General features: G+C 64.8%; 53 protein-coding genes and 7 pseudogenes. 34 read left to right on the top strand and 26 right to left on the bottom strand.

The features are described 5' to 3' along the window. The 8 genes and pseudogenes from NI18_RS13435 to NI18_RS13395 all read left to right on the top strand — a co-directional run. Nucleotides 1-324 (top strand): annotated as a pseudogene (locus NI18_RS13435) (Ti-type conjugative transfer relaxase TraA); the annotation flags it as partial. Nucleotides 325-333: 9 nt separating this feature from the next. After that, the gene (locus tag NI18_RS13430) at nucleotides 334-1071 is read left to right on the top strand and encodes a DUF6118 family protein (protein ID WP_037530440.1); all 738 of its coding nucleotides are present in this window, start codon (nucleotides 334-336) and stop codon (nucleotides 1069-1071) included. After that, nucleotides 1071-1340, top strand: a complete 270-nt coding sequence (locus NI18_RS13425; protein ID WP_037530438.1) for a DUF1971 domain-containing protein — start codon at nucleotides 1071-1073, stop codon at nucleotides 1338-1340. The genes NI18_RS13430 and NI18_RS13425 overlap by 1 nt, the downstream gene beginning before the upstream one ends. 166 nt (nucleotides 1341-1506) lie before the next feature. After that, complete coding sequence (locus NI18_RS13420) at nucleotides 1507-2643, top strand: serpin family protein (RefSeq protein WP_037530435.1); 1137 nt, start codon at nucleotides 1507-1509, stop codon at nucleotides 2641-2643. A gap of 678 nt (nucleotides 2644-3321) precedes the next feature. Continuing rightward, the gene (locus tag NI18_RS13410; RefSeq protein WP_037530430.1) at nucleotides 3322-3606 is read left to right on the top strand and encodes a WGR domain-containing protein; all 285 of its coding nucleotides are present in this window, start codon (nucleotides 3322-3324) and stop codon (nucleotides 3604-3606) included. Between the two features lie 546 nt (nucleotides 3607-4152). Continuing rightward, nucleotides 4153-4755 carry a sigma-70 family RNA polymerase sigma factor gene (locus NI18_RS13405; RefSeq protein WP_292682177.1) on the top strand — a complete coding sequence of 201 codons (603 nt, stop codon included), beginning with the start codon at nucleotides 4153-4155 and terminating at the stop codon, nucleotides 4753-4755. A gap of 307 nt (nucleotides 4756-5062) precedes the next feature. Then, nucleotides 5063-5980: a GGDEF domain-containing protein gene (locus NI18_RS13400; protein WP_306286410.1), complete on the top strand. Its 918-nt coding sequence runs from the start codon at nucleotides 5063-5065 to the stop codon at nucleotides 5978-5980. Between the two features lie 88 nt (nucleotides 5981-6068). Beyond that, entirely contained in the window at nucleotides 6069-6269 is a 201-nt protein-coding gene (locus NI18_RS13395; protein ID WP_037530425.1) for a hypothetical protein, read from the top strand. A gap of 78 nt (nucleotides 6270-6347) precedes the next feature. Here NI18_RS13395 and NI18_RS25720 read toward each other — a convergent pair whose 3' ends face one another. Further along, nucleotides 6348-6899: a hypothetical protein gene (locus tag NI18_RS25720; RefSeq protein ID WP_198527015.1), complete on the bottom strand. Its 552-nt coding sequence runs from the start codon at nucleotides 6897-6899 to the stop codon at nucleotides 6348-6350. 48 nt (nucleotides 6900-6947) lie between these two features. Here NI18_RS25720 and NI18_RS13385 point away from each other — a divergent pair, with 48 nt between their 5' ends. Continuing rightward, nucleotides 6948-7463: a sensor histidine kinase gene (locus tag NI18_RS13385; RefSeq protein ID WP_052149200.1), complete on the top strand. Its 516-nt coding sequence runs from the start codon at nucleotides 6948-6950 to the stop codon at nucleotides 7461-7463. A 146-nt stretch (nucleotides 7464-7609) separates the two neighbouring features. Next, on the top strand, nucleotides 7610-8056 hold the full coding sequence (locus tag NI18_RS13380) for a globin domain-containing protein (RefSeq protein WP_037530419.1): 447 nt from the start codon (nucleotides 7610-7612) through the stop codon (nucleotides 8054-8056). 78 nt (nucleotides 8057-8134) lie between these two features. Here the strand turns inward: NI18_RS13380 and NI18_RS27095 are convergent, their stop codons facing one another. The 4 genes from NI18_RS27095 to NI18_RS13365 form a co-directional block, all read right to left on the bottom strand. Continuing rightward, nucleotides 8135-8257, bottom strand: coding sequence for a hypothetical protein (locus NI18_RS27095; protein ID WP_306286409.1), 123 nt, complete (start codon nucleotides 8255-8257; stop codon nucleotides 8135-8137). Nucleotides 8258-8536: 279 nt separating this feature from the next. Continuing rightward, nucleotides 8537-8908 carry a PRC-barrel domain-containing protein gene (locus tag NI18_RS13375; RefSeq protein WP_037530416.1) on the bottom strand — a complete coding sequence of 124 codons (372 nt, stop codon included), beginning with the start codon at nucleotides 8906-8908 and terminating at the stop codon, nucleotides 8537-8539. Nucleotides 8909-9292: 384 nt separating this feature from the next. After that, nucleotides 9293-10078 (bottom strand): SDR family NAD(P)-dependent oxidoreductase, encoded by a 786-nt coding sequence (locus NI18_RS13370; protein WP_004213209.1) that lies wholly within the window; start codon nucleotides 10076-10078, stop codon nucleotides 9293-9295. Further along, complete coding sequence (locus tag NI18_RS13365; RefSeq protein ID WP_004213210.1) at nucleotides 10075-10626, bottom strand: recombinase family protein; 552 nt, start codon at nucleotides 10624-10626, stop codon at nucleotides 10075-10077. Before NI18_RS13365 ends, NI18_RS13370 begins: the two co-directional genes overlap by 4 nt. 139 nt (nucleotides 10627-10765) lie before the next feature. On the opposite strand from NI18_RS13365, the pseudogene NI18_RS13360 reads away from it, so the two are divergent. The 15 genes and pseudogenes from NI18_RS13360 (at nucleotide 10766) to NI18_RS27080 (ending at nucleotide 26623) form a co-directional block, all read left to right on the top strand. Then, nucleotides 10766-13723 (top strand): annotated as a pseudogene (locus tag NI18_RS13360) (Tn3 family transposase). Between the two features lie 105 nt (nucleotides 13724-13828). Continuing rightward, nucleotides 13829-14489 (top strand): annotated as a pseudogene (locus NI18_RS13355) (cation transporter). Nucleotides 14490-14509: 20 nt separating this feature from the next. Next, nucleotides 14510-14851 carry a hypothetical protein gene (locus tag NI18_RS24400; RefSeq protein ID WP_128082221.1) on the top strand — a complete coding sequence of 114 codons (342 nt, stop codon included), beginning with the start codon at nucleotides 14510-14512 and terminating at the stop codon, nucleotides 14849-14851. A gap of 391 nt (nucleotides 14852-15242) precedes the next feature. Next, nucleotides 15243-15593 (top strand): annotated as a pseudogene (locus tag NI18_RS27090) (TolC family protein); the annotation flags it as partial. A gap of 66 nt (nucleotides 15594-15659) precedes the next feature. Then, entirely contained in the window at nucleotides 15660-16241 is a 582-nt protein-coding gene (locus NI18_RS25715) for a TolC family protein (protein ID WP_306286412.1), read from the top strand. 11 nt (nucleotides 16242-16252) lie between these two features. After that, complete coding sequence (locus NI18_RS13340) at nucleotides 16253-17449, top strand: efflux RND transporter periplasmic adaptor subunit (RefSeq protein WP_037530461.1); 1197 nt, start codon at nucleotides 16253-16255, stop codon at nucleotides 17447-17449. A gap of 137 nt (nucleotides 17450-17586) precedes the next feature. After that, nucleotides 17587-20831, top strand: a pseudogene (locus NI18_RS13335) (CusA/CzcA family heavy metal efflux RND transporter). A gap of 45 nt (nucleotides 20832-20876) precedes the next feature. Continuing rightward, nucleotides 20877-21230: a DUF190 domain-containing protein gene (locus NI18_RS13330; protein ID WP_052149198.1), complete on the top strand. Its 354-nt coding sequence runs from the start codon at nucleotides 20877-20879 to the stop codon at nucleotides 21228-21230. Nucleotides 21231-21281: 51 nt separating this feature from the next. Beyond that, a complete protein-coding gene (locus NI18_RS13325) occupies nucleotides 21282-21797 on the top strand; it encodes an SRPBCC family protein (RefSeq protein WP_084215201.1) in 516 nt (171 codons plus the stop codon). A 34-nt stretch (nucleotides 21798-21831) separates the two neighbouring features. After that, entirely contained in the window at nucleotides 21832-22293 is a 462-nt protein-coding gene (locus NI18_RS24395; RefSeq protein ID WP_128082220.1) for a hypothetical protein, read from the top strand. Next, nucleotides 22280-22693, top strand: coding sequence for a hypothetical protein (locus tag NI18_RS27085; RefSeq protein WP_306286408.1), 414 nt, complete (start codon nucleotides 22280-22282; stop codon nucleotides 22691-22693). Before NI18_RS24395 ends, NI18_RS27085 begins: the two co-directional genes overlap by 14 nt. Nucleotides 22694-22817: 124 nt before the next feature. Further along, nucleotides 22818-23447 carry a cation transporter gene (locus NI18_RS13315; RefSeq protein ID WP_052149197.1) on the top strand — a complete coding sequence of 210 codons (630 nt, stop codon included), beginning with the start codon at nucleotides 22818-22820 and terminating at the stop codon, nucleotides 23445-23447. Beyond that, entirely contained in the window at nucleotides 23444-25945 is a 2502-nt protein-coding gene (locus NI18_RS13310) for a heavy metal translocating P-type ATPase (protein WP_037530408.1), read from the top strand. The genes NI18_RS13315 and NI18_RS13310 overlap by 4 nt, the downstream gene beginning before the upstream one ends. Then, entirely contained in the window at nucleotides 25942-26373 is a 432-nt protein-coding gene (locus tag NI18_RS25710) for a hypothetical protein (protein WP_037530406.1), read from the top strand. Before NI18_RS13310 ends, NI18_RS25710 begins: the two co-directional genes overlap by 4 nt. 94 nt (nucleotides 26374-26467) lie before the next feature. After that, complete coding sequence (locus tag NI18_RS27080; RefSeq protein WP_347574857.1) at nucleotides 26468-26623, top strand: DUF6118 family protein; 156 nt, start codon at nucleotides 26468-26470, stop codon at nucleotides 26621-26623. 96 nt (nucleotides 26624-26719) lie between these two features. On the opposite strand, the gene lgt is transcribed toward NI18_RS27080, so the two are convergent. The 9 genes and pseudogenes from lgt to NI18_RS13265 form a co-directional block, all read right to left on the bottom strand. After that, nucleotides 26720-27559, bottom strand: a complete 840-nt coding sequence (gene lgt / locus NI18_RS13300) for a prolipoprotein diacylglyceryl transferase (protein ID WP_084215200.1) — start codon at nucleotides 27557-27559, stop codon at nucleotides 26720-26722. A 47-nt stretch (nucleotides 27560-27606) separates the two neighbouring features. Beyond that, on the bottom strand, nucleotides 27607-27993 hold the full coding sequence (locus NI18_RS13295; protein ID WP_037530404.1) for a rhodanese-like domain-containing protein: 387 nt from the start codon (nucleotides 27991-27993) through the stop codon (nucleotides 27607-27609). Between the two features lie 36 nt (nucleotides 27994-28029). After that, nucleotides 28030-28779, bottom strand: a complete 750-nt coding sequence (locus tag NI18_RS13290) for an MBL fold metallo-hydrolase (RefSeq protein ID WP_037530401.1) — start codon at nucleotides 28777-28779, stop codon at nucleotides 28030-28032. A gap of 19 nt (nucleotides 28780-28798) precedes the next feature. Next, nucleotides 28799-29578 (bottom strand): sulfite exporter TauE/SafE family protein, encoded by a 780-nt coding sequence (locus NI18_RS13285; RefSeq protein ID WP_037530400.1) that lies wholly within the window; start codon nucleotides 29576-29578, stop codon nucleotides 28799-28801. Further along, nucleotides 29575-30018 (bottom strand): DUF6691 family protein, encoded by a 444-nt coding sequence (locus NI18_RS13280; RefSeq protein ID WP_037530397.1) that lies wholly within the window; start codon nucleotides 30016-30018, stop codon nucleotides 29575-29577. Before NI18_RS13280 ends, NI18_RS13285 begins: the two co-directional genes overlap by 4 nt. A 4-nt stretch (nucleotides 30019-30022) precedes the next feature. Next, on the bottom strand, nucleotides 30023-30448 hold the full coding sequence (locus NI18_RS13275) for a YeeE/YedE family protein (protein WP_037530395.1): 426 nt from the start codon (nucleotides 30446-30448) through the stop codon (nucleotides 30023-30025). Nucleotides 30449-30450: 2 nt separating this feature from the next. After that, on the bottom strand, nucleotides 30451-30771 hold the full coding sequence (locus tag NI18_RS13270; protein WP_037530392.1) for a metalloregulator ArsR/SmtB family transcription factor: 321 nt from the start codon (nucleotides 30769-30771) through the stop codon (nucleotides 30451-30453). 323 nt (nucleotides 30772-31094) lie between these two features. Beyond that, nucleotides 31095-31358, bottom strand: a complete 264-nt coding sequence (locus tag NI18_RS27075) for a transposase (protein ID WP_306286407.1) — start codon at nucleotides 31356-31358, stop codon at nucleotides 31095-31097. Next, nucleotides 31328-32434 (bottom strand): annotated as a pseudogene (locus tag NI18_RS13265) (IS1182 family transposase); the annotation flags it as partial. The pseudogene NI18_RS13265 and the gene NI18_RS27075, both read right to left, overlap by 31 nt. A gap of 270 nt (nucleotides 32435-32704) precedes the next feature. On the opposite strand from NI18_RS13265, the gene NI18_RS28065 reads away from it, so the two are divergent. From NI18_RS28065 to NI18_RS25705, 5 genes are all read left to right on the top strand, one after another. Beyond that, nucleotides 32705-33406, top strand: coding sequence for a hypothetical protein (locus NI18_RS28065; RefSeq protein WP_037530389.1), 702 nt, complete (start codon nucleotides 32705-32707; stop codon nucleotides 33404-33406). A gap of 167 nt (nucleotides 33407-33573) precedes the next feature. Beyond that, nucleotides 33574-33948, top strand: a complete 375-nt coding sequence (locus NI18_RS13255) for a hypothetical protein (RefSeq protein ID WP_037530451.1) — start codon at nucleotides 33574-33576, stop codon at nucleotides 33946-33948. Next, the gene (locus tag NI18_RS13250; protein ID WP_037530387.1) at nucleotides 33945-34919 is read left to right on the top strand and encodes a tyrosine-type recombinase/integrase; all 975 of its coding nucleotides are present in this window, start codon (nucleotides 33945-33947) and stop codon (nucleotides 34917-34919) included. Before NI18_RS13255 ends, NI18_RS13250 begins: the two co-directional genes overlap by 4 nt. Nucleotides 34920-35174: 255 nt before the next feature. Continuing rightward, on the top strand, nucleotides 35175-35558 hold the full coding sequence (locus NI18_RS13245; protein WP_037530385.1) for a hypothetical protein: 384 nt from the start codon (nucleotides 35175-35177) through the stop codon (nucleotides 35556-35558). A 162-nt stretch (nucleotides 35559-35720) separates the two neighbouring features. Beyond that, nucleotides 35721-35960, top strand: a complete 240-nt coding sequence (locus NI18_RS25705) for a hypothetical protein (protein WP_198527014.1) — start codon at nucleotides 35721-35723, stop codon at nucleotides 35958-35960. 61 nt (nucleotides 35961-36021) lie between these two features. Here the strand turns inward: NI18_RS25705 and NI18_RS22425 are convergent, their stop codons facing one another. The 4 genes from NI18_RS22425 to NI18_RS13225 all read right to left on the bottom strand — a co-directional run bounded on the left by NI18_RS22425 (nucleotide 36022) and on the right by NI18_RS13225 (nucleotide 39737). Further along, entirely contained in the window at nucleotides 36022-38406 is a 2385-nt protein-coding gene (locus tag NI18_RS22425) for a hypothetical protein (protein WP_128082218.1), read from the bottom strand. 95 nt (nucleotides 38407-38501) lie between these two features. Then, nucleotides 38502-39149 (bottom strand): histidine phosphatase family protein, encoded by a 648-nt coding sequence (locus NI18_RS13235; protein WP_007406334.1) that lies wholly within the window; start codon nucleotides 39147-39149, stop codon nucleotides 38502-38504. Nucleotides 39150-39165: 16 nt separating this feature from the next. Next, nucleotides 39166-39462 carry a type II toxin-antitoxin system RelE/ParE family toxin gene (locus tag NI18_RS13230; RefSeq protein ID WP_007406359.1) on the bottom strand — a complete coding sequence of 99 codons (297 nt, stop codon included), beginning with the start codon at nucleotides 39460-39462 and terminating at the stop codon, nucleotides 39166-39168. After that, nucleotides 39459-39737, bottom strand: coding sequence for a type II toxin-antitoxin system ParD family antitoxin (locus tag NI18_RS13225; protein WP_037530383.1), 279 nt, complete (start codon nucleotides 39735-39737; stop codon nucleotides 39459-39461). Before NI18_RS13225 ends, NI18_RS13230 begins: the two co-directional genes overlap by 4 nt. 511 nt (nucleotides 39738-40248) lie before the next feature. Between NI18_RS13225 and NI18_RS13220 the strand changes: the two are divergent. From NI18_RS13220 to NI18_RS13210, 3 genes and pseudogenes are all read left to right on the top strand, one after another. After that, nucleotides 40249-40881, top strand: a pseudogene (locus tag NI18_RS13220) (transcription elongation protein SprT). A gap of 74 nt (nucleotides 40882-40955) precedes the next feature. Next, complete coding sequence (locus tag NI18_RS13215; protein WP_007406350.1) at nucleotides 40956-41597, top strand: AAA family ATPase; 642 nt, start codon at nucleotides 40956-40958, stop codon at nucleotides 41595-41597. A 17-nt stretch (nucleotides 41598-41614) separates the two neighbouring features. Then, nucleotides 41615-41893, top strand: a complete 279-nt coding sequence (locus NI18_RS13210) for a hypothetical protein (protein WP_007406335.1) — start codon at nucleotides 41615-41617, stop codon at nucleotides 41891-41893. 28 nt (nucleotides 41894-41921) lie between these two features. On the opposite strand, the gene NI18_RS13205 is transcribed toward NI18_RS13210, so the two are convergent. The 8 genes from NI18_RS13205 to NI18_RS13170 all read right to left on the bottom strand — a co-directional run bounded on the left by NI18_RS13205 (nucleotide 41922) and on the right by NI18_RS13170 (nucleotide 47800). After that, nucleotides 41922-42293: a hypothetical protein gene (locus NI18_RS13205; protein WP_128082217.1), complete on the bottom strand. Its 372-nt coding sequence runs from the start codon at nucleotides 42291-42293 to the stop codon at nucleotides 41922-41924. A gap of 37 nt (nucleotides 42294-42330) precedes the next feature. After that, on the bottom strand, nucleotides 42331-43206 hold the full coding sequence (locus NI18_RS13200) for a replication initiation protein (protein ID WP_037530378.1): 876 nt from the start codon (nucleotides 43204-43206) through the stop codon (nucleotides 42331-42333). A 972-nt stretch (nucleotides 43207-44178) separates the two neighbouring features. After that, complete coding sequence (locus tag NI18_RS13195; RefSeq protein WP_037530373.1) at nucleotides 44179-45846, bottom strand: type IV secretory system conjugative DNA transfer family protein; 1668 nt, start codon at nucleotides 45844-45846, stop codon at nucleotides 44179-44181. 7 nt (nucleotides 45847-45853) lie between these two features. Next, on the bottom strand, nucleotides 45854-46588 hold the full coding sequence (locus NI18_RS13190; RefSeq protein ID WP_037530371.1) for an SIMPL domain-containing protein: 735 nt from the start codon (nucleotides 46586-46588) through the stop codon (nucleotides 45854-45856). Then, nucleotides 46585-46869: a hypothetical protein gene (locus NI18_RS13185; RefSeq protein ID WP_037530369.1), complete on the bottom strand. Its 285-nt coding sequence runs from the start codon at nucleotides 46867-46869 to the stop codon at nucleotides 46585-46587. The genes NI18_RS13190 and NI18_RS13185 overlap by 4 nt, the downstream gene beginning before the upstream one ends. Then, the gene (locus tag NI18_RS13180) at nucleotides 46866-47084 is read right to left on the bottom strand and encodes a conjugal transfer protein TraD (RefSeq protein ID WP_037530367.1); all 219 of its coding nucleotides are present in this window, start codon (nucleotides 47082-47084) and stop codon (nucleotides 46866-46868) included. Before NI18_RS13180 ends, NI18_RS13185 begins: the two co-directional genes overlap by 4 nt. Before the next feature lie 16 nt (nucleotides 47085-47100). After that, complete coding sequence (locus NI18_RS13175) at nucleotides 47101-47427, bottom strand: conjugal transfer protein TraD (protein ID WP_037530365.1); 327 nt, start codon at nucleotides 47425-47427, stop codon at nucleotides 47101-47103. Then, a complete protein-coding gene (locus NI18_RS13170; protein WP_198527013.1) occupies nucleotides 47420-47800 on the bottom strand; it encodes a GFA family protein in 381 nt (126 codons plus the stop codon). The genes NI18_RS13175 and NI18_RS13170 overlap by 8 nt, the downstream gene beginning before the upstream one ends. A gap of 223 nt (nucleotides 47801-48023) precedes the next feature. Here NI18_RS13170 and traA point away from each other — a divergent pair. Next, nucleotides 48024-50637: Ti-type conjugative transfer relaxase TraA (gene traA, locus NI18_RS13165; protein ID WP_037530444.1), on the top strand; the 2614-nt coding region annotated here is incomplete at its 3' end.

Below are 50637 nucleotides of genomic sequence, written 5' to 3'. Positions count from 1 at the left end.
CCGGCGGGGGCGGCGCGGGCGATGGCCGAGGAAGGCCAGGTGCGCACCAGCCCCGAGCGTCGCGCCGACCGATTTGTGGAGCGCTGGCAGAACATGGCGCGCCAGCGAGCCGAGCTTGCGCGCAGCGGCGATCGTGCCGGCGCGGAGCGCACGGGCAAGAAGATGGAGAGCCTGGCCGGAACGCTGCACCGCGACCCGCAGCTTGAATCGGTGCTGCGCCGCCGTGCGCCCGAGCTGGGGCTGGAAATGCGCCGGGACCGTGCAATCGAGCAGGAGCTGACCCGCTCGCTTGCCATCGGCCGCGACCGAGGGATGAGCCGGTAAGGAGAGAGAATGGCCGACGAGCAATGGGAGGAGGGCGGCGACGCGGCGGCCGAGGCGTTCGCGCAGCTAGAGGCCACGGTCGAGCAGATGCGCGGCGAGGTGGCGTTGATGCGCCGCGCCGTGGAGAGCGTTGCGGCCGAGCGCGCCAGCATCGACGTGCCGGATTATTCCGAGACGTTGGGGCATATCGCGCAAGGGCTGGAGAGCACCAACGGGCGGCTCGATCAGATCGCGACGGCCATCGTGAAGTCGCCGGCGCTGGCGATGACGCCTGCCCAGATGGCGGCGCAGATCAACCGCGCGGCGGTCGAGCTGCGCAGCGCCGACCATGCAGCGCTCGCAGCCGCCACCGACGAGATGAAGCAGCATGCGCGCGAACTGCGCGGCGTGGTTCATTCCGCGCACACGGCACGAGACCAGAAGGACCGACAGCTATGGTTCGGGCTGGGCGGGCTGCTGATAGGCATCCTGCTATGGTCCTTCCTGCCCGGTCTGGTGGCGCGCGAGATCGTGCCGGCGAGCTGGCAATGGCCCGAACGCATGGCGACGCGGGTTCTTGCCGAAGCGACACCGTGGGATGCCGGGCAGCATCTGATGGCGAGTGCGTCGCAGCCGAGCTGGGAGGCGATCGTCGCGGCCGACAGGTTGCTGCGCGACAATCGTGAAAAGATCGAAGGATGCCGGCAAGCTGCAAGGAAGGCGGATCAGCCGGTGCGATGCACGGTCCAGGTAGGAGTGAAGAGGTAATGGCGATTCCCTACCGCTCGACACCCATATTCGATGAGGCCACATTGCCCGCTGCCTTGCGCTCCGAGCATCGCACCAAGGCCGGTGTGTGGGGCGTGATCCGGGTCATCGAGGGGAGATTGAAGCTCACCTGTCTCGACCCTGCCTCCGAGGTGATCCTTACACCCGATCGGCCAGGGCTGGTTCTACCGGAACAGCCGCATTTCGTGGAACCGCTCGGAGCCATGCGGATGCAGGTCGATTTCTACGATCAGCGGCCAAGCCTCTAGGGAGAGAGCCATGCGTAAAGCAGCCTTGTCATTCCCGTTTCTCGTGAGCCTGGCGCTTGGTGGCTGCGTGACAAGCGCTCCGGCACCCAAGTTCGGCAGGTCTCCTCCCGGGCCATCGGCGCGAAGCGAGGTCACGCCTTGGGCGCTAACTTATGGTGCGGCGGTGATGACCGCCAAGGTCTACCCGCACTTGGCAGCGACGGCCGATGCAAACGCCAATCTGTTCATCTCCCCGGTCAGTCTGTCACAGGGCCTGGGGCTTGCTTACCTCGGTGCGCGAGGTGTCACACGCGACGAGATCGGGCGCGTTCTGGACTGGCCTTCGGTCCCGAATGCGGCCGTGCCTATCAGAGCCTATAATGCCCAGCTCAGCGATACCGGCAATGCCGATACCACGCTCGGCATCGCGAACGCGCTATGGCTGGCAAAGGGATTGCCGATCCGGGGCGAGTATGTCGCCGAGGCGCGCTCCGGCTTCGGGGCGGCTCCGGAAACGGTCGATTATGCCGGTGATCCCACCGGAGCGGCCGCACGGATCAATGGCTGGGTCTCGCGCGAGACGAAGGGTAGGATTTCGGAGATCGTCTCTCCGAGCGGCTTCGGAGATGACACCGCCGCTGTGCTGACCAACGCGCTTTACTTCAAGGCAAAGTGGCAGGTGCCGTTCGAGGAGACGGAAACGCGGACCTTCACGCGTGGCGACGGCACGCGCATTCCGATCACGATGATGAAGCGGATAGGCCGGTTCGACTATCGCGAGACCCATGAGGGAGAGGCGATTGCCCTGCCTTATGGCGGCGATGGCAGCTTCGTGATGGAAATCTTCCTGCCGCGCGACACGGCGACCCTGCGCCGTTGGGAGCGCGAGATGAAGGGGGTCGATTTCTTCGCCGGCGAGCAGGGCGGCAATGATCGTTTCGACCTGGCAGCGGAGCAGGCGCGCGAGATGCGGATCATTCTGCCCCGCTTCGAAGCCAGGTTCGATGAGAGCGTGAAGGCAGCGCTGATCGCAGCGGGAATGCCAAGCGCCTTTGACCAGCAGCGTGCGGACCTGTCGGGAATCGCCAGCGGTGCGCGCCTGGCGATCGATGACGTGGCGCACGCGACCTTCCTGCGTGTCGATGAGGAGGGCACCGAGGCAGCGGCGGCGACCGCAGTGAAGATCGTCGTGACCAGTGCGCGGATGGAGCCCAAGGTGCCGGAGATGGTGGTCGATCGCCCCTTCCTCGTTACCTTGCGCGACCGGAAGAGCGGCGCGGTGCTGTTTTTCGGGCGCATCGCCGATCCGACCGCGATTCCCTAGGCGCACAAGGGCATGCTCCGTTCAGCCGTGCTAGCATAGCCTCCCGGCATGATGATGGTATCGCTTTTCCGAGCGATCGGCACGGCCCTGGCCGGTGCGGCGTTGAGCGCGCCCGCGTCCGCCCTGGCGTGTTCGTGCATCCTGCCCGACAACATTGAGGCAGCGGGACGCGCGGCGTTCGCCAAAGCCGATCTTGTTGGTGAGTTGGAGATAGGGCGGGCGCCGGTGACGGCACCGCGCAGCTTCTGGTGCGGGTCGGACGGACGAGCGCGACCGTGGTTCAGGCCCGGGCAGCAGATCGAGCAGAGCCGCCCCGCGCGCGTTATCCGGATCATGAAGGGCCGCGCCTCGGGGCCAATCCGCATCCGCACCAGTCCGGTGATGAACATAGGAGGCCGCTGCGGGATGACGGGGAATAGCTGCCAGGTTTCTCTCGGCCGAAGCGCCGTTCGGACCGGCCCCATGCTGTTTCGGCGCGTTGCGCCTGGCACCTACGAACCCTTGGACGTTTGCACTCAGTCGGCATTCACCACCTGGTTCGAACAGCGTCAGAAGCGACGTGAACTCCCGCACACGAGGTAACAATGCGAGGAACCATCGATTTCCTGAATCACCGGCGCGTCATTGATTCAGGAAAGTCGCCGGACTTTGGAGCCGTTGTTTTGTAGGCTCCGCGCCATGAATGGCGCGAACCTTTCCCTGCCCGAACCGATCGAGCTGGTGGCGCTCGATCCGGCGCGCAACATCCGCCGGCGCTACAGCATTTCCGTGAGCCTCGATCTTTTCGGCATGATCGTTGTCGAAGCCCGCTGGGGCCGGATCGGGGCACACGGCCAAGCCCAGCGGCACGCCTTCGCCGATCGCGCGGCGGCCGACCGCCATATCGCTACGATCCTGCGGCGGCGCGGAACCGCCGAGACGCGGATCGGGGTGCCTTATGAGCTGATGATCGCCAAGATTTGAGCCGCCACCGTCAGCGGCCCGCTGGCCGCTTGAAGAAACAGCCGGTGCTACGGCCAGCATGTTTGCCGGCTCAAGCGGCGCATCCTCTCGACAGTCCCGACGACCATCGGCTTACCGTAGCGCTCCGCATTCTCGCTGAAAATGGTTCCGCAGGACAGGATACCGGCGGTGCGTCGCGCGTCGGGCATTCGCCTGTGAGCGCTACGGCGGCGATGTTCATGGCGCGCTCGCGTCGAAATGGGCGCTCCGGGAAAGCCTCGCGCCAGATCTTTTCGGCCATCGATGCAAGCTCCTGCGGTGTCGGCGCGCGAGCCTCACGAATGCACGCTATCAAGGCGCGCGGAAACAGCCGCTCCATCGTCTCTCTCCGATTGCGATATGGGAGCCTTATAGCACGGATGGAGGCCTGATCGACCGAGACGGGACGAAGCGGGCCTTGAAGCGGTCTGGCCGGCAACATCGTCGGGGCGGGCATCCTATATCGCTTTGAGCAGGAGAAGCCTGCCGGAGAATGAGATGCCGCCCACTGCGCCTGCCCGCGTTCCCGTGCTGATCGCCATGCCCGACGATGAATTCGGCGCCGCGTTGCTTGAGCAGGCAGCCGCGCTTAGCGCCTATGCCCGGCGACTGACCGGAGGCGGCGCCGACGCCGACGACCTCTTGCAGGACACCATGCTTCGGTGCTGGACTGCGCGCGCCAGCTTCACGGCGGGAACAAGCCTCGCCGCCTGGGCGCGGACCGTGATGAAGAACAGCTTTCTCACGGGACGTCGCCGCGCCCGCTTTCACGCCGACCTGCCCGAGGATGCACGCGACCGGATGCTGAAGGTGGACGAGACCCAGAGCCTTGCCATCTGGCTGCGTGACACGGATTGGGCGCTCAGCGAACTTCCGCCTCACCAGCGCGAGGCGGTGCTGCTGGCGAGCCAAGGCGTGTCCATCGAGGACGGAGCGGCGCAACTCGGCATTGCAGCAGGCACGTTCAAGAGCCGCATCGCACGCGGGCGGACCCGGCTGCGCGCCCTCATCGAGGAGCGATCGACGCCGTTGCTGGCCGACAGGACCGGCCGTGATACGCCCGCGTCAGTGACCAAGCGGCCCATCCACCTGCGGAAAAAGCGGGACTGGCGGGGCGTCAAGATCGGCTGATCTGCGATGTTGCCTGTCGGCTTGTTGCTTTTCTTAACGGTTTGCCGGTAGCGTGCGCGCACCTGCGGAGACGCGGGTGGAGGCGTGGAAACCTCCTGAAACACGAGCCGGTCGAGCTTCATCGACCGGGTGGCGGGCGCGCATGTCCAAGCCACCCGGCCAAAGGCGTCCGCGCCTGACGTGTTTCAGGTTTCCAACACCCGGTTCAGTGGCCGGCACGTCTCCGAAATGGGGCGTGCCGCCGGCTGCACAGGAACACTTGGGGCGGGAATGAGCTTGGAGAACCTTTTGACCGAGTAGGACATGCGTGAATAGTCATCTGCCTGTCGGCCGCCTCGCCGATCGTCTTCATTCCCTGCCACGCGAACGCGCATGGTTCGCGATCCTCCTCAGCGTCACGGCGCTGGCGCTGGCGGACGCACATTTTCCCCGGATAGGTCTCGCGCCACTCTATATCCCGATTGTCTGCGCCGCCTGCTGGGCGCTGGGCAGCCGTGCTGGCTATCTGGTGGCGATCGTTGCGGCGGTCCTCACTGTCGTGCCGCATCTTGCCGAGCTGCCAAGGCTCTCCCCCGCCCTGTTAGGGGCGCGGATGGCCGTGCGCGCGGTCACGTATGTTTTCGTCGCCGCCATTGTTCTCAGCTTTCGCCGCTCGTTCGATCGGGAGCACCACCTGGCGGCGCGCGACCGCATGACCGATGCCCTCAACAAGGAGACGTTCCGCGAGCGCGTGATCGATCGTCTCGATCTAGCGGTGCCTGCCCGGCAATTCTTCCTGCTCGCGATCCTTGATCTCGACGATTTCAAGGGCATCAACAACCGCCACGGCCATGTTGCCGGCGATGAGGTGCTGCGCGCCTTCGCGCAGGGCGCGCGGGAGACCATCCGGCGCGAGGATGATTTCGGCCGGATCGGCGGCGACGAGTTCGCCTTCTTGCTTCCCGTCCATTCGGCCGAGGAAGGGGTGTATTTCGCTCGCTTGCTTCACAAGCGCCTGTCGTCGGTTCTGGCCGGCACGCCTCATCCGGTGACGTGCAGCATGGGCGCGCTGCTCATCTCGCCGGATACTCCGCGCGACGAGCCCTCGTTGATGCACGCGGTCGATCAGCTCATGTACGCGGTCAAGCGCGCCGGGAAGAACGCCGTAGAGATCGGCCGCGGAACGACCGGTCGAGACCGGGACACCCCTGTTCCGTCCAGGCTCCGGGTGATGGAGGCCACATGACGGGCGAGCAGCCGGACGGGGCTCATCCGAGCGATGGGCGGAGCTTTCGCGGACGGCTACAGTTCACATTCCTTCGCAGGAGAGGCGCATGGACGAGCGGGCACAGGAGATCGCGACTGCGATCAGCCTCATGAAGAGGGCGATGGCTTCGCTCGACAAGGCCGACGAGCGCGGCAATGTCGCCGTGCACCTTCAAGCGGCGCTCGACGCGGCCGAGGACAAGTCCCCCGAACAGCAACGCGCCGAAGCCGCTGCCCTTGAGGCGCGGCTGTTCCCTCCGGGGGAATAACTGTGCAGCCACCCGATGCTTGCTGCCGGAGCGGGAATAGAAGGTAAAAGTTCCCGAGGTCCGAGGGCGGGCGGGGGCTTAGCAGGCAGCATCAAGCGCGCGGCAGAGCGCCCCGATCAGAAGCTCACGCGACGCGGGCTTGTGGCAGGTCGGGCGTGAGGCGTGGGCAGCCGGGATCATGCTGGCCGTGCCCGTGGCGAAGATGAAGGGCACGCCGCGCCGGTCCAGTTCGTCCGCGATCGGGAACGAGGTTTCGAGGCCAAGTTGCACATCGAGGCTGGCGACGTGGGGCGATGAGTCAAGCGCCGCGAGGGCGTCCCGCACGCAATCGACAGGGCCGAGGACTTCGGCACCGGCATCGGATATTATCTCAACCAGCGTTGCCGCGACCCAATAATCATCTTCAACAATCAGCACGCGAAGACCGGTGATTCCGCTTTGTGTAGTCATGTCGCACCAAGCACTTACGCAGCCGTTCCACCGGCCAGCCAGCAACGCGCCGTCCGGCTCTGTAGCTCCACACGGAGGTGCAAAATGTTCGTCTTCGGCTGTCCATTGATCTAAGTAGCCGAGCAGGGGGCGCGTAGAATTATGGTCGATACTGAAACCCGGATTCGTGAGCTTGAGCATCGGTTCAGGAACATTCTCACTGTCGTTCGCTCCCTTGTCAGCCAGAGCTTGCAGGCGGCCGATTCGATCGAAGACGCCCGATCGACCACTGACGAGCGATTGGCGGCGCTGGGCAAGGCGACCGAGCAGCTTCTATCTCACGACTGGCAGGCGGCACCCCTGCCCGCGCTCGCAGAAAATGCGCTGGGCCACTTCACTCTCTACGCGGAGCGGCTTCGCCTCGACGGCCCCACGGTCACGATCGGCCCCAAGGCGGCGATGACGTTGACCCTCGCCTTTCACGAGTTGGCGACGAACGCGATCAAATATGGTGCGCTGTCCAACGAAACAGGCACGATCGAGCTGACGTGGAAAGTGCTGGGATCGGGCACCGAGGCCGAGCTTTGGATGCAATGGACCGAACGTGGCGGCCCGCCAGTCGTCAGGCCCGAGCGGCGGGGCTTTGGGTCGCGGCTGATATGCACGGCCGCGAGCCGCAGCTTGCGCGGCCGTGCCGAGCTGGAATTTCCCGTCTCGGGCGTCGTGTGGACCTTGCTCGCCCCTCTGGCCGCGATCGAGCTATGATCGAGTCCGGATACGGAATCCCCCGCCGCTAGCCTTGGGTTCATCGCGCATGCCGGTCTCCCCGGCCCGCGCTCCTTGCCCGACTGGATACCTCTCGCCACTTCGATCGTCTCTTTGTCAGGGCCTGAAATCCGGAGCACGTCTGAATGTCCAAACCACTCTCCCCCGAAACAATGGCTTTGGTGAAAGCTACGGCGCCTGCGCTCCAGCAGCACGGCGTGGAGATTACCACGCGCATGTATCAGCGCCTGTTCGTCGATCCGGAGATCAAGGCGCTGTTCGACATGGCCGCGCACGAATCCGGCGCGCAACCTAAGCGCCTAGCGGCCGCGATCCTCGCCTTCGCGCAGAACGTCGACAAGCTCGATGTGCTGAAACCCGCGATCGAGCGCATCGCCGCACGCCATGTCCAGACCCATATCAAGCCCGAACATTATCCTGCGGTCGCCAACGCGCTGCTGCCGGCTATCCGGGACATATTGGGCGAGGCGGCAACCGATGAGATTCTGAACGCTTGGGGTGAGGCCTATTGGTTCCTGGCCGATATCCTTATCAATCGTGAGGCGCAGCTCTACCAGACCAAGGCGGCATGATCGCCGTAGCGAGCCGTTCCCCCCAAAGGATGTGAGAAGCCGATTCTAAAATCGTTGGTCGGCACGGCAGTCAGATGCTCATTGTTCGACGCCATTTGCCAGTTTGAGAAGCGTGGTCTCGATGCCTTTCAGGCCGGCAACGGCCTCATGGTCGGCGACTGACCAATCATCGCTTTCTACGTTTTTTTGATTCTGCTGCATCCTTGCGATGATCGAGCTGCCTCATGCACCTCTTTCGCCCCGCCATGCCACCAACATCGAGTTGGTGCGCCAGCGTCGTGAGGCGATCCACAAAGTTCGTTCGGGCTGCTGCGCCAGTGCTACGGGCGAGAGCCTTCGGCCCCGCTTTGAGGGCGTCTCCCAAGGTTTTCAGCGCTTCATGATAAAGGGAATCGGACACGGCAGCTCGGAGGGATCGTCATGATCGTTCATAATCACGAAAGCAGAGGACGACGGGGTGCCCCCCGCCGTCCCCCTGTCTCAGAAGGGATAAGTCGAGCCGTAATAGCCATAGACCTGCTCGCCATAGGTCCGATCAAAAGCAGGTTCTTCGCCCGCTCGATAGCGCGGCGCGCCTTCGAGCCGTTCTTTTGTTAGATCGACGACATAGCCGCCCTGGTTCGTGTCATAGGTGAGCTGGTCCCAAGGCAGCGGATGATATTCCTCGCCGATGCCGAGGAAGCCGCCGAAGGACATGACCGCATATTCGACACGGCCCGCGCGCTTATCGACCATGAAGTTGTAAACTGAGCCGAGTCGATTGCCATTGCGATCGTAAACGGCCGTACCTTCGACCTTGTTGGAGGCAATCAGGCGGTTGGTTTCATCGGTAGCGATGTCGGTGTCTGCCATTTCGAGTCTCCTTTCGTTTAAGGAGAACGACGCAGCCCTGATGGGTTTCCGACGAAATCGAGCAATGGGTGGTGCAGAACGATAGAGCGGGTGAGCGCCTTCAATTTGGCGGCATCCCCATAGACGACTAGTGAGCGCCAACGGCTAGGACCTGGGCCAGCAGCTCAGCTTGAGGCCGCCGGCCTGCAGCAAAGTTTCCCGCGAGAAGATCAGCGGCGCGGCGGCATAGCCAACTCCCGGAGTGATTGTATATTGGAGCTCATATGGACGACTTGGGGTGACTACACGAAAGTGACGTATCTGCACGCTAAGGGCGAACAAATCCGGTACGATGCCAGCAGATGCTATTCGCAGGCTTTCCTGCCCCTTTTATGTGGTGCCGCCCTACGGGCGCCGATATGGGAGGGCGGCAATCCGATTGACCAACGATCGAGGTAGAACCCTGCTCGCCAAATATGTGAGCTGGTTGCCCATCCCCGGTATGGCGAAGGATTGCCGATAAACCAGAGCGTGGACTGCATGGGCCGCGCACCGGTCAACGTCCATCAAACCCAACCTCCCCCACTTCAAATCGCTGAGGGCAGCCATGTCTGTGTCGATTCCACCGGGTGCAAAAGACCCAACACTCACTCCCGTCCCGGCAAGCTCCACGGAAAGCGCTCGCATGAGGGTGCTCACATAGGCTTTCGACGCGCCGTAGACCGCTTGGAAGGGCACGGATGTTTCGCCCGCCAGGCTCGACACGGCGATTACTGAGGATTCAAACGGCTGCTCCCTGAAAATCGCAATCAGGCGAGCCAGCAAATCCGTGAAACCGAGTATGTTTGTTTCAATTACCTCGGCATAAGTGTCGGCACGGCCTGCATCAAATGAACCAACGCTCGTCATTCCGGCAACCAACAAAGCGGCTGTTACTTGCAATTCTGCAACCTTAGCCGCGATTTTCTCCCTGCCCTCGATTTCACGTTGATCAGCCACTATAATCTCGCACGGCACATTGAACCGCTCGTCAATTTCGGTCTGTAGCTCCCGCAAGTTGTCGAGCCTTCGTCCAACAATCAGGGGCTTGGCCTGGTACGATGCCGCCAAGCGGAGGGCGGACGCTCTGCCCAAACCGGTCGAAGCCCCTGTGACCAGCACCCACGAGTTCTTGATCGCCAGCGGTTTCACGCGTTTTCCAGAGCCTTGTATAGGGCGGTTTTGCCGATCTTGAGCCGGGCCGCCGCCTCACGAACAGTGAGGCCCGCTGCGATATGCGCCCGCGCTTTACGTAGTTTGTCGGGGGTAACGACAGGCCGGCGACCACCCTTGTTGCCCCGCTCGCGTGCGGCCTTGAGGCCGGCATGAGTGCGTTCACGGATCAGGTCACGCTCGAATTGGGCCAGCGAGCCGAAGATGTTGAACACCAGCATGCCGCCCGAAGTGGTGGTGTCGATATTCTCGGTGAGTGAGCGGAACCCGATGCCGCGCGCCGCAAGCTCGCCGACCTTCTCGATCAGGTGGCTCATCGAGCGGCCGAGGCGGTCGAGTTTCCAGACCACCAGCGTGTCGCCGGGGCGCAAATAGGCGAGCGCTTCGGTTAGGCCAGGCCGATCGGCTTTTGCCCCGGATGCGTGATCGTCGAATATACGGTCGCACCCGGCAGTGTTCAGCGCGTCAAGCTGGAGCGACAGCTTCTGGTCTGCGGTCGAGACGCGCGCATAGCCGATCAGCGCCACATGATGCCCGATCCTGTCCGTTTTCCCGTCATTATGCGATCTTGTCCGAATCGCCGTTACAGGTCCAGAGTTAACGGACATATTCCTGTTGGCCGCCAGAGGACCGTCTGACGGACACGCAAAGCGAAGGAGATGATGCTTGGCGAGACGGCGACTGGTGAGCCTGGAAATCTGGGCGAGGCATTATGGCGCGCCGCTCGATGAGCGCGAGATCGCGCGTCATTATACGCTGACCAGCGACGACCTGGAAATTGTCGGCCGCCGTCGCGGCGATGCCACCCGGCTCGGCTATGCGATGCTCATGCTATATATGAGATGGCCTGGCCGTGCGCTGGAAGCGGGCGAAGTCCCGCCCGCTCCTGTGCTCGCCTATGTGGCGCAGCAACTCGGCGTCGCGCCGGCAGCCTTCGCGGATTATGCCCATCGGGACCAGACCCGTCGCGAGCATCTCGTCGAAATCCGACGATCGCACGGGTTCAGGATTTTTGACCGCAACGCTTTCCGTGAAGTTGTCGCCTTCTCGGTCCCAATCGCGCAGACCATCATACACCCCGGCCAGATGGCAGACGTCATCGTCGATGAACTCCGGCGCCTGCAGATCCTCCTGCCTTCTCCGTCGATTCTCGAAGCGGTGCTGCGGCGGGCGCGCCAGCAAGCCGAACAGCTTACCTATGAAGTGCTCACGAATGGCCTGCTGCCTGACACCCTTCAGGGCCTGGACGATTTGCTGGCCCGACGACCGGGGGCAGGTCGCGACATGGCTATCCTGGATGCGCAATGCGCCACAATCGCCGGCAGCGCGCAACATCCTGCGCCTGATCGAACGGCTCGCCTATATCCGCGCGCTGGGCCTCGATCGCGCCCGTGCCGACATGATCCCGGCTTTGACTTTTGACAGGCTGGCGGACGAAGGCAGCCGCATCACACCCCAGCACCTTGGCGAACTCAATGCCCTGCGCCGCCATGCGACGCTGGCGGCAACCGGCATCCGGGCTTGACGGGAAAGCCGTGAACCGACCGCCACCCTGACGATGTTCGACAAGCTGTTGGGCAGCATGGCGCGCCGCGCCGAGAACCGGACCCGCGACAAAGCCTCAAGACGGTGCGCGAGTTGCAAGGCACCTCCGGGACGCTCACGGGGTCTTGCCGCCTCCTCATCGCGCGCGCAGCAGGGCGTGGATTCTCTGGCGCAGATCGAGGCGCTGGACTGGCAGCACTTCGCCGTGGCCGTCGAGCAGGCCGAAGTGCTCGGCGACCGGAAACCGTCGATCGCACCGCCGAATTGATCGAGCGGCATCGGACGGTGAAGCTCTTTGTCGGCGCTTTTCTCACGCCTTCGAGTTTCGCGGCGCCGGCGCGGTTCAGGGGCTCCTGTCAGCGCTGGCCATCATCGCGGAGCTATATCGGACCGGCAAACGGCGCTTGCCTGATCGCGTGCCGCTACGCTTTGTGCCGCCCGCATGGCGCCCGTTCGTCCTGCGGGATGGCATCGTTGATCGTGCCGCTTATGAACTATGCGCCTTGTCAACTACGCGAGCGGTTGCGAGCCGGGGGATATATGGGTCGCGGGGAAGCCGGCAGTTTCGCGATTTCGACAGCTATCTCATACCGCCGGCGACCTTTGCGGCGCTGCGCGAGAAGGGGCCGTTGCCGCTCGCCATCGAAACGGATTTCGAGCGCCATATCGAGGAACGGCGCACCAGCTCGACACGGCGATCGAGCAGGTAACGGTCCTTGCACGGCAAGGGGAGCTGCCCCAGGTTAAGCTTGACGAAAACGGTCTCATCATCTCGCCGCTGAAGGCGGCAACACCGCCCGCCACCGAGATTGCCCGTCGCGCCGCCTATGATCGACTGCCGCGCGTGAAGATCACCGATCTTCTGCTGGAGGTCGATGCCTGGACCGGGTTCAGCGAATGCTTCATCCATCGTCGTTCGGGCCGGGAAGCCGACGATCGCAATGCGCTGCTCACGGTCATCCTCGCCGATGGCATCAATCTCGGCCTCACACGCATGGCGGAAACCTGCCGGGGCGCAAGTCTGCGTCAGCTCGCCCATCTTCACGACTGGCACATCAGCGAAGCCGCCTATGGCGAAGCGTTGGGAAGGCTGATCGACGCCCATCGCGCCATGCCGCTCGCCGCGCTGTGGGGAGACGGCACCACTTCGTCGAGCGACGGACAGCAATTTCATGCCGGGGGCCGTGGGGCCGCGATCGGCGACATCAACGCGCGCAGCGGCAACGAACCAGGCGTTGCCTTCTACACCCATGTCTCGGATCGATATGACCCCTTCGCAAGTCGGGTGATCGCGGCGACCGCTGGCGAAGCGCCCTATGTGCTGGATGGCTTGCTGTATCACCAGACCGGCCTGACGATCGAGGAGCACTACACCGATACGGGCGGGGCATCGGACCATGTGTTCGGCCTCATGCCCTTCTTCGGCTACCGCTTCGCGCCGCGCCTGCGCGACATCAAGGAGCGTCGTTTACACCTCCTTCCCGGCCAAGAATCCGGCCCCTTGCTTGCCGGCATGACGGCCGAACCGATCGCATTGGGTCATGTCGCGGCGCATTGGGACGAACTGCTGCGGTTCGCCACGTCGATCCGCACCGGCACCGTCACTGCTTCGGCAATGCTGCGCCGCTTGTCCGCCTATCCGCGACAGAACGGACTGGCCCTCGCACTACGCGAGCTGGGCCGCCTCGAACGCTCCATTTTCATGCTCGACTGGCTGCGCGACATCGACCTGCGCCGGCGCACCCAGGCGGGCCTCAACAAGGCGAAGCCCGCAACGCGCTCGCCCGCGCGCTCTTCTTCAACCAGCTCGGCGAACTGCGCGATCGTCGGTTCGAGAACCAGACCTATCGCGCCTCCGGCCTCAACCTGCTCGTCGCCGCCATCATCTTGTGGAACACTCGCTATCTCGAAATGGCGCTGGCGGACATCGGCACAGCCGACGAAATCGCACGCCACATCGCGCCATTGGGCTGGGAGCATATCTCGCTGACCGGTGACTATAGCTGGAATGTTGAAGATCAACCCGATCCGGACGCCTTGCGACCGCTGCGCGCCGTCAACTCCCTACTTGCCGCGTGACGTTCGCTATCCGTTCGCCCTTTCCGTGCAGATACGTCACTTTCGTGTAGTCACCCCTACAGGGTCCATATAGGATGCCATGACGATTCGATCGAGGTAGCGATCATGGCGTGCAATTCCTGCCCCTCTGATAGCGAGCCAGCGAGCAACAGCCCCGCATGGCGGCGCGCGCTTTGGATCGCGCTAGCGGTCAACGGGAGCATGTTCGCGATCGAGATCGTCGCCGGCGTCGTGGGCGGATCGAAAGCGCTCCAGGCTGACGCGCTCGATTTTTTTTGGTGACGCCGCCAACTACGCGATCAGCTTGGGCGTCGCCGGAATGGCGCTTGTCTGGCGCGCCCGGGCCGCGCTTCTCAAGGGCGCGACGCTCGTGCTGCTGGGCCTTTACGTCCTTATTGCGACGCTTTGGGCGATCATGGGTGGGCGCGTGCCCGAGGCCGAGGTCATGGGCGCAGTCGGAATTGCGGCGCTGCTCGCTAACGCTTTCGTCGCGGTGATGCTCTACCGCTTCCGGACGGGTGATGCGAACATGCGCTCAGTCTGGATTTGCTCGCGCAATGACGCGATCGGCAACATCGCTGTTGTCGCGGCAGCCGCGGGTGTGTTCGGGACCGGCACCGCATGGCCGGACCTGATCGTGGCAGGCCTGATGGCGGGGCTTGGACTTTGGGGCGGCGCCCAGATCGTAGCCCAAGCACGGCGCGAGCTTAAATCAGTAGAGTCCGCTGCGGATATTGAACTTCGGCGGTTACAGCATCGTGTTTAGCTGCTAGGGGCACGTTTAGAATGCGTTCGTTGCTGCGCCTTGTCTTGTTCACGCTGGTAGCCCTTGGACTCGGTCTGGGCTCGGTGGCGCATGCTCGTGAGACGGTAAACTGCGCCGACGTGTCAGTGGCGTCGAACTCTCTCGCATTCGATTATGAGCAGGGCCACGGACAGAAGCAGGGAACGGCGGACAAGGGGTGCCTGCGCTGCATGGCCGGTTGTCATGGCCATCATATGGCGACGCCCGCCACCGCCGAGCCGGTGCTTGAGGTGTATGTACTCACCCCCGCGCCACCTGTCTGGCTTCCTGTCCATATGGGCGGAACCAAATCCGATCCGACACTGAGACCACCCCAAGCCTGACAGTCTCCTCGACCCGCGCGCTACCGCGCGGGCATTTCAGGATTGTCAGGAGTTCAATGAATGAATCGTTTCATCGCGGTCGCCATGGCCGTGGCGTCCAGCGCGACGATCGCGCAGGCGCAAACGGCGGGCGGCTCCGCCACGGCTCCGATCGCGCAACCAGCGACAGCCCCCAGCACGCTAGCGCAGTCCACGATCGCCGGTCCGCCGTCGCCCGGCGCCCCGCTAGCCCCCGCACCGGCCCACTGCCGCAGACGCTGACGCTGGAGCAGGCACTTGAGGAAGCCGCTGCGCGGTCGCCCACAGTCGTGGCCGCCCAGGCCGACGTCACGCGAGCCGCGGGCGGCTCCGCCAGGCGGGCTTCCGTGCCAACCCGCAGCTCAGCGTCGACGTCGAGAACTTCACAGGCAGCGGTGCCTACTCCGGACTGAACTCGGTCGAGACCACCGTCACGCTCAACCAGCAGCTGGACCTGTTCGGTCGCCGGTCAGCGCGCGTCAACGTTGCCCAAGCAGCGCTCGCGGCGCAGGAGCTTCGGCTCGCGATCGCGCGCGCCGACCTGGTTCAGGCGGTTCGCACGCAGTTCGCGGGCGCGGTTGCTGCCCGAGATCGCCTGCAGCTAGCGCGCGACAATGCCGAGCGCGCGCGTGAACTTGCCCGCATCGCTGATGAACTCGTCGCCGCCGGCCGTGAGCCGCCGTTGCGCGCACTCCGGGCGCGCGCCAACTTCGCCCAGACCGAGGCGGCGCTGAGGGCGGCGGAAGCCGCGGACCTAACAGCTCGCCGGTTGCTCGCGGGGCTATTCGGCATGACCGGAGAGGTGGGGGCTGTTACTGGCCCGCTTGCGCCAGTGGCGCTAGGTGAGATCGAGGCGCGCGCTACACTCGAGGTGAGGTTGGCGGAGGCCGATAGACTTCAGGCGGAGGCGGCGCTCCGGCAGGAGCAGATCGCCCGACGCCTGAACCCTTCGGTCGGCATAGGGTTGCGCCGGCTTCAGCAGACCAGCGATACCGCGCTGGTTGCGGGAGTGTCGGTGCCGCTGCCGCTGTTCGACCGAAACCAGGGAAACATTGCCGCCGCGGGCTCCGCGATCCGTGCGGCCGAGGCTAGGCGCGACGCGGCGCTCGCGCTCGCAACGGCTCGGATCCGCAATGCGCAGACCAATCTCGACGCCGCGCGTGCAAGGGTCGACGCGCTTGAGGGCGCAGCGCTCCCCCAGGCGGCCGAGGCGCTGCGGCTAGCTAATCTCGCTTATCGCGCTGGGCGCCTGACGCTCCTGGAACTGCTCGACGCTCAGCAGGCGCTCGCAGCCGCGCAAGGCGAACTGATCGACGCGCGCGTAGCGCTGGCGGAGGCCTCGGCAACGCTCGTTCGCGCCGCTGCCCAATGAGGATGAACATGATGGACTTCTCGAACAACAGGAAGCAACTGCTCGCTGCCGTGGGTGGCGTAGCGCTGATCGTGGGTGCCGGCGGCATCATCCTCGGGCGCACGGTGTTCGCGCCGGAGCCGGCCGCTGCGCCGGCTGCCCCCACCGCGGCAGGTAAGGCGAGCGAAGGCGAGGAAGCCGGGCACGGCCCCGAGGGGTTCGTCGCGCTTGACCAGGCGAAGCTCGCCTCCATCGGCATTCAGACCGAAACGGTTGCGGCCGGCACACTCGGCTCCGAGATCATCGCGCAGGCGACGGTAGAGCCCTCTCCCCAAGGGTCCGCATCGCTCGCCGCGCGCGCAGACGGGGCAGTGAGCCGCATTCTGAAGCGGTTGGGCGATCCCGTGCGGGCGGGCGAGGCGGTCGCTTATCTGGAGAGCCGCGACGCCGCCACGTTCGCCGCCGAACGCGCGGCCGCTCGCGCTCGTGCTCAGCTCGCCCGCGCCGCCTACGCCCGCGAGAATCGACTCTACAACGCTCGCGTCACCGCACGCCAAGACCTTGAGGCGGCGCGGGCGGCGCTGGCCGAGGCCGACGCGGAAGCCAGGCGTACGCAGACGGCGGCTTCGGCCGCCGGAATCTCTTCTGATGGACGGTATCTCATCCTCACCAGTCCAATCAGCGGGCGCGTTACGGCGGCCTCGGTGCAGCTTGGAGCCTTCGTCTCGGCGGGAACCGAGCTGTTCCGAATTGCGAACCCCAATCTGATACAGATCAACGCGGCTGTGCCCGCAGTCGATGCGCGGCGGATCTCGATCGGGGATCGGGCTGTGATAGAGCTTCCGGGCGGTGGTACCGTCGCCGCCACCGTCCGCTCGACGACACCGAGCCTGGACGCGGAGACCCGCACTGCGACGGTCGTGCTCGTGCCTGCGGGCACACCCGCCGGGCTCCAGCCTGGGCAATCGTTGAGGGTGCGCCTCGTACCCCGCAACGCATCGGGCGGCGGGCAGATCGTTGTCCCGGAGGAAGCGATTCAGCAGATCGAGGGTCGCGACCAGGTGTTCGTACGCCGGCCGAACGGCTTCCAGGCGCAGGCAATTACGGTGGGTGCGCGCAGCGGCGGCCGTGCGGAGATCGTCGGTGGGCTTCAGCCCGGCGCGGTGATCGCGACACGGGGCGCCTTCGTGCTGAAGTCGCAGCTCGGCGCGAGCGAGGAGGAACACTGAGCCATGCGCGACACGACCCAGCCGTTTGACAGCCGTTCCGCCGTCCAGCGAGCGGTGACCGCTCACGTTTCCAACCTTCCAAGCGTCCGCGACGCGCTTAGCGCGTTAGCGGCGGCACGCATCCCGGGACTCTCCTCATGATCGATCGCCTGATCTCCGTCTCCGTCCGGGGGCGATGGGTCGTCCTCTTCATCACGCTCGTCGTAGCAATCTACGGCGCGTTCCAGCTCACCCGCGTGCCGATCGACGCGGTGCCCGATATCACCAACAAGCAGGTGCAGGTGAACACCACCGCGCCCGCATTCGGCCCACTCGACATGGAGCGGCTGGTCACCTTTCCGGTAGAGACCGCGATGGCGGGCATCACCGGCATCGAGAGCACACGCTCCATTTCCAGGAACGGCTTCAGCCAGGTGACGGTGATCTTCGACGAAGGCGTCGACATCTATTTCGCTCGCCAGCAGGTGGCCGAGCGCCTCACCCAGCGCGCGAGACGCTGCCCACCGGGGTCGAGCCGCAGATGGGGCCGCTCACTACCGGGCTCGGCGAGGTCCTCATGTACTCGGTCGAGTTCGGGAAGCCGCCCGCTCCCGGCGCGCGCGCGGCCGGCAAGACCGGCTGGCAGCCCGATGGATCGTACCTGACGCCTGAGGGCGAGCGTCTAACCAGCGAGGTGTCCAGGCTCGCCTATTTGCGTACGGTGCAGGACTGGATCATCCGGCCTCAGCTCCGCTCGGTCGTGGGCGTGGCCGGCGTGGACTCGATCGGCGGCTTCCAAAAACAGTATGTCGTTCAGCCTGACCCGGCGCGCATGTCGGCGTTGGGCGTATCTTTCTCCGAGCTGGCGGAGGCATTGGAGCGGGCCAACCTGTCGGTCGGCGCCAACTTCATCCAGCGCGGGGGCGAGGCGTTCCTCGTTCGCGCCGACGCGCGATTCAAATCATATGACGAGATCGGGCGCGCGGTGGTCGCCACCCGGGAGGGCGTGCCCGTCATGGTACGAGACGTCGCCCAGGTCGTGATCGGCGGCGAACTCCGCACCGGCGCCGCCAGCATCAATGGGCAGGAGGGCGTGGTCGGCACCGCGCTGATGATCGTCGGGGGCAACAGCCGGATCGTAGCGCAGGCGGCGGCCGAGCGCCTCGCCGAGATCACGAAATCGCTGCCACCCGGTGTCCAGGTCCGGACGCTCCTCGACCGCTCCAAGCTCGTCAACGCGACCATCGGAACCGTCGAGAAGAACCTCGGCGAGGGCGCGCTGCTAGTGGTCGCGATCCTGTTCTTCCTACTCGGCAACATTCGCGCGGCGATCATCGCGGCGCTGATCATTCCATTGTCATTCCTGCTGATGGCGATCGGTATGAACCGCTTGGGAGTGTCGGGCAACCTGATGAGCTTGGGCGCGCTTGACTTCGGGCTGATCGTCGACGGCGCGGTCATCATTGTCGAGAACTCGCTCCGGCGGTTGGCCGAGCGCCAGCACCATGAGGGACGCCTCCTCACGCTTCGCGAGCGATTGGAGGAGACGATCGCGGCGTCCCGCGAAATGATCCAACCGACGATCTACGGTCAGGCGATCATCTTCCTCGTCTTTGCGCCGCTCCTCACCTTCGAGGGCGTCGAGGGCAAGATGTTCTCGCCCATGGCTACCACCGTCATGCTGGCGCTCGCCGGTGCGTTCGTCCTGTCGCTGACCTTCGTGCCGGCGATGGTCGCCATCCTGATCCGGGGCAAGGTGTCGGAGAAGGAGGTCAAGGTGATCGCGGTCGCCAAGGACCGCTACGACCCGTGGCTCCGGCGCGCTCTGGCGCGTCCTTGGCCGTTCATCGGCGGCGGTGTCGCAATCTTCGCGGTCGCCGGCCTAGTCTTCTCGACGCTGGGTCAGGAGTTCATCCCCACCCTCGATGAGAAGGACCTGTTGGTCGCGGCTATCCGCATACCGTCTACCTCGCTCGAGCAGTCGCTCACGATGCAGCGGCGGATCGAGCGCGAGCTGTCGACGCTGCCCGAAGTGGCGGTGGTGTTCGCCAAGACCGGCACCGCCGAGGTCGCGACCGATCCCATGCCGCAGAACATCTCGGACGGGTTCGTGATCCTGAAACCGGAGGATCAGTGGCCGGCTGGTGTCGAGAGCAAGGCCGAGGTGGTCGAGCGCGTCGAAAAGAAGCTCGAAGGGCTGCTGGGCAATGCCTACGAGGTCAGCCAACCGATCCAGCTCCGCTTCAACGAGCTGATCGGCGGCGTTCGCGGCGACCTCGGCATCAAGGTCTACGGGGACGACCTTGAGGTCATGGGGCAGACCGCCAACCGGATCGCGGCGGTGCTCGGCACGATTGAGGGCACGACGGACCTGCGCGTCGAGCAGACCGGTGGATTTCCCACGCTCAACGTCGAGTTCGATCGTGACGCCATCGCCCGCTACGGCCTCTCCGTACAGGACGTCGCTGACACGGTCGCGGCGGCGCTCGGCGGTCGCGAGGCGGGGCTGCTCTTCGAGGGCGACCGACGCTTTGACATCGTGGTGCGCATGCCCAATGTCACCCGCGACGATCTGGCCGCTGTCGGCGCGCTCCCGGTCCGATTGCCTGCGTCGGGTGCGGGGCTGGCGTCTTCAGTACCGCTGAGTTCGCTCGTACGGTTCAACTTTTCGGAGAACCTGAACCAGGTCAGCCGCGAGAACGGCAAGCGCCGCGTCGTCGTGTCCGCGAACATCCGCGGTCGCGACATCGGCTCCTACGTCGCGGACGCGCAGGCGCGGGTCGGACGCGAGGTGCAGTTGCCCACCGGTTCGTATCTCGAATGGGGTGGGCAGTTCGAGAACCTGCAAGCCGCTTCGCAGCGGCTCTCCATCGTGATCCCGGCCGTGTTCCTACTTATTTTCGCCATCCTGTTCATGGCGCTGGGAGGAGCTGCGCCCGCGATCGCGGTCTACTCGGTGGTGCCGCTAGGACTAGCGGGCGGCGTGTTCGGGCTCGCGCTCGCGGGCCTCGACTTCTCCGTGTCGGCTGCTGTCGGGTTCATCGCGCTTTCGGGCGTGGCGGTGCTGAACGGTCTCGTCATGATGACGAGCATCCAGAAGAGGCTGGCCGCCGGCTTGCCGATCGAGGACGCGATCCGAGAGGGTGCAATGGAGCGTCTGCGGCCGGTGCTGATGACTGCGCTCGTGGCGGCGCTCGGCTTCGTGCCGATGGCTATCGCGACCGGCACGGGTGCGGAACTTCAGCGTCCATTGGCGGTGGTGGTGATTGGCGGGCTGATCACGACGACCCTGCTCACACTCTTGGTCCTGCCGGCGATCAGCCGCCTGATTTTGGCCCGCACCAAACGCCCGCGCGCGGAGCACCAGGAGGCGACGCACGAGGCGCCAATGCCGGTCGGATGACGCGGCGCAACGGTCGGCGCGCGCACGCCCAGGAAAGGAGAGCGTATGACGACGATCACCAACCCGGCACTTCTCTACACGGACGAGGACGCCTCGTGCGGCGACGAGCGTGCGGCCGATATGATCGTCCGCAAGGCGCGCGATCGAGGCTTGGCGGGAGCAACGGTGTTGCGCGGCGTCACGGGCTACGGTCGCGGCTCGTTGATCCACGCCCATCATTTATTCGGGATCAGCGACAACCCGCCGTTGGTTATCGAGATAGTCGACGCCGAGGAGCGCTTGCGCGCCTTCATGGGCGATCTCGCCGACTTGCGTGACATCGGCATGGTTACGCTGGAGCGCATCGAAGTGCTGGCCCAACCCTCGCACCGCCCACAGCGCAAGCGGGACGAGCCGTGAGGAGCTGGTGCCGGGCGCAAGCGCGGCGACGAAGCGCGTGAGGGCGAGCCAATGGTCAGCGTCGAGAACAGCATCGAATTGGCGGCTTCGCCTTGGCAGGTGTGGGCAACACTGACCAAGCTTGATGCCTACGCCCGCTGGCACCCATTCGTTACCGCCGCCGGTACGCCGGAGGTAGGACAAATGGTTGATTACAGCATCCGCAACAGAGCATTCCGGCGGAGGATCACCTCCACGGCGACGGTCACCTGCCTGTCCGAGCCGGACGCGTTTGGCTGGACAATCGGCATCAAGGGCCTGCTCCGCTTTGACGAGATATTTTACATTGAAGCGAGCGAGCATGGGGCGACGCTGCGACACATCATGGAGAGCCGCGGGCTCCTGAAGCGCATCATCCCGGGGGTCAACAGACAGCTTCGCGACTTCATCGTGAGCACGGACCAGGCGCTCGATCGATACTTGCGCGGCGCCGGTCGTCCGCCCCGTCCTGCCAGCAATCGCGGAAAACGTCGCGCGGCCGCCAGTCGTGCACGCCACGCTACACATTTGCGGAAGCGCGACACGTGAGGTCTGCTCCCGCTATTCAGCACGAGGAGTTCCAATGAGCGACAACGCACCAAACGCGCGCCCGCGTTCAGTCAGCACAGTCGCGGCCGCCGCCTTTCTCTTGGCCACTTTGGGCGGGTGTAGCACCGCCTATCGGGACCTGCCCTGGATTAATGCACATACCGAGATTCCTCTGTCCCGAAGCTATAAGATTAGCCGGCCTGACCTTCGGCAATCGCCGGAAGGGCTGCGCGCTTGGGGAAGGCTATGCCGCACCGGGTTTGCCTACAGCCCTCGCGGCGTTCAGCTGGAACTAGCGGACGCGAGTGATCAGGTGGTCGCTGTCGAGACCACCTATGGCATTTCGCGTCTGCGCCGCGCCCAGCGGTGTACCTTCTACACGGTGAAGACGGAATGGCGCGTGCTTGCGGATCAGCACCTGCATCTTTGCCTCATTCCTTACTTTGGAAGCTCGTCGAAACGTTGCTTTGGAGAGAGCGGCGATGAATCGCATTGATCGAAGCTGGAGCAGCCCGGGAGTTCACGCTGCTTGGCGCACGATAGCGATGGTGGTCGTAATTGTTCTCGCCACTGTTGTGGCGGCGTGCGCTGAGGAGAGGAAGCCCGGTGCAACGACCGAACAGGAGATCCACTCGCGAGACTCCGAGACGCCGAGCGGGGTGCGCGGGCGGCATCTCTACGCGTGCGATGACGGAGAGCCTCTGTTCGTTGACTTCAAGGACGAAGGACTGTCGATCGAACTGCGTCGAGTAGAACGGGAAACGCCGCGTGTTTTGTCCGCGCCCGCGCAAGGCCTTCAATATGTTGGGGACAGCGAGAGCGCGATCATGACCGGCAACGAGCTTCGATTGGTGGATGCGCAGGGTCTCAAGCGCGTGTGCAGGAAGCAGAATTGAGCGAAGTACGCACCGGCACCCCTAAGACGACGAACGATCCTTCGAGCCCCGGTGCGGTGCTTGGGGCCTCACAATCAAGCACGGCCGGCGCCTGGGCGCTGCGCCAATTCCGGAGGGATAAGCAATGAGTGATGATGCACAGGCCGGACTCGCTTCCGACAAGCGTTCGATCCCGGCCGAGCGGCGGACACTCTGGATCGTGCTCCTGCTCAACCTCGGACTGGCCATAGGGTTCGGAATCGCCGGCGTCCTTGGCGACTCCAGCGCGCTGATCGCCAACGGTGTTGATAATCTCTCCGACACGGCAGTGTATGCGCTTAGCCTGGTCGCGCTGAGCCATGGCCAGACCTGGAAGACACGAGCCGCGACGGCTTCCGGCGTGATGCTGCTCATGTTCGCGGTTGGTATTCTGGTCGATGTCGGCCGTCGCTATCTTCAGGGCAGCGAGCCGATCGGGCCCACCATGATGGTGATGGCATTCGTCGCGGCGGTCGTGAACTATGTCTGCCTTCGCCTCCTCCAGAAGCTGAAAGAGCCCGACGTCAATCTTCGCGCCGCGACCACGTTCAGCTTCAACGACTTCATCTCCAACGGTGGCATCCTGATCGCGGGCGCGCTGGTGCTATGGCTCGGATCAAATTGGCCCGACCTCGTGGTCGGGCTCGCGACCGCGCTCATTGCGATCAAGGGAGGGATCGAGATCCTCCGCGATGCTCGGGCTGAAGCCAAGAAAGACGGGAACGAGGCGCGATGAACGACAAGCTCGAACTCGACATTCCTCTCGCCCTGCCCGAGGTTCCCGATGCGGCGGATGCGTGCGTTGGACGGCTGGTCTCGACGTTAAGCGCTAAGCCCGGCGTGGAGCGCGCGCACGTCCTGGCGGCAACCGCAGATGTGCCCGCCAAGCTCTGCATACACTTCGACCCCGCGATGCTCCCCCTGCCCCGCGTGCGCGACATGGTGCGGGCCGCAGGCGCCGAGATCAGCGGGCGCTACGGGCATGCGACTTGGCAAGTGGAGGGCATCGGTCATGAGCGTCGTGCCCGCACTGTCAGCGAGACGCTCTGCGCGATGCCGGGCGTGCTGCAAGCCGACGCCAGCTCGTCGAACACCGTCCGAGTCGAGTATGATCGCGAGCGCATCGACGAAGCCGCGATCGTTGCCGCGATGGGCAAGCTCGACGTCAGGCCCGTAAAGCAGGGAGCCTCCGAGCATGCCGGACACGACCACGGTCCGGGCGAGCACAGCGGTAGCACCGACGCGAAGCATGGCCCCAGCGACGGGCACGACCACGGGCATGCCAACTTCCTGGGGCCGAACACGGAGCTGATCTTTGCACTCGCGTGCGGTGCCCTGCTCGGCATCGGCTTCGCCATCGAGAAGCTGGCTGCGGGCGCGCCGGAATGGCTGCCCACCGCCTGCTACGTAGCGGCCTATCTATTCGGCGGTTTCTTCACGCTGCGTGAGGCGATCGACAATCTGAGGCTCCACAAGTTCGAGATCGACACGCTGATGCTGGTCGCGGCGGCGGGCGCGGCGGCGCTCGGGGCCTGGGCAGAAGGCGCGTTGCTCTTGTTCCTGTTCAGCCTGGGGCACGCGCTCGAACATTATGCGATGGGCCGCGCCAAGCGCGCGATCGAGGCGCTGGCAGAGCTTGCCCCGGAGACCGCAACGGTGCGTCGCCAGGGGCAGATGGTCGAGCTGCCGGTAGAAGAACTAATAATCGGCGATGTCGCAGTCGTCCGCCCCAACGAGCGCCTGCCCGCGGACGGCTTCATCGTCAAAGGGACGAGCGCCATCAACCAGGCGCCTGTCACTGGAGAGAGCATCCCGATCGACAAAGTGCCCATTACCGACTTGGAGGCGGCGCGGGCCAAACCCGATGCAGTAGACGCGGCATCGCGCGTTTTCGCCGGCACGATCAATGGGGGTTCAGCGATCGAGATCGAGGTAACACGGCGCTCAAACGAGAGCGCACTGGCCAAGGTGGTCAAGATGGTCAGCGAAGCGGAGACGCAGAAGTCGCCTACCCAGCGCTTCACTGACCGGTTCGAGCGCATCTTCGTGCCCGCGGTTCTGATCCTCGCCTTCGTGCTGCTCTTCGCCTGGGTGGTGGTGGACGAGCCGTTTCGCGACAGCTTCTACCGTGCGATGGCAGTGCTGGTCGCCGCGAGCCCGTGCGCGCTCGCCATCGCTACCCCAAGCGCTGTGCTATCCGGCGTCGCGCGCGCGGCCCGGGGCGGCGTGCTGATAAAGGGCGGCGCGCCGCTCGAGAACCTCGGTTCGTTGAAGGCGATCGCGTTCGATAAGACCGGCACGCTGACGGAGGGTCGTCCGCGCATCACCGACATACTGCCGGTAGACGGTGCCAGCGAGGACGAGCTGCTCGCGCTCGCGGTCGCGGTGGAAAGCCTGAGCGATCACCCCCTCGCGCAGGCGATCGTCAAGGACGGCCGCGAGCGGCTGGGCGAGCGCGGTCTGCCGACCGCTACCGACCTCAGGAGCCTGACCGGACGTGGCGTTACCGCGACTGTCGAGGGCGAAGCGGTGTGGATCGGCAAGGCCGAGATGTTCGGTGTCGAGGGCATTCCCGCGCTGGACATCAGTGCGACGAGCGCGATCGCCAAGCTGCGCGAGGGTGGGCGCACGACGATGGTGGTGCGAAAGGGCAATCGGGACATCGGAGCTATCGGCCTGATGGACACGCCGCGCGCTGCGGCACGGACTGCGCTCAAGCGCCTGCGCGATATGGGCATCACTCGAATGATCATGATCTCCGGCGATCACCAGAAGGTTGCCGACGCGATTGCGAAGGACGTCGGCCTCGACGAAGCGTGGGGCGACCTTATGCCCGAGGACAAGGTCACGTCGATCCGAAAGCTTGCCGGCGAGGACAAGGTCGCGATGGTTGGCGATGGCGTCAACGACGCGCCAGCGATGGCGAACGCAACGGTCGGGATCGCGATGGGTGCGGCCGGTTCCGACGTCGCCCTGGAAACCGCCGACGTCGCGCTCATGGCCGACGATCTGTCGCACCTTCCCTTTGCCGTCGGCCTCAGCCGCCACACGCGCGGTATCATTCGCCAGAACGTTTTCGTCAGCCTCGGCGTCGTCGCCTTCCTGGTGCCGGCGACCATCCTTGGCCTCGGCATCGGTCCAGCAGTGGCGTTGCACGAGGGATCGACCCTGCTGGTGGTCGTTAACGCGCTGCGTCTGCTAGCCTACCGCGATCCGACGGGGACTGCGGCATGACACGGCTGACCGCGATGGCGATCGCTGTCGCGGTCGTACTACAGATCGCGCCCGGAGCCATCTTGGCGGCTCCGGCAGCAGGCGGCATTCAGGAAAGCCACCGTCGGATCCACCCAGTTGATAGCCGAGTTCATCGAACCGGCACGGGAGTAAGATTAGACGCCGGCGGCGTCCCCGTCAGCATCACGTTCAGGCCCTATATGGGCAGCACGCGCGCGTTCCTCGACGCCGGGACCGCCGAGCATCCCTGCACACGCCTTAGTGATCCCGAGCTGGTGTTGCCATTGGGCGAGGGTCGCACGCTGAGCGTACGCTTCTACAGGCGAGGAACCTGGCTCATCTCCCGCAGGGCCGTGTCCAGGTTGCCGATCGGAAGCTCATTCCGCTTCACCTTGTGCGACCGCAGGCAGTCCATTCCCGTTCCCTGAGCATCCTTTCGAGGGGGAACGCCGTGCGGCACGTATCAGAAGTGGGCGGGGGCTCTAACGGAGAACGACCGATGCATCACCAGATGAGCAGCGCATGATGCAGAGCGCCGATCCGGTGCAGTTCGGCGCGATCGTCGCGGGCGACAGGATCGTGACGGCCAATCGCGAGACGATCGGGGGATGCCGAAAGGCCGCAGCCCGAACGCGCGATACCGTGCGATGCACGATCAAAGTTGGCGCTAGACCTTAACCGGCACCAGATCGCGACCGGTAGTTTCTATCCACTGCAAGTCGATTTTGGCATCGATTGCTGGCTCACTTTGAAAAGGCGCGGGTACAAAGCGCATCAATGCGGGTCGCTGATTTGCCCTGCTGGTTGCGCGCGCCGGCGCCAAGCTGCGACTATCAGATAGATACCCGCCGCAATCATAGGAACCGTGAGCCACTGACCCATGTGAAGCCCTGTTCTGGCTGCGAAGCCGACAAGCTGGGCATCGGGCTCTCGAAAGAATTCGACAGTGAAGCGAGCGAGCCCATAGCCAAGAAGGAACACGCCGACGAGCATGCCAGGGCGGCGCCGGGCGTTGGTAAACCAGAACAGGCACGCGAGCACCGCAAATAGGACCAGTCCTTCCAGCCCGGCCTCGTAGAGCTGGCTCGGATGACGCGCGAGGCCGTCGCGGCTTCCAGGGAACACAATCGCCCAAGGCACATCGGTGGGCTTCCCCCAAAGCTCGCCATTCACGAAATTAGCGAGGCGACCGAAGAACAGGCCGATCGGCACGGTGCAGGCCACATAATCATGGACCCGCAGCCATTCGAGGCCGTGTCGTCGCGCGAACAGGATCAGCGCGAGTGAGACGCCGGCGGCACCCCCGTGGAACGACATGCCGCCATCCCACAGCTTGAGGATTTGCAGGGGGTGGAGGATCATCTCAGGACCGTAGAAGATTACATAGCCAAGGCGGCCACCCAGGATGACGCCAAGCGTCGCATAGAATACGAGATCATCAGCCTGCTGGCGGTTCATCGGGGCCGCGGGTTGGGCCAGCAGCCGCAACAGATACCACCATCCGGCAATAATGCCGGCGATATAGGCCAGCGAGTACCAGCGGATGTCTAGCGGGCCTATGGAGATGGCAATCGGGCTCAATCCCAGGCTGGCAAATGCGATAGGGCTATCCAAGGATTGTATCCTGCCAGCGAGGATGGGTGCTCGAGCGCGCCATGGGATTACTCCGGTGCGATTGAAGCGCCGGCATCCTTGAGCGCCGCGAACCCGCCGGGCACGTGGGCGACATTTTCCACGCCCATCTCCTTGAGTGATTTTGCGGCAAGCGCTGAGCGGGCGCCGGACCCACAATAGAGCACCAACCGCGATCCGGCGGCGAGTTTGACATTATGGGTGGGGCTTTCAGGATCGACCTGGAATTCCAGAAGGCCGCGCGGGACATGTACCGCACCAGCCACCAGCCCCGATTTCGCGACTTCCCCTGGCTCGCGGATGTCAACGAACTGGACCTCGGGGTTGCCGACAAGTTTGGCTGCATCCTCAGGCGCGATAGTTTCGACAAGGGCATTCGCTTCAGAAACCAGCTGTTTCGAGGTGCGTGTTGGCATCGACTTTCTCCTGTAAATGAACCTGTAGCGGATCGATCAACCCTGCTGCGACTTGCCGCCTATCTGGCGCAACAGTTCCGGCAGGTCTGTCGGGCAATCACCGCAAAGCTTGTTAGCCGGAACGGCAACGTCGATCTTCTTTGGGTAGGGAAGATCGAGAGCGTCCATGATCGCGACAAATTCCTGAACGGTCTTGCCCGCAAGGCGCGGGTTTCGTTCGCGCTCCTGCGCCACTGTCGTGATGTGGCGATGATTGTAGTCGTGAGCCGGGAAGATCAGCCCGTCGCCCGGCAGCGTGAAAATCTTCTGCGTGACCGAGTGATAGAGCGTGGCGGCGTCCCCGTTCTGAAAATCGGTCCGCCCACAGCCGTCGATCAGCAGGGCGTCGCCGGTGAAGGCGCGAAGACCATCGGGCTGATCGACCAGGTAGGTATGGTGGGCATCGGTGTGTCCCGGCGTAAACAGCGGCTGAAGCTTGAGGGCGCCGACAGTCAGAGGCTGATCCTCGGCGACCCCCACGTCAGCACAGGGGAGGCCGTCCATGGCGGGGTACGCGATCTTGGAGCCGGTAAGGCTGCGGAGATAGCAGGCCGATGTGACGTGGTCCGCATGCACATGCGTCTCCAACGTATAGGCCAGTTCGAGATCCAGTTCCTGAAGCGCGGCAAGGTCGCGTTCGATCGTTTCGAGGACAGGATCGATCAGGACGGCTTTGCGCGTTTCCGGGCAGCCGAGGAGGTAGGTGTAGGTCGAGGACTCAGGTTCGAACAACTGACGAAAGATCATGATCGGTCTCCAATGGTGCTTAGCTGCCGATCCCGCCCAGGCTGCGGAACAGCATGTAGGCGGCCACGGCCAGCAGGACGAAAGCGAAGATGCGGGTGAGCAGGCCCTTATGATCGGCGAGCCGGAGGGCCGTTTGCATGCCGGCAATGCCGCCAGCGACCCCGCCAGCGATGAAGAAGCCGGCCACGCGCCAATCCACGAGACCTGACAGGGCATAGTTGAAGGCTGTCGCCGAGCCGAACGCTCCCACCGAAAACAGCGACGATCCGACCGCGTTGAGGATGGGCATGCCGCTGCCGAGCATGATGCCGGGCACAATCAGGAACCCGCCGCCGATGCCGAAGAACCCTGACAGCAGGCCGGCGAGAAGGCCGATCACCACGAGCCGGACAGCGATCGGCCGCGTGATCCGCACGTCCGGATCGCCGCCCCCGGATTTGCCGCGCAGCATGGAAACGCCGACCACGATCATCACGCCCGCAAACAGCACCAGGAGATGCTGACCCGCCACCATCTTGCCCAGGGTGGAGCCGATCAGGGCGCCGATGACGCCCGACGCCCCGAAGACGAGAGCGCAGGGCCACTTCACGGTTCCGGCACGGGCGTGCTGGACCAGGTTGACGAAGGCATTGGCGGCCACTGCCAGCGCGCTCGTGCCGATCGCGACGTGCGGGTCCTTCATGCCCACGACATACAGCAGCAATGGCAGGGCCAGGATCGAACCGCCGCCGCCGATCACCCCGAGGGTGAAGCCGACGAGGACGCCGGATATGAGCGTGAGGATGTCGACCGGCGTCATGGGTTAGCCCCGGCCCTGGACGCGCGATAGCGTTCCTGAACGGCGAAGACGCCCATGCCCACCAGCATCGCCATGACGAACACCAGTGCCGCCGGCGCCCCGAGGCTCAGGGCGACCAGGGCCGGACCAGGGCAGTAGCCGACTAGGCCCCATCCAACGCCGAACAAAGCCGCGCCTGAGAGAAGCTTCATGTCCAGGGACCGGGTCGATGGCCCATTGAACGTGGTTGCGAAAAGCGGAGCATTGCGCCTTCGGCCGAGTGCGAAGCCCAAGGCTGAAACGGTGACGGCCGAGGCCAGCACCAGGGCCAGGCTAGGGTCCCATGATGGCGCGGCGACATCGAGAAACGCCAGCACCTTGCCTGGGCTGATCATGGCCGAGACGATCAGACCGAAGCCGAAGATGAGCCCCGAGGCCAGCGCGACGAGCAGCTTCCTCATTGTCTCAGAACTCCACGACGTGTCGGGCGACGTACACGGTCGCAGCCGCTGTGATGAGGAAGACGCCGGTCGCGGCAAGCGAGCGGGGCGAAAGCCTCGCTATCCCGCAGACACCATGCCCGCTGGTGCAACCACTCCCGAGCCGAGTTCCGAATCCCACCAGAAGGCCGGCTGCGATCACGACGACGACTGGGGCCGGCGACGTGAGGTCCGGCAGCACGCCGCCCGCCGCCCGGTAGAGAAAGGGCGCGGCGAGCAGGCCGACCAGGAACGTTGCGCGCCAGGCCACCTCGCCGCGGACGGGCGCAAGCACGCCGCCGACGATGCCGCTGATACCGGCGATGCGCCCGTTGGCGATCCACAGGAGGGAAGCCGAGAGGCCGATGAGCGCGCCGCCCACGATGGTCGAAAATGGGGTGAAACCCTCCATCGTCAGGATTCTCCTTGTTCAGGATCGGCGCCAGCACAAAAGAGTGCGTAGAGTTCCGTCAGGATCGGCAGCACGCGTTCGGACGTGATGCGGTAGAAGATCGTCGTTTTCTCCCGCCGCGTGCCGACCAGGCCCTCGTCGCGCAGAGTGGCAAGGTGGCGGGACAAATTGGATTGTGTCAGCCCGAGGCGCTCGCCCAGTTCGGTTACCGACAACTCCCCGCCGAGCAGGCTGCACAGGATCATCAGGCGGTGCCGGCTCGCCAGCGAACGGAGGAACGCTTCTGCTTCGCCGGCCTTTTCCTCCAGAAGTTCTGGGGACATTTTAACGAGAGAAGGTGGCACGATTGCTCCAAACATCTTATATGTAACATATATGATGGATGCGCGTTCGATCAAGCCAGCTTAGGAGGTTTCCGTGCGCTACTATTTCGCCGGACTATCGCGGCATCCTTTGAGAAAGCGGTCCTGTGCGCCATTGAAGCGCTAGAGCGTAAGCAACCAATGCTGGTCGACAAGGCTACGCGCTCATCCCCGACTGAGTCTTCGACGCGCGTCACAACCGGTCGAGACTGTTGAAAAAGGATCGCGTGGGATCAGCGTGGTGGATGACAGGTGACGCCGGGCACCGGAGGATGCGCCGCGTATCAGGCCGGCGCGGCCTGCCGGGCCAGCAGCTGGAGGTTGTATGCCGCGGCAGCCATGGAGAACTCCTCAGCTGCTCCGGCGAGGCCTCTCAGCTTGAGCGTTCGTAGCCCCAAGTTGCGTTTCAGGTGGCCGAACACGCGCTCGATCCGCTTTCTTCGACGCCGCGCGTGCACATAGCGTCGGTGCCGGCAAGGGCGCGCGCGGCATCGCGGGCATCCTCGCTGACGAGGCGGGTGATGCTGCGTTTCCGGCTGACGGTGCATCGGGGCTTCAGTTCGCAGCCAGCACAATCGGCAACATGGCTTCGGTATACGCGAACTTGGTTGGCGCGTTTGGTGCCGCAATAGCCGAGCGGCTTATCGGCCGGGCAGCGATAGGTATCGGCCTCGCGGTCATAGCGAAAAGCATCACGGGTGAAGAAGGCGTCGCGTTGGCGGCTGCGGTCGATGACCGGGATGTACGGGGTGATTTTCCGGTCGATTAGCCAGCCGAGCAACGGGCCGCTGCCATATGCTTTGTCAGCCGCGAGGCTCTCGGGTTCGATGCCCAGCCTGGTGCCGGCGCGTGACACCAGCGTCCGGGTCGCCGCCACCTCGGCTGCGAAGCGGGCGGGCGTCGCCTCCACGTCGAGGATGCAGTCGGTGTCGAGGTCGAGCAGGGGGTTAATGGCGTATGCGTAGCGCGCCGGTCCGTGCTTGCAGGTCAGCGCCGCCTGCGGGTCGGTCGGCGAGATGCTGGTCGGATCGACGGGCGCTGGTTCGTCGGGGTCCGGCGGCAACGCGGCATCGAGCGCCGCCAGATATTCGGCGACGGGTCGCGATATGCTTTCCCCGGCACGAAGCTCGTCTGCGGCGACGGCCCCCTTCAGCTTCTTCTCGCGGCTGGCGTCGGCCATGATCGTGCTGCCGTCCACCGCCAAGTCGCGCCCCGTTACCAGCCCGGCCGCGGCGCACCGCGCGACTACCTGCTCGAATAGCAGACGATGTAAGTCGCAGGCGCGGAAGCGGCCGTGCCGGTTCTTGGAGAAGGTGGAATGGTCGGGCACTCGGTCGCCCAGATCGAGCCGGCAGAACCAGCGATAAGCGAGGTTGAGATGCACTTCCTCGCACAGGCGCCGTTCCGAGCGGATGCCGAACAGGTAGCCGACAAGCAGCATCCTGAGCATCAGCTCCGGATCGATCGAGGGTCGACCGCTCGCGCTGTAGCTCGCTGCCAGCGCCTCACGCACGAAGCCGAGGTCCAGCACGCCGTCGATGCGCCGGAGAAGGTGGTCGGCAGGCACATGATCGTCGAGCCGGAAACCGTAGAACAGCGCGCCTTGCGCCACCTGCCGACCCATCATGTCCATACTCCCGCCGCCTGGCAGGAGTGAATCACGCCTTCCTCGTCGTCGCAAGCACGCGTTTTTCAACAGTCTCGGTCGGATGTGACACCGGGTAGCGGCCTTTGCTCCTCGTTCCCGAAGCGTCGTTGGTGCCTAGGGGGGGCGCACAGGATTCACATGCCACTTTATGTATGATAATGTCCTTTATCACACACTTGGACGAGGAGCGGAGCGCGCGCAGTGCATAAGAATATCGACGGGCCTTTGGCGATTGGAGCCGGTGCGATGAGAACGGCCCGCCTGCTGCTGGCCCTGCCGCTGCTCCACGCCTGCGCGCCCACGGTGGACCAGGCCGCGATCGGCCAGCGTTCATTGCCCCGGCTCTTGACCGCCTCGCCTGCCAGCAAGGTCGGGGGTGAAGCGCGCTACGAGGGCGAGCTGCAAATCCGGGGTAACTGCATCGTTGTCGTTTCGGACGGTCGGGCGGCGCTGCCGATCTTCGATTCCACCGTCAGCCTGGCCGAGACAGGCGGCGGCATCGTTGAGAACGGGACCGGCCAATCCATTGCGATCGGGGAGCGGTTACGCGCGTCGGCCGCCCATCTGCGTCAGGACGGCGAAGGGTGGAGCCTGCCCGACATCGAGCAAGCGACCGGCGCGAATGTGCCGGAGGGTTGCGGCGACAGCATCGTCAGGCTGCGCGGTATCGGCAAGATCGCCGCCGCCCATGTCACCGCCGCGAGCGGGGCCGAGCATGACCGGGACGGCCACCCCGACGCCGCCGCAACGCCGGCTCGCCATCCGGGCCGTCACCTTCGCCGAAGCCGGCGAGGCGATCGGCCGCTTGCTGCCCATCGCCCTGCCCCGCCACGCGCGCGGCCGAGACGGGCGCATCGGGGAAGGTCGCGGATTTTCTGCTGGCATGGTGGAACGGCGACGAGTGCGGCCATTTCCCGATCCTGCATCTTTGCAACCTCGATGCCGTGATCGCCGAGGATATGCTGACGATCATGGCCTGGCTGGCGCAGGAACCCACGCCTACGCCGATGCCTGGGGCTACTGCGACGCGATGCACGATCTTTGGGTGCGCTATCGCGGCGATCCTGGCGAGGCCGTTTAAACGATCCGGAGATCCACCGCCGAGAGGACGCCCTATGGACGACGATGACGAGGCTTTCGCCGACAACTACGCCGAGCGCGACCAGGCCAAGGCGCTGCGCGAGCAGGCCCGCGCGGGCGGCTTGCGCTTCGAGGCGTATCTTACCGGCGACATGGCCGACTGGCTGTTGGAGCGGGTCGAGCGCGGCATGTTCGTTGATCCTTCCGAGGCCGTGTTCGCGATCGTCAGGGACTTCATGGACATGGAGCCACACCGCGATTTGCGCGACGAGCTGCTACGCCGGACATTGGCGGCGGCGCTGGACGACCCGAGGCCGGCGATTCCGTTTGCCCAAGTATATGCGGAAATGAAGCAGTTGATTGCCGAGCCGCGCCCCGACGCGGCACGCTGGGAGAAGATCGCGCGATGAACCAGCTCGCCCCTCTGCCCTCGCCGTCATCAACGCCGGCGCTGGCGCTGCCGGCGTTGATCGCGGCGGCCGACGACGCCACGCGGCGGCGCTTCCTTGAGTTCTTCGCCGTCACCATCCGCAACCCGCATACGCGGCGCGCCTATGCGCGCGCGGCGGGCGACTTCCTGGCCTGGTGTGAGGCGCGCGTCGTCGTCTCGCTCGCCCAGGTGCAACCGCTCCACGTCGCGGCCTGGATCGAGGCGCAGACCGGCGAGCTGGCCGCGCCGAGCGTCAAGCAGCAGCTCGCCGGCGTGCGTCACCTGTTCGACTGGCTGGTGACGGGGCATGTCGTGCCGGTGAACCCCGCCGCATCGGTGCGCGGGCCGGCGTACAGCCAGCGGCGCGGCAAGACGCCGGTGCTGGACGCCCAGGAGGCGCGCGCGCTGCTCGACAGCATCGACACGTCCACCGACGCGGGCTTGCGCGACCGCGCGCTTATCGGCCTCATGGTCTATAGCTTCGCGCGGATCGGCGCGGCGCTGGCGATGAAGGTCGAGGACGTGTTCATGCAGAATCGCCGCCTATGGGTGCGGCTGCACGAGAAAGGCGGCAAGCGCCACGAAATGCCCTGTCATCACAATCTTGAGCATTATCTGGCCGAATATCTCGACGGGTGCGGCTTGCGCGAGGATCGCAAGGGACCGCTGTTCCGCACGATCGCGCGCGGGACCAAGCGGCTAAGCGCCACCCCCTTGCCCCAGGCCAATGCGTTCGCGATGGTGCGCCGGCGCGCGGCGGCGGCCGGGATCGGCACGGCGATCGGCAACCACTCTTTCCGCGCGACCGGGATCACCACCTATTTGAAGAACGGTGGCACCTTGGAGACAGCCGCGACGATGGCGAACCACAGTTCGACGCGCACCACCCAACTCTACGACCGCCGACCTGACGACGTGACGCTGGACGAGGTGGAGCGTGTGCTGATTTGATGACAGGAGCGACAATGGGATGGTTCTTCCGCGCGGGTCCTAGAGCCGCTGCGAACGCGATCTTTGTAGCGATGCTAGGGCTGGCGGGGTGTAATCCGATAAACGCGCCGGCCGTGAAAGGCGGGCCATCTCTGCAAGCGACCGCGTCAGAACAATCGGCCCCCGCCCCCACCCGCGCCCGGCCCTACTTACAATAGGAGCGTTGCCATCGCCATTCCCGGCGCTCCCGACACAACCGGTCTTAATGAGGCGCAGATGGACGCGATGTTCGACGCGGCGGTCGAACGAGCGCGGCCAGGCGAAAGCAAGCGCGCAATCTGCGTCGGGATGCAGGGGCTTGCCGATGGCGCTGTGAAGGACGCACCTGAAAGGACGATCCGGCGATTGGCCGAGCGGCTGCGCCTGCCTGCCGTCCCTGCTTCTCAATGCAGGGCCGACATCTATCCCTACGTCACCGCAACCAAGGCCGCCGCGATCCTCTATACCGTGAAGGTCGAATCTCGGGATCGGCGCGGCGTACTGACTTTTTGGGCGACGGCCGTGTTTGGCAATCTCGGGGCCTACGGAATGCAGTTCCGCCTTGTCCGCGAGGGCGGCCGCTGGACGCCCGAACCCACCGGCATGTCGGTTGTTTCATGAGGCGATCATGAGCCAGCTATCGCGATGAGACGCACCGTAGCAGTTGCTTTAGCGGTCGCCCTCTTGGGGGCGGGCGGCCTAATCGGCCGCCTCGCTGGACATTCGGCAGCATACGGCGAGCCAGTAAGTAGCGAGGCTAATCCACGTCACGCGGTCATTCAGATGAGCTTCGACCAAACCCGCTGGTGGATGCGAAACTCCGCCCCGCCTGTATGGCCGATCGTGTTCTCCATGAAGCTTGATCGCCTGGAGAACATGCCGGGGAGCTGCACCACCAACCGCCGGCATTCCGATGTAGCGCCCAATGATATTGATTGGGTGGCGACAATATCGGCCCGATCCTTCTTCGGCGTGCCCGTGCGCCGTTACCGGGTAACATGCGGCGGAACGGCGATCTTATGACTGAGCTAATCGCTATTGCGGTCGGTCATGCACCGGTGTTGCCGTAAACCAAAACCCAACCCTACTTTTCTTGCCGCTCTGCTAGGGAGCGTCCTTTTTCATGGATCGATCCGAGCGCGCGCTGAATCGGAGCGATTGCTTCGCGCAATTCGTCGAGCGCGATCGGTTCGGGATAGAGTGAAATTGGACGCACCATGCCGTCTTCGGCAATGCGCGAAGATGGCATCCAGGGCACAGAAATGAACCAGCGCCCTTCGCGCGCCGCGCGCTCGCCACCCTGGGTATAGGACGCATGGCGATAAAGCGAGTCATTGAGATGCAGCACCCAGCGCGTTCCCGGCTCCAGTGATGTCGGCAGACCGGGCAGCAGCACCGGTTCGTCCATATTCTGCCCATATCGAACGACACCCGCGTGGTCGGCGCGTTCGCCAGAAGCCAGGCGCTGACGAAGCTCCTCGCCCGCTTCGGCATCGCCTTTCAGCACCTCGATCACTCGCCAACGCACCGTCGAAGCGAACCCGTCCGGTCCAGGATCGGCCACGTCGATGCCGATCGGTTCGGCCACCACGATATCGGTTGCGGTCAGCGCGCGTTTCTCGACGGTCTGGCGCCCGTTCATGTCCTCCAGCGCCTCGATGGGATCGAACCCGGCGCGGCGCAGCATCTCGATCTCGCGTAGCGTGTAGCCGCTTGCAATCAGCCAATGCGTCTGTTGCAGTGATCCCGCCTTCGATGGTTTGCGCGCGACAACCACGCTTTTCTCGTGGTTCGTCGGAGACGGTTCGGACCGCATGATCGGCGTCTTTTCGACCAGCGCGCGGATTGCGGCGAAATCGGGGTGCGCCTCCAGCGGATACCAGATCGCCTCGGGATCGCGGCGGAGGGGAATGTCCTCGCGGTAGATGGCATTCTGGTTGTCGATTGCGACGCGCACCAGGGGAGGGAAGCTGATCGCGCCTGCCACCGCCGCCTGCGAAAGCGCGGCGAGATCCGACGGGCGCAACTCGACATATCCGCCGGTCGGCTCGATGCGGATCTGCGCTTCGATTCCGGCGACCGCGATCTGCGCGGCGATATCAGCACGCGCCGCCTCCAGCGCGTTGCTGCCTTGCGGCACGACCTGCGCGGTGACGAATGGCAACAGCGCCGCGGGCACCAGCGCACCTTTCGCCAGCGCGTCGGTGTGGTACATATGCGCTGTGCCCTGCTCCTCGTTAATCCAGATGCTGGCGATAACGTCGCCATGGTCGGCAAGCGCCCGCGTCCGCCACATCCTCAGGTCGGACAACCGCGCCATGTCAGCCGCATAGTCGGCTTCGGCAGCGGCGCGGCTGCCGAGTTCCCGTTCGCGACTAGCGAGGGCGGCGTCGCGGCGCTGCTTGTCCCAGACCTCGCGTGGGACGATCCCGCGCACCACGCGGTAGGGCCCCGGGCAAGCCTGCGTCCCGACTAGCCTGTCGGGCGTGCGTTCCTCGCCCGGTTGGAGGCCCATCAGCACGACGTCCGTATCGGCAAAAACTCTCGCGCCCGAAAAGCGGTTCAGTACCGCGACGCGGTTCGGGTCCGTCAGGTCGAGCGCGTCGCCTTGCTGCCACAACGCGATCTTGGGTTCCTCGTTCTCGGGGACAAGCCACAGACAGCCCTCACGCAATTCCAGACGCGCCGGGACATCGGGTACGCCGACCAGCGTACGCGGCATGCCATCGGTGCGCATCGCGAACTGCGGAAAGCTTTTGACGCGCGTGTCGCCGGGCGGCACGGGCGGAGCGCTGACGGGGAATGGGTCGGGTTCCTTGAAGACAACGAAATCGGGCAGGTCGATCTCGCCACGTGCAGCGGCCTTGTGAATCGTATCGGCGCTTTGTCCGAGACTGACCTCGATTTTACCCGTGCTCTCATTTCCGCCGATGCCGAACCAATTGATGCCTAGCGCGCTGAGATCGCGCACGAGCCGCTCTTGTGCACTGCGCAGTTCCGTCAGGGTCGGTCCGGGCCGGTCGAGCGGGATATAAAGTGGATCATTGGTATATTTCGCCAGTGTCTCCGCCGCATCGCGAGTGAACGCGACCACCACGCCATATTTCGGCTGATGCTGGATCCACAGGCCCGCGAATGTATCTGCCTCATTCGCGTGGAGGGTTTGTGCTAGGGTGCCGATATCGGCATCGGGGGCTGGCGGCGCAGGGCGTGGCCCCGGCTCGCTGCGCGGTCCAATCGCGCCACGGTTCTGGATTTCCATCTGCCGCTCAGCCTCTTTCACGCTGACGCAATAGGCGCGGGCGTAGAGCGCGTTTTCAGAGAACTCGCCTTTGTAGTTCTCGATCGCCTCGATCTCTTCGGGCGTCAGGTTCGGGCAGGTTTCGGACAAAGGCTTCTGCTCCTGCGCAATCACAGGAACCGCCTTGGCAATAGCGAGAACGCTGATAGCAAGGGCGAGATTTCTCATTCGGCTTTCTCCAGCGGAGTGTCGGATCGGCGATGCAGCCGAAGAAGATGAGCGCGCTGCTGGCACGGTCGCGGATGGCGAGAAGGAAAGACCGGTCAACGATCATAGTTGGGGCATTGGGGATGATCCGGCATCCAGTGACCGCTGTCTTCACAGCCGGGGCCGCAGCGGAATCCGACCCGTTCGGCGTTGCTGATCGCGGGCGGTTCGCCTTTGCGCCAGAACCCGAGCATTTTGCCTCGGTCATCCAGATGGGTGTCCGTGATGATCGCGCGTGCGGCCTGGATGAACTGCCCATGCCCAAACACATAGACCAGCGACCCGGCAGGCATGGCTGCGAGGCGGGCCAGCGCCGCCTCGCAGCGCCGTAGCAAGGTGCCGAAGCTCTCCGCCCCCTCGCCGTCGCAATAAGCTGGGTCCGCCTCACGCCAATAGCGTTCGAGGTGCGGCATCCTCTCGGCGCTGCGCGTGCCGTTCCAGCGCGCCGGTTGCAGATAGGTGAACTCCTCGATCGGCCACACTTCCACCGGCGCGTCGGGAAAGCGGGCGATCGTCGGCGCGGCTGTCTGCTGGGTACGGGTATAAGGCGACGTGACGATGAGCGCCGGCGCTTCGGTCCAGCTCGCCGCGACCGCGCGCGCTTGTTCCTGACCGCGCTTCGTCAGCTCGATTGTCGCCAGATCGTGGCACGGCATGCCGGCATTGCCGGTGCTTTCGCCGTGGCGGATGAATATCGCTCTCATGGTCCCGTCGCTCCCCTCAATTCAGTTGCAGGGCAGCGTCGTGATCCTGCCCGGGGCCAATGATCCGATGGACGAAGATGCGATCCGGCTCGACGGAATAGAGAATCCCATATCCCTTGTGGGACCGACGCCTGATCCCATGCTGTTCGTAGCGCGGGACGAGCGGGAAGGCGCGGGGCATGTCGCCTATGCGTTTCGCGGTGTCGCGCAGCTCGCCAACGAACGAGATCGCGCGGGCGGGATTGTCCTTCTCAATATAATTGCGGATGCCTTCGAGGTCGCGCCTAGCCCGTGTGGACAGCGTGACCTTCATTGCCGCGCTTCACCGCTCGTTGCCTGAATGTCGGCAATGATCGCATCGCAAACTTCATCGAGGTCATGACCGCCACCAGCCTTCATCTCCTGAAGGCTTTCGTCGATCGAGGCATCGAGTTCCTTCAGCCAGCGTTCTTCATCGACGATTGCGCTTTGATCGCGGCGGATCAGGTCACGCACATAATCGCTGACACTGGCATATTGGCCGCTGTCGATACGGTTCTGCACATAGTCCCGCATCGGGTCAGGCAGGGAAACATTCATGGTAGCCATCGGCTGATACCTCCAATCAGCTATATATGGCAAAAATTGCCATGATGTTCAACCGGACCCATCCTTCCCGCTCACATATCGTGTTGGACTTCAAATGTGTGGCATCTGTATATCATAGAGCTATCAATCTGCGTTCATTATGATAGTTTAAAGGAAGCTCGGGCGCGACCCTTCGGGCACGGCTCTATCTCCGCGTGACCGCTCCGACCAAGCCCGCAAGCGGTCTTGGCGCATAAGCGTGACGATCCTCGCGTAAGGCAGGGGCGTTGCCCCTGCCTGTCGTGCCGGCGTGCGCCGGCGAGGATCTTTCATTTGAGGGGAGAGAGCGTTCCGCCCCCCTCTCCCCAGCAACGGGAATAGACGGGCCGTGGCTCACTCTGCTGCGCCTCGCTGCGCCCGCTCCACCCCGCCGATTCCCGCTGCCCCCCTCTCCTGCCGGCGTTCTTGGGCGTCCGTGTCCGGCCGATGGCCTGGCCATCGCCGGTCAGGCGATTTGAAGGGAGTAGAAGGCATGGAACAGGACAACCGGGAAAGCTGGCTCAATCGGATGGCGGCGGGCATGGCCCCGCTGTTCGAGGCGTTGGACGCCCCTCTGCCCGCACGCGTGCGGGTCGCGATCGGCTTCACCAGCAGGGGTGCCAAGGGCAAGGCGATCGGCGAGTGCTGGGATAACCGGCTTAGCGCGGACGGGCATTTTGAAATCTTCATCCGCCCCGACCTCGCCCACGACCCCGACGCCATGCCGGCGCAGATCGCGGGCATCCTCGCCCACGAGCTGGCCCATGCCGCCGTTGGCATCCCAGCGGGCCACGGGAAGGCGTTTAAATGGGTCGCGCTTGGACTTGGCCTGATCGGGCCGATGCGCGCCACGACTCCCGGCGAGGCGTTCCTTGCGGCGGTGGCACCAATCCTCGACGCGGCAGGCCCCCTCCCCCATGCTCGGCTCGACACCGCCGGCGAGACAACCGCGCCCAAAAAATAGACGACCCGGCTGCTCAAATGCGAGTGTGAGACATGCGGCTATACGGTGAGGACCGCGCGCAAATGGCTGGAACTGGCCGGAGCGCCGGTCTGTCCGATCGAGGGGCACGGCCCCATGCAGCACGACCCGCTCAACGAGGACGATCCCGAGCCAAAGGAGTGAGCATTATCTGTATATCACAGCGATGGACAGATCATGCCAAAGCGCATAACGATAGCTCGCACAGTGAGGGCGCTATGATACTGGCAGTCGGAAACACCAAAGGCGGCGTCGGCAAGACCACGCTCGCCGTCAACCTAGCGGTTGCGCTGGCGCTCGCCGGCCGCGACCTCTTGCTGGTGGACGGGGACGAACAGGGCACCGCCCTCACCTTCACCCAGCTTCGCACCGAGCGGCTTGGCGAGGCCGGCTATACTGCCGTGGCGCTCACCGGCGCTGCGCTGCGCAGCCAGGTCCGTCAGCTCGCTGGCAAGTATGACGACATCATTATCGACGTGGGCGGACGCGACACCGGCTCGCTGCGCGCCGCGCTAACCGTCGCCGACACGCTGCTGGTCCCGGTGCAACCGCGCAGCTTCGATGTGTGGGCGCTCGATCAGGTCGCGGCGCTGGTCGCCGAGGCGCGCGAGATCAACGAGGGTCTGCGCGCCGTCGCCGTGCTCAACGGGGCGGACGCGCAAGGAGCGGACAATGAAGCGGCCTTGGAGATGATCGGTGACATCGAGGGGATCGAGGTGCTGCCCACGTCGATCGTGCGGCGCAAGGCGTTCCCGAACGCGGCGGCCGAGGGCAGGGCGATCCTTGAGCAGAGCCCGCGCGACCCCAAGGCGATCGACGAGCTGACAGCGCTGATCGGTGCCGTCTGTATATCAAGATAATATCGGAGTGCACGTCGATGGCTATCGCCCGTAAACCGAACAGCAAGCCGAAAGCTCCGGCCGATGACACGGCGGCCGACGCCTTTATCGCCGGCGCAGCGAAACCGGCGGCCGCGCCGATCGCGGCGGCCGAGGAAGCAGGGGAGGGGAGCGAGCCACGCAAGTCGCCGGTGATGCTGCGCTTTGATCGGGCGTTGCTCGCGAAGGTCGATGCGGCGGCCAAGCGGCGTGGGATCAGCCGCAGCGCTTGGATTCAGTTCACCGTTAGCCGCGCGCTCGACGCCGGCGAAGGGTGAGGCCGATCGAGATCGCTCCATTTTGGAGCTATCTGCCCAGCTCTTCCAGTTCGCCAAGCAGCGGGCCGAAATAGCTTTCACGCGCGGCGAACCCACCCAACGCCCACCATGCGGCGCGGCGTGCCGCCGAACCAGGAGGGTGGCGCTTGTTGAAGCGCTTCGCATCGCGCGCGAGCCCTGCGCGCAGCTCGCCATCGTCTTGCCAGTTTCGGCCTTGCCAGAGGTGCATCCGGGCATCGAGGCTTTCCCAGAGCGTCTCTTCATCCTGGCACGAGGTGGAGGCGAGCAGGTCATGGAGCCAAGGGAAGCGTTCCCGCGTCAGCAGGCGATGGACGCGGATTTCCCCATCATGCACCCACCATTGGGTCTCAATGTCGCAAGGGGGAGGCTCGACAGTCACGGTCCGCAGCGCGAACGGTGAGTTTTGGGGTAGGGGCTCACCGTTGGGCGGCGGGCAGGCTGAAATCCACCAGCACCGGCATTTCGGGAATGCCGCCTCGCAGCTTGGCCCGGCGCACGATGCTATGCTGGTCGATCAGGTTTTGCGCGTCGCGGCGTCCGCTCGACGTTTTGGGCAGCCACATCATCGCCACGCGCTCGACCTTGCGGCCCTTCTTGATCGGCGTGAACTCGACATAGAACGGGCAGAGCTTGTTGATTTCGTCCTGCGCCACCTTGAGGCAGTATTTGTTGAAGTCGGCGAAGCGGTCGAGCTTGCCATCGGGCACGTTGAGCAGGCCGCGCAGCTCGGCGACGGTGAACTCTTCAGATTGCTTGTATTCGAGACCAATGCGGCGCTCGATCATTTCATAGAGGCAGAGCGCGTATTTCGACTCGAAACAATACATCACCTGCGTCTTAAGCCGCGCATAGACCTCGCTGTTGCGCAGTATCTCGATCAGCTCCTCGGGAATGCGGTAATGAAGAAAACCGTCCTTTTCGAGGCTTTCGTCGCTCGGGCCGAGGAGCTGGACGCGGCGCTTGAAGCTCTTGCCACCCTTGCGGATGGTGACGATCGCGATCGTGCCCATCAGGCGCAACAGCGAGCTTTCGATCCGCTCATTGCCCTGGTGCGTGCCTTTTAGTGCTGATTTGGCGATGCGATGGATCACCGGCTCTCCAATCCGGTCCCAGGCATTGGCGATCAACAGATTATAGATGCGGCGATCGGCGAGGGTGAGGGGAGACAGCTCGACAATATCGACCAGCTCGCCTGGCTTCACGATTTCCCCGTAATTGGCAGGATCGAACGGGTTGCCGCGACCGCGCTGCATCAACGTTCGAGCAGTTTCGGCCAAGGCAGCTTGCGTCATGCGATCACTTCCAACGGTGAGGAGACTCTTTCCACCCGCTCACCCTAATGACGAGCGGTGAGTTATGCAAATCTTCCGGCTCGCCGTTCAGAGAGAGGGATACCCCAAAACTCACCGTCGCGATCGGGCATACCCCAAAGCTCACCCGACTCTGCCCCAACACTCACCTTAACCGACCCCAAAGCTCACTTTCGGCTACCCCAAAACTCACGCGACTCGACCCCAACACTCACTTTTCGAGGCCATTTTCCTTGGTTTTGTGCGGGTTTGCGCACCCCTGAATCTTGAATCTAAGAAGAATATTTGAATCTGAAGGGGAACGGTGAGTTTTGGGGTAGCCGACCTGTGGATAACTCGCTCCTGCTGCACCGATAGGACAGAGAAGAAAGCACCGCCTCTTGGGGCTTCGCCCCGCCGGCTCGCGGCCTTCGGCCGCCCCGGATCGCTAAAGCGATCCTCCCACCCGGCATCCCCATAATGAGCCGGCTTCGCCGGCACGTTTCCTATGGCTTGGCACCAGCTCCACCGTTCTGCCCCAACAGCCAGCACATCACCAAGACCAACCGTCCAAATGGCTTTCCAGAAAAGCCAAGCGGATAGGGTAGTGATCCAATCGAGAGGGCAGGACAGGTGGAAACGTTGCTACTGACGCGATTTCCGGCCCGCTCAGCCTCTTTTTAGGCGTCGGGTGAGAGAGGCATGGGGATGGAGCGTTCACGGCGCTCTACGGGCTTCCCTGGCCGCCGTTTTCAAAGCCTAGATCTTCGTGGTTTCACCTACCTGCTCAACCGGCGGGCGTCAGCATCGATCGCCAACGGTGAGGACCTACCCCAAAACTCACCTTTAGCGCGCCAAAGACCGATTTTCCGCGTTTTTCGTCGTGTGGATACGCGCAGCGCGATACGGCGGAACGCAACCATGTAGATATACAGGTGATATTATAACGCTTGCGGCCACGCCGGCTGCGATCGTTTAAACGCTCAGCACCGCGTCGAACCGCCCGGCGAACTCGCGATCGGCATAGTAGGCGAGCTTGGTGGCGACGATCGGCCGCTGGCCGGCGAGGAACAGCAGCTCCAATTCGCCGGGTATCGCGCGGACCTCATCGGGAGTGAGCAGGGCGCGGCCGACATGCTGGGTGCCGAACGAGACGCCGGTTTCCTCCGCGTCGAGCGCGCGGCTCATGGTTTCGAACACGACCGTCTCCTGGCCGAGCAGATCGGAGACGAGCTTGGCGCTGTCGTGATCGTTGACCCCGAACACCTGGAGCACGCCGGCGTTGGACAGGAAGGTGCCTGCGCGGCGCTCATAGGTGGCGCGAAGCTGATGCACGTCCTGCAGGATCGGCCAGAGCTGGACGCCATAGCCGGCCATCAGGCCCATAGCCCGCTCGACCGGATCGAGGCGGCCGAGCGCGGCGAACTCATCGAGCAGGAACAACACGGGGCGGGGAGGGGCCGTGCCGGCGCGCGCCAGATCGGTCAGCCCTTGCGCGACCATCAGGCGCAGCCAGCGGGCATAGGTGGCGAGCCGGTCCGGCGGCAGGACCAGGAACACACTCGCTGGCGTTGCTTTCAGATCGGCGAAGGCGAAATCGGAGCGGCCCAGCACCGCCGTCATGCGCGGGCTGTCGAGAAAATGGGTGTGGCGCTGCGCGGCCGAGAGCACGCCGGCGGCCTCGCGATCGGACTTGCCGAGATGGCGGTTGGCGGCGCGTGCGACCAGGCCGCCTTGTGCCTGCATATCCGCGAGCAGGGTGGCGAAAGCTTGCGGGGCGAGCGTCAGATGATCGCGCAAGCTTGCGAGGGTGCGGGTCGCGGGCGGCTCGCTGGCGACGATATGCAGGATCAGGCCGGCGATCAGCGCCTTGGCTTCCTCGTTCCAATGCGCTTCGCTGGCTTCGCCGGGAGCGTCATAGACCAGCGCGTCGGCGAGCGTCATGGCGTCGTCGGCGAGATCGAGGCCGGCAGGGTCGATGCGATCGAGCGGATTGAACGCCCCGCTAGGCTGGCCCGTTACCCCGAACGGATCGAGGACATGGACCGGCCCGAACCTTGCCCGTTGGCGTGCGGTGACGCGGGCGTTCTCGCCCTTGGGGTCGATGCAGACCACAGAGCCGGGATAGTCGATCAGGTTGGGGATGATGGTGCCGATGCCCTTGCCGGTGCGCGTCGGCGCGATCGTCAGCAGATGGGCGGGGCCGGCATAGCGCAGCAGCTTGCCCGATTTTCGATCCCGCCCGATCAGCAGGCCCTCGCTTTGGGCGAGCGGGCGCGCCTCGCGATCGGTGGCGAAGCGGGCCGAGCCGTGGGTGGCGTCGCCGTCAGGGCCGCCATAGCGCAGGATCAGGGGTTGGAAGAGGGCGCGCAGCGTCACGAGGATGATGACCAGGAAGGTGAGCATCATCACGGTCTGATAGATATGGGAATCGCGAGCCAGGCCGAGCAGCGAGTGCAGCACGAATTGCATCCCGCCAGCGAGCACGATGCCGACGATCAGGAACAGGATGGCGACGCCGAACAGGTGGCGGATCAGCTTGACGGGGCTGAGCGTCAGCGCCGTGATCGCCCATATCGGATTCTGGCGCGCGATCCGGGTGAGGTTGCGGATCGCGCGGCCGAGCTGGCGAAACCACTCCATCGTCAGCTCACTTCACCGCCAGTGCGAAATCGACGCGCACCGAGACGATGCCGGCATTGGTGCCGGCCATGACGGGGGGCGCTTGTTCTGCCTGCACCGCGACGACTGGCGGCGGTGCGACCATGCGGGCGTCCATCTCCGCGATCGGCGGCATGTAGCCACCTTGGCCGCCATCATGAATCGAGAGCACGCGCGTGATCCGCAGGCCCGCCGCATCGGCATAGGCTTGTGCCTTGGCGTGCGCTGCCTTGTAAGCCAGGCTGTAGGCGCCGAGGTTCGCCTTTTCGGGATCGGCGACCGAGAGGTTGGGGCCGGAGACGATATTGGCGCCGGCGGCGGTGACGGCCGCGATGGCATCCCCGACGCGGGCCGTATCGCGGACCCGCACCGACACGCTGTTGCTCGCTTCGAACTTGCCCTTGTTGGTGCCGTAGTCGATGCGGCTGACCGACAGATTGCGGGTCTGGATATCGCGTGCCGGAATGTTGAGCCGGCCAAGCGCGGCCGTAATCCGGTTCATGGTTTCGGCGTTGCGGGCGCTGGCGGCCTGCGCATCGGCCGCGATGCTCGACAGGCCGGCGGTGAACAGCGCCTGGTCGGGCGCGGCTTCGGCGCGGCCGGTGCCGGTGACGGTCAGCAGGGTTTCGTCGGAATCGAGCCCGCGCGGGTCGGGAGCGGCGGGGGTGCAGCCGGTCAGGACAGCCAGGCCGAGCGCGGCCGTGAACAGTGCCGCGCCTCTCACTTGCCCGCTCCGATCGGCGTGATCGCCAGCGCCGGATCGGCGTCGGGATGACCGAGCAGCTTGAGAAGGATTTGCGTGGCGAGGGGAGGGGGTACGGCCTCGTCGCGCAGCATATCGAACAGCGCGTCCTCATCGGGCTCCAGCGCCATGTCTTCGATCGCGAGGTTGGCGCGGGATTCAGCATCGGCTTCGCGCCAGGCCGCGACCTCGGCCAGCGAGCCGCGCCTGAAATGCAGCGCACGGACCTCGGCCCGGATCGCCTCGACATCGAGTTTGGTCATTGTGTTTCGCTCCCTTCCGCTTCCGCGTCGAACGCGCGTTTGCCGCGCCGCTTCCACAGCGCGAGCGCATTGCCGTCCTCGCGCGCCTTTACCGCCAGATCGAGCAGTGCGCCGTAGAGGGTGGCACGATCATCCTCGACCAGCTCGACCAGACCGGCTTTCTGGACGAGGCCGCCCAGCTCGATCAGGTGGCGGGTGCGTTCGCGGCGTTGCATCACCCAGCCCCGCGTATCAGCTCGCCGCTGTCCCGCTTCCGCCCGTAGCATCGACGCCCGATTGTGCCGTTCCATCGTTGCCGTCGATTGCAGCAGCGCCGCCAGCTTTGCGCCCGCGCCGCTGAAAGAAGGCGGCGCCTTTCGCGCGCCACGCCTCCCTTACGTTGGCGTCGTTCGATCCGATCGCATCGAGCAGCACGCCGGCGAGAGTTTCAGCGTCGAGCGCATCGGCTCCGGTGGCGACAACGAGCTGGCCAAACTGTTCCACCTTCCGCGCCTTGAGGGCTCGCGCCTTGTCGTTCAGCGCCTTCAATTCGGCATCGTAATCGCGCACCTTACGCATCCCAGGATTCCTTCGTCTGCTGTTCGGGAAGGCCGGCACCGCAGTCGGCCCAAGGGAGGCGACTTTCGACGCCATAATGATGGTCAGGTGTGACCCGTTCGGGATGATCGAGCGTGCCGACATGGAAGGCGACTTCATCCGTTTCGATGCCGCTGGCCTCATCGTAGTGCAGGGTGAGCGGCGTACCGCACTCGCCGCAGAACGATCGGCGTGCGATCGGTGACGAACGGTAGCTCTTCTGCGTATCGCCGTGCCAGCCAACATCGTCCCATTTGACCCATGCGAGCACCGCGAAGGCGCTGCCGGTCGCGCGCTGGCACATTGAGCAATGGCAATAGTGAACACGCGGCGCAGCCGTCAGCACGTAGCGCATCGCTCCGCAAAGGCATCCGCCTTCAAGTTCAACAGCGCCGTGTTCCTCCATCGAGCCTCTCTCGCGCCCGTAATCGCAGGGGCAGCGTAGCACGATCAGCCTGCAAGGGTAGCGCTTCCGTCAAGAAATGCGGCGAAGTCAATCATGCGAACGGCAGAGAGTGTGAGTGCGCGCTTATACGTCATTGCCGACGTGCGCTTTAGAAGGCAGTATAGTGGCCGTCATGGCGATCTACCATTTCTCGGCCAAGGTCATCAGTCGCGCCAACGGATCGAGCGCCGTTGCGAGCGCGGCCTATCGTTCGGCGTCCGAGCTGCACGATGACCGGCTCGGGCGCGATCACGATTTCTCCAATAAGGCCGGCGTCGTCCATTCGGAAATCATGCTGCCCGAAGGCGCGCCGGAGCGTTTAAACGATCGTGCAACCTTGTGGAATGAAGTCGAGGCCGGGGAGAAGCGCAGGGATGCGCAGCTTGCCCGCGACGTGGAGTTCTCAATCCCGCGTGAGCTGAACCAGCAGCAAGGCGTGAACCTCGCCCGCGATTTCGTGAAGAAGCAGTTTGTCGAGCGCGGGATGGTGGCGGACCTCAATGTGCATTGGGACTTCGCCGAGGATGGCAGTCCCAAGCCTCACGCCCATGTCATGCTGTCGATGCGCGAAGTCGGGCCGGAGGGGTTCGGCAAGAAGGTGCGCGACTGGAACAGCACGGAGCTGTTGAAGGAATGGCGCGAAGCGTGGGCCGATCATGTCAACGAACGGCTTGCGTCGCTCGATATTGACGCGCGGATCGACCATCGCACGTTGGAAGCGCAGGGGATCGCGCTGGAGCCCCAGCACAAGATCGGTCCGGCAGGATCACGGCGTCTGGATCGCGGCGAAGATGCCGAGCGCGCCGACGATCATCTGCGCATCGCGCGTGAGAATGGCGAGAAGATTATCGCCAGGCCGGAGATCGCGCTGGACGCGATCACGCGCAGCCAAGCGACGTTCACGACCCGCGACCTGGCCATGTTCGTCCACCGCCATAGCGACGGCAAGGAGCAGTTCGACTTGTGCGTGAGCGCGGTGCGTGCCAGCCCCGAGCTGGTGGCGCTGGGTAAGGACGGCCGCGACCAGGAGCGGTTCACGTCGCGCGATATGATCGCGGTCGAGCAGCGGCTTGAACGCGCCGGCGATCAGCTTGCGGAGCGTTCCGGGCATAGTCTCCCGGCGGCATCGCTAGCAAGGGGGCTGGACACCGCCGGGAGTGGCGGCCTGACACTCGGTGAAGATCAGCAGGCCGCTCTGGAGCATATAGGAAGGAGCGGCGATCTTGCCATCGTCGTCGGCTATGCCGGGACCGGCAAGTCGGCGATGCTCGGCGTCGCGCGTGAGGCATGGGAGCGCGAGGGCTATACCGTGCGCGGGGCGGCGCTGTCGGGCATCGCCGCCGAGAACCTTGAGGGCGGTTCCGGCATCGCCTCAAGGACGATCGCCAGTCTCGAGCACGCATGGGGACAGGGGCGCGAGCAGCTTGGGCCGCGTGACGTGCTGGTGGTGGATGAGGCTGGCATGATCGGTTCGCGGCAGATGGAGCGGGTGCTGTCGGCCGCGCGCGACGCCGGCGCGAAGGTGGTGCTGGTCGGCGACCCCGAGCAGTTGCAGGCGATCGAGGCGGGGGCGGCGTTCCGTTCGCTGGCCGAGCGGCACGGCACGGCCGAGATCACCGAGATACGCCGGCAGCGCGAGGTCTGGCAGCGCCACGCCACCAAGGCCCTCGCCACGGGTCGCACCGGCGAGGCCGTCCACGCCTATGAGGCGCACGGCATGGTCCATGCGGCCGAGACGCGCGAGCTGGCCCGGGGCGCGCTGGTCGATGGCTGGGATCGCGCGCGCCAGGCCGATCCGGACAAGAGCCGGATCATCCTTACCCACACCAACGCCGAGGTGCGCGAGCTGAATCAGGAAGCGCGCGAGCGGGTGCGCGCGTCGGGCGGGCTGGGCGATGACGTGCGTGTCTCGGCCGAGAGGGGGGCGCGGGAGTTCGCCAGCGGCGACCGCATCATGTTCCTCAAGAACGAGCGCGACCTTGGCGTGAAGAACGGCACGCTCGGCACGATCGAGCGCGTCGGGCCGGAGGGCATGGCGGTGAAGCTGGACGATGGCCGCAAGGTGGCCTTCGACCTCAAGGACTATGCCCATGTCGATCACGGCTATGCCGCGACCTTCCACAAGTCGCAGGGGGTAACGGTCGATCAGGCGCATGTGCTGGCGACGCCGGGGATGGACCGGCACAGCGCCTATGTCGGTCTGTCGCGGCACCGCGACGGGATGCAGCTCCATTATGGCCGCGATGACTTCGCCGATCAGCGCCAGCTCACCCGCACGCTATCGCGCGAGCGCGCCAAGGACATGGCGGGCGACTATGCGAAGCCCGAGCAGGACCAGGCCCGTGCGTTCGCCGAGCGGCGCGAGATCCGGTTCCCGGAACGCGCGCGTGAGATGGTCGCCAAGGTCCGCGACAAGGCCAAGGGCATGTTCGCCGGGTTCAGGCCGAAACCGGCATCACCCGAGCTGGCGGGCCGCGACGGCAAAGGCGGGGGGATCGATACCGGCTCGGAGCGGGGATCGACCGCGCCCAGTCAGGCCAGGGCGATCGAGCGCTATGCGCGCGCGCAGGCCGATATGGACCGGATGCGCGACAAGGGCTTGCCGGTGCTTCCGCACCAGCAGGCGGCCCTGGCGAAGGCCGGCGACACGCTCGACCGGGTGCGGCCCCATGGCGCGCGCGACCTCGCATCCGCGTTCGAGCGCAATCCGGCGCTGGTGCGCGAGGCGGCCGAGGCAATCCCGGCGG

It is taken from the genome of Sphingomonas sp. Ant20 (assembly GCF_000783375.1).
Classification (GTDB): Bacteria; Pseudomonadota; Alphaproteobacteria; order Sphingomonadales; family Sphingomonadaceae; genus Sphingomonas; species Sphingomonas aerolata.
Note: the sequence above shows the minus strand (reverse complement) of the source record. Positions and strands in the feature narration are given on the sequence as shown.

Excerpts from the sequence above, each read along its gene's own strand:
- NI18_RS13430 (WP_037530440.1), top strand. The coding sequence starts at position 334 with ATGGCCGACGAGCAATGGGAGGAGGGCGGCGACGCGGCGGCCGAGGCG.
- NI18_RS13425 (WP_037530438.1), top strand. The coding sequence starts at position 1,071 with ATGGCGATTCCCTACCGCTCGACACCCATATTCGATGAGGCCACATTG.
- NI18_RS13420 (WP_037530435.1), top strand. The coding sequence starts at position 1,507 with ATGACCGCCAAGGTCTACCCGCACTTGGCAGCGACGGCCGATGCAAAC.
- NI18_RS13410 (WP_037530430.1), top strand. The coding sequence starts at position 3,322 with ATGAATGGCGCGAACCTTTCCCTGCCCGAACCGATCGAGCTGGTGGCG.
- NI18_RS13395 (WP_037530425.1), top strand. The coding sequence starts at position 6,069 with ATGGACGAGCGGGCACAGGAGATCGCGACTGCGATCAGCCTCATGAAG.
- NI18_RS25720 (WP_198527015.1), bottom strand. The coding sequence starts at position 6,899 with ATGCTCAAGCTCACGAATCCGGGTTTCAGTATCGACCATAATTCTACG.
- NI18_RS13380 (WP_037530419.1), top strand. The coding sequence starts at position 7,610 with ATGTCCAAACCACTCTCCCCCGAAACAATGGCTTTGGTGAAAGCTACG.
- NI18_RS27095 (WP_306286409.1), bottom strand. The coding sequence starts at position 8,257 with ATGCAGCAGAATCAAAAAAACGTAGAAAGCGATGATTGGTCAGTCGCC.
- NI18_RS13375 (WP_037530416.1), bottom strand. The coding sequence starts at position 8,908 with ATGGCAGACACCGACATCGCTACCGATGAAACCAACCGCCTGATTGCC.
- NI18_RS24400 (WP_128082221.1), top strand. The coding sequence starts at position 14,510 with ATGCGTTCGTTGCTGCGCCTTGTCTTGTTCACGCTGGTAGCCCTTGGA.
- NI18_RS25715 (WP_306286412.1), top strand. The coding sequence starts at position 15,660 with ATGACCGGAGAGGTGGGGGCTGTTACTGGCCCGCTTGCGCCAGTGGCG.
- NI18_RS13340 (WP_037530461.1), top strand. The coding sequence starts at position 16,253 with ATGGACTTCTCGAACAACAGGAAGCAACTGCTCGCTGCCGTGGGTGGC.
- NI18_RS13330 (WP_052149198.1), top strand. The coding sequence starts at position 20,877 with ATGACGACGATCACCAACCCGGCACTTCTCTACACGGACGAGGACGCC.
- NI18_RS13325 (WP_084215201.1), top strand. The coding sequence starts at position 21,282 with ATGGTCAGCGTCGAGAACAGCATCGAATTGGCGGCTTCGCCTTGGCAG.
- NI18_RS24395 (WP_128082220.1), top strand. The coding sequence starts at position 21,832 with ATGAGCGACAACGCACCAAACGCGCGCCCGCGTTCAGTCAGCACAGTC.
- NI18_RS27085 (WP_306286408.1), top strand. The coding sequence starts at position 22,280 with ATGAATCGCATTGATCGAAGCTGGAGCAGCCCGGGAGTTCACGCTGCT.
- NI18_RS13315 (WP_052149197.1), top strand. The coding sequence starts at position 22,818 with ATGAGTGATGATGCACAGGCCGGACTCGCTTCCGACAAGCGTTCGATC.
- NI18_RS13310 (WP_037530408.1), top strand. The coding sequence starts at position 23,444 with ATGAACGACAAGCTCGAACTCGACATTCCTCTCGCCCTGCCCGAGGTT.
- NI18_RS25710 (WP_037530406.1), top strand. The coding sequence starts at position 25,942 with ATGACACGGCTGACCGCGATGGCGATCGCTGTCGCGGTCGTACTACAG.
- NI18_RS27080 (WP_347574857.1), top strand. The coding sequence starts at position 26,468 with ATGATGCAGAGCGCCGATCCGGTGCAGTTCGGCGCGATCGTCGCGGGC.
- NI18_RS13295 (WP_037530404.1), bottom strand. The coding sequence starts at position 27,993 with ATGCCAACACGCACCTCGAAACAGCTGGTTTCTGAAGCGAATGCCCTT.
- NI18_RS13290 (WP_037530401.1), bottom strand. The coding sequence starts at position 28,779 with ATGATCTTTCGTCAGTTGTTCGAACCTGAGTCCTCGACCTACACCTAC.
- NI18_RS13285 (WP_037530400.1), bottom strand. The coding sequence starts at position 29,578 with ATGACGCCGGTCGACATCCTCACGCTCATATCCGGCGTCCTCGTCGGC.
- NI18_RS13280 (WP_037530397.1), bottom strand. The coding sequence starts at position 30,018 with ATGAGGAAGCTGCTCGTCGCGCTGGCCTCGGGGCTCATCTTCGGCTTC.
- NI18_RS13275 (WP_037530395.1), bottom strand. The coding sequence starts at position 30,448 with ATGGAGGGTTTCACCCCATTTTCGACCATCGTGGGCGGCGCGCTCATC.
- NI18_RS13270 (WP_037530392.1), bottom strand. The coding sequence starts at position 30,771 with ATGTCCCCAGAACTTCTGGAGGAAAAGGCCGGCGAAGCAGAAGCGTTC.
- NI18_RS27075 (WP_306286407.1), bottom strand. The coding sequence starts at position 31,358 with ATGCACCGTCAGCCGGAAACGCAGCATCACCCGCCTCGTCAGCGAGGA.
- NI18_RS28065 (WP_037530389.1), top strand. The coding sequence starts at position 32,705 with ATGAGAACGGCCCGCCTGCTGCTGGCCCTGCCGCTGCTCCACGCCTGC.
- NI18_RS13255 (WP_037530451.1), top strand. The coding sequence starts at position 33,574 with ATGGACGACGATGACGAGGCTTTCGCCGACAACTACGCCGAGCGCGAC.
- NI18_RS13250 (WP_037530387.1), top strand. The coding sequence starts at position 33,945 with ATGAACCAGCTCGCCCCTCTGCCCTCGCCGTCATCAACGCCGGCGCTG.
- NI18_RS13245 (WP_037530385.1), top strand. The coding sequence starts at position 35,175 with ATGGACGCGATGTTCGACGCGGCGGTCGAACGAGCGCGGCCAGGCGAA.
- NI18_RS25705 (WP_198527014.1), top strand. The coding sequence starts at position 35,721 with ATGAGCTTCGACCAAACCCGCTGGTGGATGCGAAACTCCGCCCCGCCT.
- NI18_RS22425 (WP_128082218.1), bottom strand. The coding sequence starts at position 38,406 with ATGAGAAATCTCGCCCTTGCTATCAGCGTTCTCGCTATTGCCAAGGCG.
- NI18_RS13235 (WP_007406334.1), bottom strand. The coding sequence starts at position 39,149 with ATGAGAGCGATATTCATCCGCCACGGCGAAAGCACCGGCAATGCCGGC.
- NI18_RS13230 (WP_007406359.1), bottom strand. The coding sequence starts at position 39,462 with ATGAAGGTCACGCTGTCCACACGGGCTAGGCGCGACCTCGAAGGCATC.
- NI18_RS13225 (WP_037530383.1), bottom strand. The coding sequence starts at position 39,737 with ATGGCTACCATGAATGTTTCCCTGCCTGACCCGATGCGGGACTATGTG.
- NI18_RS13215 (WP_007406350.1), top strand. The coding sequence starts at position 40,956 with ATGATACTGGCAGTCGGAAACACCAAAGGCGGCGTCGGCAAGACCACG.
- NI18_RS13210 (WP_007406335.1), top strand. The coding sequence starts at position 41,615 with ATGGCTATCGCCCGTAAACCGAACAGCAAGCCGAAAGCTCCGGCCGAT.
- NI18_RS13200 (WP_037530378.1), bottom strand. The coding sequence starts at position 43,206 with ATGACGCAAGCTGCCTTGGCCGAAACTGCTCGAACGTTGATGCAGCGC.
- NI18_RS13195 (WP_037530373.1), bottom strand. The coding sequence starts at position 45,846 with ATGGAGTGGTTTCGCCAGCTCGGCCGCGCGATCCGCAACCTCACCCGG.
- NI18_RS13185 (WP_037530369.1), bottom strand. The coding sequence starts at position 46,869 with ATGACCAAACTCGATGTCGAGGCGATCCGGGCCGAGGTCCGTGCGCTG.
- NI18_RS13180 (WP_037530367.1), bottom strand. The coding sequence starts at position 47,084 with ATGCAACGCCGCGAACGCACCCGCCACCTGATCGAGCTGGGCGGCCTC.
- NI18_RS13175 (WP_037530365.1), bottom strand. The coding sequence starts at position 47,427 with ATGCGTAAGGTGCGCGATTACGATGCCGAATTGAAGGCGCTGAACGAC.
- NI18_RS13170 (WP_198527013.1), bottom strand. The coding sequence starts at position 47,800 with ATGCGCTACGTGCTGACGGCTGCGCCGCGTGTTCACTATTGCCATTGC.